Annotated in this window: 39 protein-coding genes and 1 riboswitch (2 of these 40 running past the window's edge); of the genes, 27 read left to right on the forward strand and 12 right to left on the reverse strand. The window is 54.5% G+C overall.

Annotated features, from left to right (window positions below; all coding sequences use genetic code 11):
* The 6 genes from phnK to phnP all read left to right on the forward strand — a co-directional run.
* Window positions 1–485, forward strand: partial view of a phosphonate C-P lyase system protein PhnK gene (gene phnK / locus DY231_RS21540; RefSeq protein ID WP_115631471.1) — the 3' portion only. The gene continues 274 nt to the left of window position 1, outside the view; only the last 485 of its 759 coding nucleotides appear in the window; the start codon falls outside the window, past its left edge; the stop codon is at window positions 483–485.
* 115 nt (window positions 486–600) lie between these two features.
* Entirely contained in the window at window positions 601–1302 is a 702-nt protein-coding gene (phnL, locus tag DY231_RS21545) for a phosphonate C-P lyase system protein PhnL (protein ID WP_034492559.1), read from the forward strand.
* Window positions 1292–2428, forward strand: a complete 1137-nt coding sequence (phnM, locus tag DY231_RS21550; protein ID WP_115631472.1) for an alpha-D-ribose 1-methylphosphonate 5-triphosphate diphosphatase — start codon at window positions 1292–1294, stop codon at window positions 2426–2428. The genes phnL and phnM overlap by 11 nt, the downstream gene beginning before the upstream one ends.
* On the forward strand, window positions 2428–2961 hold the full coding sequence (phnN, locus tag DY231_RS21555; RefSeq protein WP_115631473.1) for a ribose 1,5-bisphosphokinase: 534 nt from the start codon (window positions 2428–2430) through the stop codon (window positions 2959–2961). Before phnM ends, phnN begins: the two co-directional genes overlap by 1 nt.
* A 106-nt stretch (window positions 2962–3067) precedes the next feature.
* On the forward strand, window positions 3068–3526 hold the full coding sequence (phnO, locus tag DY231_RS21560; RefSeq protein WP_115631474.1) for an aminoalkylphosphonate N-acetyltransferase: 459 nt from the start codon (window positions 3068–3070) through the stop codon (window positions 3524–3526).
* The gene (phnP, locus tag DY231_RS21565; RefSeq protein WP_115631475.1) at window positions 3504–4262 is read left to right on the forward strand and encodes a phosphonate metabolism protein PhnP; all 759 of its coding nucleotides are present in this window, start codon (window positions 3504–3506) and stop codon (window positions 4260–4262) included. The genes phnO and phnP overlap by 23 nt, the downstream gene beginning before the upstream one ends.
* Window positions 4263–4330: 68 nt before the next feature.
* On the opposite strand, the gene DY231_RS21570 is transcribed toward phnP, so the two are convergent.
* From DY231_RS21570 to pgi, 6 genes are all read right to left on the reverse strand, one after another.
* Window positions 4331–4834 carry an REP-associated tyrosine transposase gene (locus tag DY231_RS21570; RefSeq protein WP_115631476.1) on the reverse strand — a complete coding sequence of 168 codons (504 nt, stop codon included), beginning with the start codon at window positions 4832–4834 and terminating at the stop codon, window positions 4331–4333.
* Between the two features lie 134 nt (window positions 4835–4968).
* Entirely contained in the window at window positions 4969–7065 is a 2097-nt protein-coding gene (locus DY231_RS21575; RefSeq protein WP_115631477.1) for a YjbH domain-containing protein, read from the reverse strand.
* Complete coding sequence (locus tag DY231_RS21580) at window positions 7065–7835, reverse strand: capsule biosynthesis GfcC family protein (protein ID WP_256682690.1); 771 nt, start codon at window positions 7833–7835, stop codon at window positions 7065–7067. Before DY231_RS21580 ends, DY231_RS21575 begins: the two co-directional genes overlap by 1 nt.
* Window positions 7832–8470, reverse strand: coding sequence for a YjbF family lipoprotein (locus tag DY231_RS21585; protein WP_115631478.1), 639 nt, complete (start codon window positions 8468–8470; stop codon window positions 7832–7834). Before DY231_RS21585 ends, DY231_RS21580 begins: the two co-directional genes overlap by 4 nt.
* A 63-nt stretch (window positions 8471–8533) precedes the next feature.
* Window positions 8534–8779: an exopolysaccharide production protein YjbE gene (yjbE, locus tag DY231_RS21590; protein ID WP_115631479.1), complete on the reverse strand. Its 246-nt coding sequence runs from the start codon at window positions 8777–8779 to the stop codon at window positions 8534–8536.
* Between the two features lie 495 nt (window positions 8780–9274).
* Window positions 9275–10924, reverse strand: coding sequence for a glucose-6-phosphate isomerase (gene pgi / locus DY231_RS21595; RefSeq protein ID WP_115631480.1), 1650 nt, complete (start codon window positions 10922–10924; stop codon window positions 9275–9277).
* A 211-nt stretch (window positions 10925–11135) separates the two neighbouring features.
* Here pgi and DY231_RS21600 point away from each other — a divergent pair, with 211 nt between their 5' ends.
* Window positions 11136–12941 (forward strand): cation:proton antiporter, encoded by a 1806-nt coding sequence (locus DY231_RS21600; RefSeq protein ID WP_115631481.1) that lies wholly within the window; start codon window positions 11136–11138, stop codon window positions 12939–12941.
* A 51-nt stretch (window positions 12942–12992) separates the two neighbouring features.
* Window positions 12993–13220: riboswitch (Lysine riboswitch) on the forward strand.
* A 115-nt stretch (window positions 13221–13335) separates the two neighbouring features.
* Window positions 13336–14691, forward strand: coding sequence for a lysine-sensitive aspartokinase 3 (gene lysC, locus DY231_RS21605; RefSeq protein ID WP_115631482.1), 1356 nt, complete (start codon window positions 13336–13338; stop codon window positions 14689–14691).
* Here lysC and yjdP read toward each other — a convergent pair whose 3' ends face one another.
* On the reverse strand, window positions 14692–15036 hold the full coding sequence (gene yjdP, locus DY231_RS21610; protein WP_115631483.1) for a DDRRRQL repeat protein YjdP: 345 nt from the start codon (window positions 15034–15036) through the stop codon (window positions 14692–14694). It lies immediately after the preceding gene.
* 189 nt (window positions 15037–15225) lie between these two features.
* Between yjdP and DY231_RS21615 the strand changes: the two genes are divergently transcribed.
* From DY231_RS21615 to DY231_RS21640, 6 genes are all read left to right on the forward strand, one after another.
* Window positions 15226–17004 carry a sodium:solute symporter family protein gene (locus DY231_RS21615; RefSeq protein ID WP_115631484.1) on the forward strand — a complete coding sequence of 593 codons (1779 nt, stop codon included), beginning with the start codon at window positions 15226–15228 and terminating at the stop codon, window positions 17002–17004.
* A gap of 483 nt (window positions 17005–17487) precedes the next feature.
* The gene (locus DY231_RS21620) at window positions 17488–30192 is read left to right on the forward strand and encodes a cadherin-like domain-containing protein (protein WP_115631485.1); all 12705 of its coding nucleotides are present in this window, start codon (window positions 17488–17490) and stop codon (window positions 30190–30192) included.
* Window positions 30193–30202: 10 nt separating this feature from the next.
* Complete coding sequence (locus DY231_RS21625) at window positions 30203–32125, forward strand: TolC family protein (RefSeq protein WP_256682691.1); 1923 nt, start codon at window positions 30203–30205, stop codon at window positions 32123–32125.
* A gap of 7 nt (window positions 32126–32132) precedes the next feature.
* Window positions 32133–33029 (forward strand): efflux RND transporter periplasmic adaptor subunit, encoded by an 897-nt coding sequence (locus DY231_RS21630; RefSeq protein ID WP_256682692.1) that lies wholly within the window; start codon window positions 32133–32135, stop codon window positions 33027–33029.
* Window positions 33026–34378 (forward strand): efflux RND transporter periplasmic adaptor subunit, encoded by a 1353-nt coding sequence (locus DY231_RS21635; protein ID WP_115631487.1) that lies wholly within the window; start codon window positions 33026–33028, stop codon window positions 34376–34378. Before DY231_RS21630 ends, DY231_RS21635 begins: the two co-directional genes overlap by 4 nt.
* Window positions 34375–36480, forward strand: coding sequence for a site-2 protease family protein (locus DY231_RS21640; protein WP_256682693.1), 2106 nt, complete (start codon window positions 34375–34377; stop codon window positions 36478–36480). Before DY231_RS21635 ends, DY231_RS21640 begins: the two co-directional genes overlap by 4 nt.
* 212 nt (window positions 36481–36692) lie before the next feature.
* On the opposite strand, the gene DY231_RS21645 is transcribed toward DY231_RS21640, so the two are convergent.
* Window positions 36693–39257 (reverse strand): ATP-binding protein, encoded by a 2565-nt coding sequence (locus DY231_RS21645; protein WP_115631489.1) that lies wholly within the window; start codon window positions 39255–39257, stop codon window positions 36693–36695.
* 217 nt (window positions 39258–39474) lie between these two features.
* Between DY231_RS21645 and DY231_RS21650 the strand changes: the two genes are divergently transcribed.
* From DY231_RS21650 to DY231_RS21695, 8 genes are all read left to right on the forward strand, one after another.
* On the forward strand, window positions 39475–39954 hold the full coding sequence (locus DY231_RS21650) for an Hcp family type VI secretion system effector (RefSeq protein WP_115631490.1): 480 nt from the start codon (window positions 39475–39477) through the stop codon (window positions 39952–39954).
* Between the two features lie 38 nt (window positions 39955–39992).
* Window positions 39993–40685, forward strand: coding sequence for a hypothetical protein (locus tag DY231_RS21655; protein ID WP_115631491.1), 693 nt, complete (start codon window positions 39993–39995; stop codon window positions 40683–40685).
* Between the two features lie 372 nt (window positions 40686–41057).
* On the forward strand, window positions 41058–42581 hold the full coding sequence (locus DY231_RS21665) for a sugar ABC transporter ATP-binding protein (protein ID WP_115631493.1): 1524 nt from the start codon (window positions 41058–41060) through the stop codon (window positions 42579–42581).
* The gene (locus tag DY231_RS21670; protein WP_115631494.1) at window positions 42574–43569 is read left to right on the forward strand and encodes an ABC transporter permease subunit; all 996 of its coding nucleotides are present in this window, start codon (window positions 42574–42576) and stop codon (window positions 43567–43569) included. The genes DY231_RS21665 and DY231_RS21670 overlap by 8 nt, the downstream gene beginning before the upstream one ends.
* Before the next feature lie 72 nt (window positions 43570–43641).
* On the forward strand, window positions 43642–44574 hold the full coding sequence (locus tag DY231_RS21675; protein WP_115631495.1) for an ABC transporter substrate-binding protein: 933 nt from the start codon (window positions 43642–43644) through the stop codon (window positions 44572–44574).
* Window positions 44575–44678: 104 nt separating this feature from the next.
* On the forward strand, window positions 44679–45362 hold the full coding sequence (locus DY231_RS21685) for a D-lyxose/D-mannose isomerase (RefSeq protein WP_115631497.1): 684 nt from the start codon (window positions 44679–44681) through the stop codon (window positions 45360–45362).
* 36 nt (window positions 45363–45398) lie between these two features.
* Window positions 45399–46259, forward strand: coding sequence for a ketose 1,6-bisphosphate aldolase (locus tag DY231_RS21690; protein WP_115631498.1), 861 nt, complete (start codon window positions 45399–45401; stop codon window positions 46257–46259).
* Between the two features lie 9 nt (window positions 46260–46268).
* Window positions 46269–47276 (forward strand): carbohydrate kinase family protein, encoded by a 1008-nt coding sequence (locus DY231_RS21695; RefSeq protein WP_115631499.1) that lies wholly within the window; start codon window positions 46269–46271, stop codon window positions 47274–47276.
* A 6-nt stretch (window positions 47277–47282) separates the two neighbouring features.
* On the opposite strand, the gene DY231_RS21700 is transcribed toward DY231_RS21695, so the two are convergent.
* Window positions 47283–48017 carry a response regulator gene (locus DY231_RS21700; protein WP_115631500.1) on the reverse strand — a complete coding sequence of 245 codons (735 nt, stop codon included), beginning with the start codon at window positions 48015–48017 and terminating at the stop codon, window positions 47283–47285.
* A gap of 271 nt (window positions 48018–48288) precedes the next feature.
* Here DY231_RS21700 and fdhF point away from each other — a divergent pair, with 271 nt between their 5' ends.
* The 5 genes from fdhF to DY231_RS21725 all read left to right on the forward strand — a co-directional run bounded on the left by fdhF (window position 48289) and on the right by DY231_RS21725 (window position 56167).
* Window positions 48289–50436: a formate dehydrogenase subunit alpha gene (fdhF, locus tag DY231_RS21705; RefSeq protein WP_115631501.1), complete on the forward strand. Its 2148-nt coding sequence runs from the start codon at window positions 48289–48291 to the stop codon at window positions 50434–50436.
* A gap of 208 nt (window positions 50437–50644) precedes the next feature.
* Window positions 50645–52603: an acetate--CoA ligase gene (gene acs, locus DY231_RS21710; RefSeq protein WP_115631502.1), complete on the forward strand. Its 1959-nt coding sequence runs from the start codon at window positions 50645–50647 to the stop codon at window positions 52601–52603.
* 167 nt (window positions 52604–52770) lie between these two features.
* Window positions 52771–53085, forward strand: coding sequence for a DUF485 domain-containing protein (locus tag DY231_RS21715; RefSeq protein WP_115631503.1), 315 nt, complete (start codon window positions 52771–52773; stop codon window positions 53083–53085).
* Complete coding sequence (gene actP / locus DY231_RS21720) at window positions 53082–54740, forward strand: cation/acetate symporter ActP (protein ID WP_115631504.1); 1659 nt, start codon at window positions 53082–53084, stop codon at window positions 54738–54740. The genes DY231_RS21715 and actP overlap by 4 nt, the downstream gene beginning before the upstream one ends.
* A 134-nt stretch (window positions 54741–54874) precedes the next feature.
* Window positions 54875–56167, forward strand: a complete 1293-nt coding sequence (locus DY231_RS21725; RefSeq protein ID WP_115631505.1) for a Gfo/Idh/MocA family protein — start codon at window positions 54875–54877, stop codon at window positions 56165–56167.
* Here DY231_RS21725 and DY231_RS21730 read toward each other — a convergent pair whose 3' ends face one another.
* The 3 genes from DY231_RS21730 to DY231_RS21740 all read right to left on the reverse strand — a co-directional run.
* Complete coding sequence (locus DY231_RS21730) at window positions 56168–56857, reverse strand: LrgB family protein (RefSeq protein ID WP_115631924.1); 690 nt, start codon at window positions 56855–56857, stop codon at window positions 56168–56170. It abuts the gene before it with no gap.
* Window positions 56850–57275 carry a CidA/LrgA family protein gene (locus DY231_RS21735; protein WP_115631506.1) on the reverse strand — a complete coding sequence of 142 codons (426 nt, stop codon included), beginning with the start codon at window positions 57273–57275 and terminating at the stop codon, window positions 56850–56852. Before DY231_RS21735 ends, DY231_RS21730 begins: the two co-directional genes overlap by 8 nt.
* An 80-nt stretch (window positions 57276–57355) precedes the next feature.
* Window positions 57356–57671, reverse strand: partial view of a polysaccharide biosynthesis tyrosine autokinase gene (locus DY231_RS21740; protein WP_172588721.1) — the 3' portion only. It continues 1823 nt past the right edge of the window; only the last 316 of its 2139 coding nucleotides appear in the window; the start codon falls outside the window, past its right edge; its stop codon occupies window positions 57356–57358.

The raw sequence follows: 57671 nt of genomic DNA on the forward strand, positions 1-57671 counted from the left end.
CGATGGACGGCCTGCGCCGCCATGTTTCCGCGGGCGGCAACATCGGCGAGCGTTTAATGGCAACCGGCGCACGCCATTACGGTGACATTCGTGCCACCGCCGAGCGCTGGTTAGAAGAGGTGGAAATCCCGGCTTCGCGCATCGACGACCTGCCGACCACCTTCTCCGGCGGGATGCAGCAGCGTTTGCAAATCGCCCGCAACCTGGTGACGCACCCGAAACTGGTGTTTATGGACGAGCCAACCGGCGGGCTGGATGTTTCGGTGCAGGCGCGTTTGCTCGACCTGCTGCGCGGCCTGGTGCGTGAGCTCAACCTGGCGGTGGTGATTGTCACCCACGATTTGGGCGTGGCGCGTTTGCTGGCCGACCGCCTGCTGGTGATGAAACAGGGAAAAGTGGTGGAAAGCGGCCTGACCGACCGTGTGCTGGACGATCCGCACCACCCGTATACCCAGTTGTTGGTGTCATCGGTGTTGCAGAACTGACATTTGTCGGATGACGACGCTAACGCGTCTTATCCGACCTACGAACGACGAACCTGTAGGTCGGATAAGGCGAAGCCGTCATCCGACGTCATGGCATACGTTTTAAGGAACCAATATGTACAGATTACGGGTTGAAAACCTCAGCAAAACCTTTGTGTTACACCATCAACACGGCATCCGTTTGCCGGTGCTGGCGAATGCCTCGCTGGAAGTGGAATCCGGCGAATGCGTGGTGCTGCACGGCCATTCCGGCAGTGGGAAATCCACTTTGCTGCGCTCGCTGTACGCCAACTATTTGCCTGACCAGGGCCATATCTGGGTCAAACATAACGACGAATGGCTCGACATTGTGCAGGCTCCGGCGCGTGACGTGTTGGCAGTGCGCCGCCAGACCATCGGCTGGGTGAGCCAGTTTTTGCGCGTCATCCCGCGTATTTCTGCGTTAGAGGTGGTGATGCAGCCGCTGCTGGATTTGGGCGTATCGCGTGACGTCTGTGAAGACAAAGCATCCATGCTGCTGACCCGTCTGAATGTGCCGGAGCGCCTGTGGAACCTGGCTCCATCAACGTTTTCCGGCGGTGAACAGCAGCGCGTAAACATCGCCCGTGGCTTTATCGTCGACTACCCGATTTTGCTGCTTGATGAACCGACGGCCTCGCTGGATGCGAAAAACAGCGCCGCTGTGGTGGATTTGATTCTGGAAGCCAAAGCGCGCGGCGCGGCAGTGGTCGGGATTTTCCACGACGAAAGCGTGCGCAACCAGGTCGCAGATCGTTTACACAATATGGCAACCGTTGAGGCCAAAAATGATCATTAATAACGTCAAGCTGGTGCTGGAAAATGAAGTGGTTAACGGTTCGCTGGAAGTGGCTGACGGTGTGATCCGTAATTTTGCCGACAGCCCAAGCCAGTTGCCGCAGGCGCAAGATGGCGAAGGCGGCTGGCTGCTGCCAGGGCTTATCGAGTTGCATACCGACAACCTCGACAAATTCTTCACCCCGCGGCCAAAAGTCGACTGGCCCGCGCATTCGGCGATGAGCAGCCACGATGCCTTAATGGTGGCGAGCGGCATCACGACCGTGCTGGACGCGGTGGCCCTTGGCGATGTGCGCGACGGCGGCGACCGTCTGGAAAACTTAGAGAAAATGATTAACGCGGTGATGGACAGCCAGGCGCGTGGTGTAAACCGCGCCGAGCACCGCCTGCATCTGCGCTGCGAACTACCGCACCACACCACGCTGCCGCTGTTCCAGCAGTTGATCGACCGTGGCGGCGTGTCGCTGGTGTCGTTGATGGACCATTCGCCAGGCCAGCGTCAGTTCTCCAATCTGGTGAAGTATCGCGAATATTATCAGGGAAAATATCAGCTTAACGACGCCGACATGGACCGCTATGAAGCGGAACAGCTGGCGCTGGCTGAACGCTGGTCGCAACCCAACCGCCTGGCGATTGCAGCCGTTTGCCGCGCACGCAATATTTCGCTCGCCAGTCACGACGACGCCACCCGTGCGCACGTCGCAGAATCTCATGAACTGGGCAGCGTCATCGCCGAATTCCCGACCACGCTGGAAGCCGCACAGGCGTCGCGCCAGCATGGTTTGAGCGTATTAATGGGCGCACCGAATATCGTGCGAGGCGGGTCGCATTCCGGCAACGTGGCGGCACATGAACTCGCACAAGTTGGCCTGCTGGATATTCTCTCCTCCGACTATTACCCGGCGAGTTTGATGGATGCCGCGTTCCGGGTGGCTTTTGAAGAAACCAACCCTTTCACCCTGCCGCAGGCCGTGGCGCTGGTGACGCACAACCCGGCCAAAGCGCTGAATCTTGACGACCGTGGCCAGCTTGCGGAAGGCAAACGTGCCGATATGGTACTGGCGCATCAACATGGCGATCACATTCACATCGGCCGCGTCTGGCGTCAGGGAATACGGGTGTTCTGATGAACAAAATAGTCTGGTTGATGGGGCCGTCAGGCTCCGGGAAAGACAGCCTGCTCGGCGCGCTGCGCCAGCAGGAGAATAATCAACTGCTGGTGGCGCACCGATATATCACCCGCGCCGCCGACGCTGGCTGTGAAAATCATATCGCCTTGAGTGAAAAGGAGTTTACTCAGCGCCAGCGCCAGGGCTTGTTTGCCCTGTGCTGGCAGGCGCATCACCAACGTTACGGCGTGGGCATTGAACTGGATATCTGGCTCGATTCCGGGTTCGACGTGGTGGTGAACGGTTCGCGCCAGCATCTGGCCCAGGCGCGGGCGCGTTATGGCAAAGCGTTAGTGCCCATTTGCCTGCATGTTTCGACGGACGTGTTGCGCCAGCGCCTTGAAGCTCGCGGGCGCGAAACCGCGCTGCAAATCGAGCAGCGCCTGCAACGTGCGGCGCTTTACGCCCCGAATTTGGACGAGTGCTTGATACTGAATAACGACGATAGTCTTGATGAATCTGTCTCGTCGTTTATACATTTGATCTATTGAGCTGCTTTAATGTCGGATGACGCTACGCTTATCCGACCTACAAGTGCATGATTTTGTAGGGTGGATAAGCGTAGCGTCATCCACCAAATTCACAAGGAAACGCGCCATGCTTGAATTACGCCGCGCCGCACTCGCCGATAGCGATGCCGTTTACGCTTTGATTTGTGAGCTAAAACAGGCGGAATTTAACCGCCAGGCATTTAATGTGGGTTTTGCCGCTAATCTCGACGATCACAACTTATGCTACCAACTTGCGCTACTGAACGGCGCTGTTGTCGGCATGATCAGTTTGCATATGCAATTTCACCTGCACCATGTGAACTGGGTCGGTGAAATCCAGGAGCTGGTGGTGATGCCCGCCGCACGCGGCCACGGCGTGGGCAGCAAACTATTAGCCTGGGCAGAAGAACAGGCGCGGATTGCAGGCGCGGAACTCACCGAGCTTTCCACCAGCGCCAAACGCCTCGACGCGCACCGTTTCTACCAGCGCGAAGGCTATCAAAATACCCATTTCCGCTTTACTAAACTGGTGGAGAATTTGAGTGAGCCTGACGTTAACCCTTAGCGGAACCGGCGGTGCGCAACTGGTGCCCGCCTTCGGCTGCTCTTGCGCGGCCTGCGAGCGTGCGCGCAATCATCCACACTATCGTCGCAAGCCTTGTAGCGCAGTCGTGAAGTTTAACGACGCGGTCACGCTGCTGGATGCGGGCATTCCCGATTTAATGGACCACTGGCAGCCTGGGGAATTTCAGCAGTTTTTACTGACTCATTACCATATGGACCACGTTCAAGGCTTGTTCCCGCTACGTTGGGGCGTGGGCGATAAAATCCCGGTTTACGGCCCACCGGATGAGCAAGGCTGCGACGATCTGTTTAAACACCCTGGAATTCTCGATTTCAGCCACACGCTGGAACCGTTCGTCGGGTTTACGCTGCAGGCGCTGCGCATCACCCCCTTGCCGCTCAACCATTCAAAACTCACTTTTGGTTATCTGTTTGAAACTCCGCACAGCCGTGTGGCGTGGCTATGCGACACCGCTGGCCTGCCGGAAAAAACGCTGAAGTTTCTGGCGAACAACAAGCCGCAGGTGATAGTGATTGATTGCAGCCATGAACCGCGTACCGAAACACCGAAAAACCATTGCGATCTCAATACGGTTATCGAGTTGAATAAACATATGGGCTGCCCGCGCGTGATCCTCACCCACATCAGCCATCAATTTGATTGCTGGCTGATGGAGAATGCGTTGCCGCAAGGGTTTGAAGCCGGGTTTGACGGGATGGAGATTTGCGTTGATTAATGTCGGATGACGCTGCTGTACGACCTACGATTTGTATGCGGTTTTGTAGGGGGGATAAGCCGCAGGCGTCATCCACCGGCTTTTCGTTCTCCGGCTTGAAAAGCTTCGACTTTCCCCGCCCAATCTGCCGGATAAAGCCCATTTCTGACATCCCGATGAAATGACGAATACGGCCATTCACCCACGATCTTCACTAATCCATGTTTAACCGGATTGATATAAACGTAATCGACATGAGCCTGGTAATCGCGTTCATCCCTGATGCAGTGTTCCCAAAAACGTTTTTGCCAGACGGTGGTGTTTCCAGAAAGAGATTTTGTGAAGGTCTTTTTGATTGCTCGCCAACGCTGAGAGTAGTTGCTGTCATTTGCAGGTAGCGTCCAGACGCAATGCATATGGTCCGGCAAGATAATCCAGGCGTTTATCTCGAAAGGGTGGCGTTGTTTTACCTTTCGAATGGATTGCCTTAACTCAACGATGTTTCTGGTGAGCAAATCGGATTGACGATCATGCAGGTTTACAGTGAAGAACCATGTGCCACCCGCAACACGCATACGGCAGTAATTCGACATTGAAGCATCCTTGTTTGTTGTCGGATGACGCTTCGCTTATCCGACCTACGAAGCTACCAGAAGAACATATCACGCGGGTATCCGGTTCTTTTTTCCGTTACCAAAAACCGGATACCCGCTCGCAAAGTTTTGCTCTAGCGGAAATTAATATCTCTGTCGCTCGTCATGCCATACAGCTCAAACTTGCGTCCCAGCATCTGCCCACCGTCGCGCGTTAAAGGCGTCCAGCTGACCTGCGCGCGGCTGCGGGTTGGCGATGAAGAGAAGATATCCAGCGGCACATTGACGTAGAAACCTTTGGTGAAATCCCCTTCCCCGTACTCTTCTTTCGAGACGTTGGTGATCGTAGCGTAGGTGCCGACCACCACGCCGCTGTCGAAGCGTTTCGAGATTTCCAGCGTGCCGCCTTTATCTTTCGCCAGATACTGGCCGATGCTCAGTTTAACCAGCACATCGTCAGCAAACGGTGGCGTCCAGTAACCGGTGATATGGCCGGTTGGTGCGCTGTAATCGGTGAACTTCATCATGTCCAGCGAGCTGGTCCAGTCACGCTGTTTGACGTAGTTGGCATTGGCACCAATCGCCCAGTTGCTATCGACCGGGCGGTACAACACTTCCGCGCCCACGCCGCCGTACATGGTTTCGAGATAGCCGCCGTAAACCTGCCCGTACCAACTGTTGCCCAGGTACTGGAAGTAGTTGGCTTGCAGGTTATTGACGTAAACATCATTTTCAACGTAGTCGCGAACGTGGGTACGCACTCGCGGCAGTGTCGAGTCGTTCGGCGGATTGGTGTAGTTAAATTTGTCGTAGTTATTGGCGATGTTGGCAAACAGGCTGCCGGTGGTGAGCAAGTGGTCCGTGACCCACCAGTCGGCGGTTCCCATCACGCCAACCTGATACATATAGAAACTTTCCGGCCCGCCAACCGACTGGTTGAGCACCGGGTTTATCGCGAAATTCACCTTTGATTTGTCGATGAAATACCCTTGCTCGGTTTTCGCTGGCACCACCGGTTCTTCGCGTTTTTGCACCAGTTGTGTTTCATGCCCCAGCGGCTCGCCTTGCAGATGGTTTTGCAGGCTGGCGACATCCGTTTCCGTCGTCACCTGCGGCATATTCAGGCGCGTTTCGGTGATGCGGATGGTGCGAATATTTTCCGGCAGGTCATTCATGATAATGCGGTTGGCGCGTTCAATGCCTTCGCGGGAATCACGGTATTTCACCTGCTCGCCCGTCACATACAGCGTATCGCCTTTGACCTGGATATTCGGGTTGGCCAGGCCCGCGTTGTATTTAAGCAGCGTGAGCTGATTGGCGACCACCGTCGGCTGGAGAATTTCATCTTGCGGTTGCGGCTGGTATTGCGGGCGACGATTGTCGTTATAGCCCGGTCGCAAATCGTTGAAGTTGGTCCGCAACGTCACGCCAAACATGAAGGTATTCCCGCGTTCGTAGCTGACGTTAACGTCGGCCCAATCGGCGACACGGTAGATAGCGCCGACGTTAACGTTGCTACGCTGCTCGAGTTTCCCGGCAAAATCCTGGGTGTAATTATTGCCTTCATATTCCACTTTCAGGCGCAGCGGCTGCCATGGAGTCTGGTATTCAATGCCGCCAAACAGTGATGCCGGGCCGTGGAACATGCCGCTAAAGTTGAACGAACCCGCCTGGTTGTAGCTGTTATCGCGATAGCAATAACCGTCGCTGACTTCGCAGAATGGGTTTTTCACGTTACCGCTGGTGCCCATGTAGCCCCAGCCCATTCCGAGGGTAAAGTCGAACGGCCCCCAGGCTTTGCTCGCCACAATATATTCACTGTCGAACAGCCCGGTGCCGCCTAAATCGCGCACGCCGACCGCCACTTGCGGCAGGTAATATCCCTCTTCCCAGAGGCGCACTTTCATGTCGAATGCTTTGTCTTTGTAGGTTTGATTACCCGAGAAAGCCTCGACGCTGCTGTATTGTTTGGTGCGCACATCGGTGTAGCGCAGCGTGGTTTCAAGCCACGGGAAAAGCTGCACCGAAGCCGAGTAAAAGCGGTACTGGTCATTATCGCGGTAGTTCAGGCTGAATTCGCCCTCACGCGCCATGCGCGCCGTCGGGGTTTGGAGCAAACCGACGCCGCCAAAATCCGATTGTGACGGGCCAACAGGTGCCGGAAAAGTTTCGGCATGGCAGGCCGCGGAGACCGCCAGCGCCAGCAAGCTGTAGAGCGTTTTATTCTTCATCAATCCGGTCTCCGATGGGTCAGAGAGTTGAGGATTTGCTGATTCAGGCTGTTGAAATCAGAGTTAAAAAGTCGGTCGCTGAAACCGACAAACAGGATGCTGCCCGGCGTGAGTTCCACATGGCGTTTATTCCAGTACGCGACCGGCGCTTTTTGCGTTTTGCCGTCCGGGTAAATCACCCACGCATAGCTGCGGTCAGCCCCGCTGAGTTTGTCGATGCCATCCAGATATTCATCGGCACTGCGCCCGGCCACAAACGGCTTCTCGCCCGGCGAGCTGACTAATCCCATCAGCGTGATGGTGGTCGGCTGTGCGCCGGTCCACAGGCTGTATTCGCCCTGAAGCGGAACGTTGGCACGCGGACGAACGCGCACCCAGTCCGGATCGAGGTCAACAAACTGCCGTCCGGTGACGTGTATGGCCTGCATCTGCTGGCGCATGCCGTTGATAGCTGCGGCGTCGTCGCCATCTTCCTGCGCGGCAAATTCGCTTAACTGAGCCAGTAATTTCTGGTGCTGTTGTTCTGCCGCAGCAGATGCCTGGCGTTCGCTGATGACGGCACCCGGCCACCAGGCGTTTGCCAGCACAGGCTGTGTGACTAAATCAGCCAGTCTTTCAACGTTTTTAATGGTTTGATTTTGTGGGTAAATCGTCACGTTTCCGGCAGCGTAAGCATTGAATACCAGGGTGGATAAGGTGAGCGCCGCAAAAACGTGTCGGATGACGCTGCGCTTATCCGACCTACACATCATCGAGGCTTTAATTTTCATTCTTTTGCCGCCTTCAATAAAATGGTGTTAACCGGCCAATAATCGGGGCCAAGATATTGTTTTGACTGGCGGATATGACCTTCGCTGTCTATCCAGAAGCGGTTATGCCAGGTTTTGCCGTCGGCGGTAATTTCTTCGTCGAGCACGCGAACCGGCGTGGTGCTCATCGCTATGTCCAGCGTGTCGGTACCATCCCAGGTGAAGGTGGAACGCGCCGTCGCCATGCGCACCTGTTGGTGTTCAGTCCAGGCCATTTGCCGCGTCCAGCTTGCGCCATCAATAATTTGATTCGGGTTGGTTAGCGGGTCGTTTGCCAGGTTAGTGACCTGCTGGAGGTTGTCGCCAAGCCCGGTGGTTTTCACGATGCGGCCATGTTCGGTGACGATCATCGCCCGGTCTTGCGTCACCCATTTTTGTTGGCCGTTTTCGTCAAAGGCCAGCACCACAAAAATTTGCGGGCCGTTATTGATGCGCATGTACTGGCTGGCGTAGCGCATATTTTGAATTTCATCATGAGTTAGCTGTATGCCGTCATCCCCCACCATGCTGTGCCAGAGCGAGGAGCCAAGGCCTTTGGTGGTGTCGGAACATGCCTGAAGTAACAGGCAAGAAAGAAGAATTACGAGTCGCTGCACGAGGTTTCCCCGGAGTCGAAATAACCACACCGAAGTGTGGTTAGAGTTAAATCACCCGCGAAATTAACGGGTGCTGGTCGTCGTGGTGGTGGTGGTCCCGGTATTGGAACCATCACCGCCACCGGTTGCAGCAAGTGCTACACCCACTGCCGACCCGACAGTGCTGGCGCTGGTCGCAGTAGAACTCCCTGCGGACACATTCGTTGCTTGTGCGCCAGCTGCTTCACCCGTTGATACCGGGTCAGCATTTGCCGCGCCAGCCGCTGCCAGCGTGAATATGGCGAAAGCGCCATAAAGAACTTTCTTCATAACAATTTCCCTTCATTGAATGAATGGAGATTTGCCCAAAAGGAATTTCAGGCGTTTCGAGTATACACAACAAGTAATAGCGACAGACCGCGACGGGGAATAAGGAGAGAGCTTTAAGATAAATGGAAATATAACAATATTGGCAATATTGACATTTCATTTAGATGATGAAAAACAGACAGTTAAAATATAATCAAGAGGAAATACAATCTAATTAATCCGAAAATAAACCCGTAGAATTATCAGGTTATAGGTGTTTTTAGGATTAACCTCACGCTGGGGAATTAAGCTATTTACGGGGCAAGGGGAATTATCTTATTTAAATAAATAAGCCGACCATAAGATCGGCTTATATTTAATGTCTATTACTCTTACCCTAAATAATTCGAGTTGTGGGTAGGCGGCAAACTTACGAATCCCCAGGAGCTTACAAAAGTAAGTGACTGGGGTGAGTAAGTGCAGCCAACACCGCCGCAACTCGAAGTATGACGGGTATTATGCGCGCCAGGATTTATAACGGTTGATTAAACCATTCGTTGAAGAATCGTGAGTGCTGATTTCTGCATTGTCGCCCAGCTCCGGCAGAATACGGTTAGCCAGTTGCTTACCTAATTCCACGCCCCACTGATCGAAGGTGAAGATGTTCAGGATGGCACCCTGAGTGAAGATCTTGTGCTCATACAGCGCAATCAGAGCGCCGAGGCTGAACGGAGTGATTTCACGCAGCAGGATGGAGTTAGTTGGGCGGTTGCCTTCAAACACTTTGAACGGCACAACGTGTTCCAGAGTTTTTGGATCTTTACCCTGGTCAGCATATTCCTGCTCAACCACATCGCGTGCTTTACCAAATGCCAGCGCTTCTGTCTGAGCGAAGAAGTTAGACAGCAGTTTTGGATGGTGATCAGAAAGCGGGTTGTGGCTGCTCGCAGGCGCGATGAAGTCACAAGGAACCATTTTGGTACCCTGGTGAATCAGCTGGTAGAACGCGTGCTGGCCGTTAGTGCCAGGCTCGCCCCAGATGATTGGGCCAGTCTGGTAATCAACCGCGTTGCCGTTACGGTCAACGTATTTGCCGTTGGATTCCATGTTGCCCTGCTGGAAGTAAGCAGCAAAACGGTGCATGTACTGGTCGTATGGCAGAATTGCTTCGGTTTCTGCGCCGAAGAAATTGTTGTACCAGATACCAATCAGCGCCAGCAGCACAGGCAGGTTTTCCTCTGCCGGCGTGTTCGCGAAGTGTTTGTCCATGGCGTGTGCACCGGACAGCAATTCAACAAAGTTTTCGTAGCCGACTGACAGGATGATAGACAGGCCAATCGCGGACCACAGGGAGTAACGGCCACCGACCCAATCCCAGAATTCAAACATGTTGGCCGTGTCGATACCGAACTCGCCAACCGCTTTTGCGTTGGTAGACAGCGCCGCGAAGTGTTTCGCCACGTGTTTGTTATCGCCAGCGGTTGCCAGGAACCAGTCGCGCGCGCTGTGGGCGTTGGTCATGGTTTCTTGCGTGGTGAAGGTTTTAGAGGCAACCAGGAACAGCGTGGTTTCCGGGTCAACATTCTTCAGCACTTCGGCAATGTGAGTCCCGTCAACGTTAGACACGAAGTGCATGTTGAGGTGGTTTTTGTATGGACGCAGCGCTTCGGTCACCATGAATGGGCCGAGGTCTGAACCGCCGATACCGATGTTCACTACGTCAGTAATCGCTTTGCCGGTGTAGCCTTTCCAGTTGCCGCTGATAATGCTTTCAGAGAAGGTTTTCATCTTCTCAAGCACCGCGTTCACTTCTGGCATCACATCTTTGCCATCAACGATGATTGGCGTGTTGCTGCGGTTACGCAGTGCAACGTGCAGCACAGCGCGGTCTTCAGTGCGGTTAATTTTCTCGCCAGAGAACATGGACTTGATTGCGCCCTGCAAATCCGTCTCTTTTGCCAGCGCTTGTAGCCTGGTCAGGGTTTCTTCAGTGATGCGGTTTTTGGAGTAATCCACCAGCATTAAGTCGTCGAAAGTCGCGGAGAACTTGCCAAAACGATCAGCATCCTGCGCGAACAGCTCAGCGATTGTGACGTCTTTCATTTCGTCAAAATGCGCCTGCAAGGCCTGCCATGCAGCGGTCTGCGTTGGGTTGATATTTTTCATAGCGTTACCCTTTTGATTTGAGAACTGTGACTGCGGTCAATTGTATATCCACAAAACGGGATTTGTGATGATTTTTCTGCCTTTGCACAGGGAATACCGTTTCAGGTTATGTGCCAGCGAAAAAGTTATCGAAGCGGACTCAGCCCATCTGGACCCCGTCTACACTGAGAAAAACAGTATGGCGCTGTAAACCAGGTAAGGTAAAAATTTTATGGAACTGTCCGTACCTCTTTTATTGGTGATTATCACCATTAGCTCGCTGGCGGCGCAGTGGCTGGCGTGGGCGATTAAGCTTCCAGCCATCCTCCCTTTACTGTTATTCGGGCTGATTCTCGGCCCGTTTACGCATGTGCTTAACCCCGATCAGCTTTTTGGCGAACTGCTGTTTCCCGTGGTTTCCCTCGCCGTGGCCATTATTTTGTTCGAAGGTGCGCTCACGCTGCGTTTTGATGAGATTCGCGGTTTAGGCGGCGTGGTGCGCAACCTGGTCAGCGTTGGGATGCTGGCGACTTTTGCCGTGATTAGCCTCGCCTGTTGGTGGCTGTTAGGGTTAGAACCGGCGCTGGCAGCGCTGGTGGGTGCCGTGACGGTTGTGACCGGCCCGACGGTTATCGCTCCGCTGATGCGCGTGGTGCGCCCGAACGCCGCGATTAACCGGGTGCTGCGCTGGGAAGGGATTGTTATCGACCCTGTGGGGGCGATTTTCACGCTGCTGGTGTTTGAGTTCATCACGCTGCGCCAGGAAGCAGGTTCCAATCTGCATTTGCTGATTATCTTCGCGCAGACGGTGGTGGTGGGTTTAGCCTGCGGCGCGCTGTTTGGCTGGTTGCTGGGCACCGCGTTAAAACGCGTGTGGTTTCCGGCTTATCTGCAAAATTTTGCCGTACTCGCAGTGGTGTTGCTGACGTTCGGCCTTTCAAACTCGCTGGCCGATGAGTCAGGATTATTGGCGGTGACGGTGCTGGGCATCTGGCTGGCGAACATGCGCGATGTGGATGTCAGCGATATCGTCGCGTTCAAAGAAGAGTTGTCGGCCATTCTGATCTCGGCGTTGTTTATTATTCTTGCCGCCCGCCTCGATATTCATGGCGTGTTGGCGATGGGCTGGCCACTGGTCGCTTTGCTGCTGGTGATTCAGTTTGTCGCCCGCCCGTTATGTATTGCGATTTCTACCCTCGGTTCGTCGTTAACCCTGCGCGAAAAGCTGTTGTTAAGCTGGATTTCTCCGCGCGGTATTGTCGCGGCGGCGGTGAGTTCGTTATTCGCCCTGACGCTGCAAAAAAGCGGTTACGAAGGCGCGGATAAACTGGTCAGCGTGGTGTTCGCCATTATTATTGGCACCGTGGTGCTGCAAAGCCTGACCAGTGGCCCGCTGGCAAGGTGGCTCGGCGTGCAACAACGCAAGCCAAAAGGGGTGCTGATTATTGGCGCAAATACGGTGGCGCGAACGCTGGCTCACGCGCTGGTGAAACAAAACATTCCGGTGATCCTCACCGATAATAGTTGGGAATATTACCGCCTGGCGCGCATGGAAGGATTGCCCGCTTATTACGGAAATGCCTGGTCGGAGCATGCGGAAAACGTGCTCGATTTAAGCAATACCGCGCAGGTGCTCGCACTTTCGCCAAACCGCCACCAAAACGCGCTGGCGGTGTATCACTTCAGTCATATTTTCGGCAACGATAAGGTTTTTGCTATCCGTTCCGGTTCCGCGTTGAAAGGGCGAGGCAGTAACGAAAGCGCGCGTTTTCGTCGTCATGAGAAACTTTTTCCTGAAGATGTCACCTGGAGCAATTTAAGCAGCCAGCTTGCCAAAGGAGCGACCATTAAAGCGACGCGTCTGAATGAAAATTTTGGCTGGCTGGAATATCTGGAGAAAAATCGCGGAGTCTTGCCACTTTTTGCCCGTCTGGAAGAAGGAAAAACTATCGCGATAAACGGGAAAACCATCCCAACGCTGCCCTGTACTTTGATTGCATTGGTGCAGACCGATAAATCCCCGGCTTCCAGACGTTGACATCTGGCGCGTAACATTTTATTTGTATACGGCTACTTGCTCACTTGTGAGTAAGCCAGAAGAGGCGCGTCGCCCAGGTATCGTGTTTGAGGAGCCAATCCGCAGACGACACAGGAGGGGGAGCGACGCCGAGGTAGTGCATGTATGGCAGCATGTATTATCGGCCACGGGGGCTGAATCCCTTGGGCTGTCACCAGGAGCATTTCATAATCGAATGCTCCAAATTATTCCCGAATTCGTAAAGAGATTGGGGAGACAAGGTGGGGCGCTTCTGGGTGTATCGTAGTTCAAGTTTACTTTTCTACGTCTGCCCCGTATCCCGCTCTTCCCTTGTGCCAAGGTTGATTGACTTTTTTGCCATAGCGATGGCTCCCTGACACGAGGCTGTACCGTAATGTCCTACCCACAAACCGTTATTGCCAAATTTGGCGGCACAAGCGTTGCAGATTACGACGCGATGAACCGCAGCGCCGATGTGGTGCTGGCTGATGAAAACGTTCGCGTTGTCGTCCTTTCCGCATCGGCGGGTATCACCAATTTGCTGGTGGCGCTGGCAGGCGGACTGGAAGCTACAGAGCGTTTTGTTAAGCTCGATGCGATTCGCAAAATTCAATATGACATTGTCGAACGTTTGGCTAACCCGCAAATCATCCGCGAAGAAGTCGAGCGTCTGCTCGAGAACATCACCACTCTGGCTGAAGCGGCATCGCTTGCGACCTCAACCGCATTGACAGATGAACTGGTTAGCCACGGCGAGCTGATGTCTACGCTGCTGTTTGTCGAGATCCTGCGCGAACGCAAAGTTGACGCGCAATGGTTTGATATCCGTAAAATCATGCGTACTAACGACCGTTTTGGCCGCGCCGAGCCGGATGTCACCACCTTAGCGGACCTGGCGAGCCAACAGCTCCTGCCACGTCTGGCGCAATCTCTGGTCATTACTCAAGGCTTTATCGGTAGCGAAGCGAAAGGCCGCACCACCACGCTTGGCCGTGGCGGCAGCGACTATACCGCGGCATTGTTGGGCGAGGCGTTACATGCCAGCCGTGTCGATATCTGGACTGACGTGCCGGGCATTTACACCACCGATCCGCGCATGGTGCCCGCGGCAAAACGCATCGACAAAATTGCGTTTGAAGAAGCAGCTGAAATGGCGACATTCGGTGCAAAAGTGCTGCACCCGGCTACGTTATTGCCTGCGGTTCGTTGCGGTATTCCGGTGTTTGTGGGGTCCAGTAAAGATCCAAAAGCCGGTGGCACACTGGTGTGTAATCAAACTGAAAACCCGCCGCTGTTCCGCGCGCTGGCTGTTCGCCGCAAGCAAACGCTGGTGACGCTGCACAGCATGAGCATGCTCCACTCCCACGGTTTCCTTGCGGAAGTGTTCAACATTCTGGCGCACCACAATGTCTCTGTCGATTTGGTGACGACATCTGAAGTCAGCGTCGCGTTGACGCTGGACACCACCGGTTCCACATCCACCTCAGACAGCCTCCTGACGACGTCTTTGCTGACCGAGCTTTCTTCATTGTGCCGCGTTGAAGTGGAAGAAAACCTCGCGCTGGTTGCTATCATCGGCAACCAACTGTCGAAAGCCTGCGGCGTGGGCAAAGAGGTGTTTGGCGTGCTTGAACCGTTCAATATCCGCATGATTTGCTACGGCGCATCCAGCTATAACCTGTGCTTCCTGGTGCCGGGCGATGACGCAGAAAAAGTGGTGCAGAAGTTGCACCACAATTTGTTCGAGTAATTAACGATAGTTATCGTCTAAGCGCCGCTCATCTTCCTCAAGCTGGCGGCGCTGTTCGTCTAACTGACGCTGCTGGTCATCGAGCTGGCGGCGTCGGTCTTCAAGCTGACGGCGGCGATCCTCATACTGCCGACGCCCATCTTCGCTACGCTGCCTGTCCTGCTCTTCCCAACGGTTATCATCACCGTCATCTTCACGGCTGTCGTTTGGCTTATAGGCGTCGTTTATCGCCTGCGAAATAGAACCGACAATCGAGTTGTCAAACAGGCCATCCAGCGCATCGGCGTGGGCAATTGAGGTCATGGTCAGGGTGCCGAGCAGCAGCGCAGTGGAGTAGCGATTCATAAGCCTGTCTCATGAAATTGGTTCGCTAAACGATAAGAAAAAGGCCTGAGCGCCAGTAGCGGAGAAATCCTAAAACATGATCCTCGTCCGCTATTTCAAATAAACATTGAAACGCTATTTCAAGTTATATGAGTGCGGTGTTTTAATGTTTCCAGTTGAAACTTACTCATACGGACATGGGGTACTAAAATGTCTTACGACTATATTGTAATAGCGGGTTATTTTTTATTAATGGTGGCGATTAGCCTGCTATTTAAAAAAATGGCGAATAATAGCACCAGCGACTATTTCCGCGGTGGCGGCAAGATGCTGTGGTGGATGGTTGGGGCAACGGCATTTATGACGCAGTTCTCCGCCTGGACCTTCACGGGTGCCGCTGGTAAAGCCTTTACCGATGGCTTCGCCGTGCTGGCGGTGTTTATCGGCAACATGTTTGCTTATCTTCTGGCGTGGGCATACTTCGCTCGCCGCTTCCGCCAAATGCGCGTGGATACCCCAACTGAAGCGGTTCGCCGCCGTTTTGGCCCGGTCAACGAGCAGTTCTTTACCTGGGTGATTATCCCGCTGAGCGTGATTAACGCTGGCGTGTGGTTAAACGGCCTTGGGGTATTTGCCTCCGCCGTATTTAACGCCGATATCATCACGACTATCTGGATTACCGGCCTCGCGGTGCTGGCGATTTCCATGCTGAGTGGCGCATGGGGCGTCGTGGCATCTGACTTTATTCAAACATTGGTTATTGCCGTTATTTCCGTAGCTTGCGCAGTGGTTGCCCTGTGGGCAGTGGGCGGCCCTGCAAACATCGTGACTGAATTCCCATCCGGCTTCTTTACTGGCCCGGATATGAATTACCCATTACTGATGGTTGGCACTTTCCTGTTCTTCGTGGTGAAACAGCTGCAAAGTATCAACAACATGCAGGAATCCTATCGCTTCCTGAATGCTAAAGACTCCAAAAACGCCAGCAAGGCCGCTTTAATGGCGCTGCTAATGATGCTGGTTGGGGCGGTGATTTGGTTCATTCCACCGTGGGCGACGGCGATTCTTTACCCGAATGCAGGCGCACAGTATCCAGAACTTGGCGCGAAAGCACGTGATGCGGTTTACCTGGTGTTTGCCCGCGAAGCGATGCCGCTTGGGACCGTTGGGCTGTTGATGGCTGGCCTGTTCGCCGCAACCATGTCCTCTATGGACTCAGCACTTAACCGTAACTCCGGTATCTTCGTACGTAGCTTCTACGCAACGATTGTGCGCAAAGGCAAAGCGACCGACAAAGAGCAACTGCGTGCGGGCCAAATTGCCTGCCTGGTGAACGGCCTGCTGGTTATCTTCATGGCGCAGTTCTTCAACTCGCTCAAGCACCTGAGCCTTTTTGACCTGATGATGCAAGTCGCGACCCTGCTGCAATCGCCGATTCTGGTGCCATTATTCTTCGGTATGCTGATTCGCAGAACGCCTTCCTGGGCGCCGTGGGCAACGGTTATCTTCGGTCTGGGCGTCTCCTGGATGGTGGTTGATGTGTTCACGCCGCAGTACGTCATGTCCTGGTTCGGTGTTGAAACACTGACTGGCCGTGAAGTGAGCGAGCTGAAAACCATCATTCCTATCGTTGCACACCTGGTGCTGACCGGCGGCTTCTTCTGCCTGAGCGCTCTGTTCTACAAACCGCAGGCCGACAGCAATGTTGCCGCTACAGATGCATTCTTTAAAGATGTCGAAACGGAGTGTGTTGAAGACGACGCACAAGACATCGTTGACCGTATGCAACGTAACAAGCTGGGCGACCTGACTATCTACATGGCTGCGGGCTTGTCTGCGATGATGCTGATTCCAAACCCAATGTGGGGCCGTCTGCTGTTCCTGGGCTGTGCTGCGGTGGTGTTTGCTGTCGGATATGCGCTAAAACGCAGTGCGCGAATGGATGATGCTACCGTCATTCTCAAGCCCTCGACGCAAACGCAACGGTAAACTCAACGTAAACAGACAACACACTTAATCCCCCAAAGCCACCGAACCCGGTGGCTTTTTATTTATTTTCACATCCTGCTAACATTATTTAGTAACTCATTATTTCTCAGATAATAGCTATTATTAGAAATATAAAAGTATTGCTTACTATTTAATCTAATCTGGCTCTGGTCGTTCTTGCCAATACACGTTTAATAATGCATTGAACTCTTAGATAGTCACTATTCCATGACGAAAAAATTAAAATACCACCCAATCTGTACGTCGCTTTATTATTAGCCCAGGCAACAATTTAGTTCTTTTATTCCGCCATCCTCCCTCCTGCCTAAAACCCTATAAAAAGCATGTGAATATTTCAGAAAATTCACCCCCAATACATTCGTAAATATTATGTAATAAGCCCGCCTAATACATTCATATTATGTAAACACGTTGTATCATTATCTTAATGCTACCGACGCGCTAACAGAGTGATGCACCGCTATGTCGACACAAAGAAGAGACAACCCCACCCGCCCTCGCCATCACCGTTTCGCTCTGGAGCCACGACAATTGTTCGATGGCGCAGCCGTCGCTGAGGCCGCAAGCCATGCGGATAACTCGCCAGACGCGCAGCATCACAATAATGCGCCGGACGCCTCGAAAGCGGTGATTGTGCCGCAATCAACCGCCCCTGCTCCGGCGTCTATTACCGCGCCCGCGCCTGCACCTGCTGACGCCCCTGCTCCGCACGAGGTTTATGTTGTCGACAGCCACGTGCAGAACTGGCAGTCGCTGGTCAGCCAGTTGCCAGAGGGCAGTCGCGTGCTGGTGCTGGACTCAAAGCAGTCCGGGCTTGAGCAGATTAATGACGCCCTAAAAAACGATAAAAATATCAGCGCGATTCATATCATCAGCCACGGCGCGAGCGATGAAATCACTCTCGGTAGCGACAAACTTAACGATAAAACGATTGCGCAGTATCAGCAGCAGCTAGAAAAACTGGGCGAAAAGCTCACGAGTGATGGCGATATTTTGCTGTATGGCTGCAATGTCACCGCGCAAGATACCGTGCTCATTACGCGCATGGCGGATTACACCCATGCGGATGTGGCGGCGTCGAATGACGAAACCGGCAGCGCGGCAAAAGCCGCAGACTGGACGCTTGAGTCCAGCACTGGCGTCATTGAAACGCGCTCGTTATCCCTGGCTTATGACGGGGTTTTACAAGCGCCGGAAATCACCACTCGCGTGCCGGATATGGTGGTTTCGGAGCCAAGCACACTGCGTCCGGGCGCTGAAACCGGGAGTTTCAGTGGTTTAACGCTTAACGTCAGCGATGAAAACGTCGCGATTAGCGTGAGCTTAACGAATGCTGCCGCCGGGGATTTGGTTAACGGTGCAACGTCCGGGAAAACCCTGGAATTCGTCGGGAGCGTGGCGGATGCCCAGGCCTGGCTTAACTCGCTGAAATTCACCGCCAGTGATACCGAACTGGGGCATCAGTCGGCCTCAACCGATGTGCAGTTTTTTGTCCTCACTCTTTCCGGTAACGACAGCCTGGTCACGCACATTTCGATTACGCCAGCCAACGACCCGGTCACGGTCGCCGACAGCACGCTCATCGTGCCGGAAAGAAACGGTTCGGGCACCGTGATTACTGAAGCTACGCTCGCCGCACTCGATCCTGAATTACAGATTGGCGCGCAAAGCGCATCGCAAATTGTCTACAGCCTGACGGCAATGCCACAATACGGTTATCTGACGCTCAACGGCACGCGCCTGGGCGTGGGGTCGGTGTTTACTCAGCAAAACGTGCGCGACGGTGCGCTGAAATATGTTCACACCGCGACGGGTGACACGCAAAACACCGCCGACGGGTTTTCCGCCAAAGTGAACGACGGTGCAACGCCCATCGGCCAATCCGACACCGTAAGCGTCACGCTTGAGATTGCCCCAGAAAACCAGCCGCCCACCATTAGCGGCGGGGGCATTGTGTATGAAGGCCAGCCGCAAAACGCAGCCAACACGGGGAATGTCGGGCAGTACATCGTGGCCGAAAGTGGTGGCGATACGCAGGACATCACTCTCACGCTAACCATTACTGCACTGCCCGCTCACGGCACACTTTATTTTAAGGGCGTACCGGTCACACAAGGCCAGCAGTTCAGCTATGCCGAACGCAATTTTTTGACCTATGAAAATGACGGCCAGGATAACGTAGGTACGGATTCATTCGGCGTGACCGTGACTGACGAGGGCGGTGGTACGGCTACGTCTGCCAGCAGCGATGCCATCATCAAGCTGGATATTCAACAGGTGGATGACGACCCGTTCCTTGATACCGACTCCAGCCTGCATGCCGATGTGGTGCCAGGCCCGGCTGACGTGGTGCTTACGCCCGAAATGCTCACCAGCCTGGATACCGACTCCTCGGCCGATCGTGTCAGTTTTATTGTGGATACCGCCGGGCTGACGCACGGTTATTTGACGCTCAACGGCTTGCTGTTAAAGACCGGCGACACCTTCACCATGGAAGACGTGATTGGCGGGAAAGTCGCGTATACGCAGTATCTGAATGCGCAACCGGGCGGCATCGACGTGTTTAACTTCCGCGTGATTGACCACTCCACCGCGCTGCGCTGGAACCCGGACGGCACCACATTTACCCGCCAGGGCGGGATTTGGGACGGCGAGGCGGCAAGCAGCCAATTAACCCATTTCCAGTTCACAATTGGCCTGGTGCGCCTGGCAAACAACCCGACGCCGGATAACGTCCCGCCGTGGAGTATTCCCGACAGCACCAACAGTTCAGGGTACATCGGTACGGATGTCACCAATCCCACGCTGCCGCCGCATGGTTCGATTAACGAAGGCGGCTCGCTGGTGCTGTCTGGCACCGGAAACATCTCCGACGCCACGCCGGGCATGAGTTATGTGGTGCAAGGGATTAGCCCGGATCAAATTGTGTACACCTATCTCGGGACCGATGCGGGCCAAAGCGGCCTCACCATCATGAAAAGTGATGGCAACGGCGGCATGGTCGCGGTTAACGCGTTTGGTTCTTTCACCCAGGCCGAACTGGATGCAGGCCTGGTGCGCATCGTTCATGACGGTGGCGAAAACTTCGAGTTTAATGCGCGTTTCTCCGTTTCCGCAGGGCAAGTCACGCTCGACGCCAATGGCAACCCGGTGGCAGTGACCTGGAATCCAGAGCTTAAAATTTTCGTCACTCCGGTTAACGATGCGCCCGTGATTACAGGCTCATCCAACACGGTTCTGGCAGAAGGCGAAACGGTGTATATCACCACCTCGCAGCTGAATTTAAACGACCCGGATGACGCCAATAGCGGCTCGCCGTGGGAAAACATCGCCAATATTAATGGCAGTAATAACTACGCACTCAATAACGAAGTTGTCGGAGCTAACGCCCTAAAAATTGTCTTCCAGTCGCTGCCAACCGGTGGCGTGTTGCAGTATTTCAATGGCACCAGTTGGGTCACGATCACCAGCGCCGATATCGGTACGCTAAAACTCGATGCCAGCCTGCTGAAAAACGATAACAGCAGCGGGCTGCGATTTGTCAGTAACGGATCTGAAGTCCGCAGCACCAGCTTTATTGTCTCGGCGGTGGATCGCTGGGGTACTGCGTCTGCGGCCAACGCGACGGTGGGGATTATCATCACCAACGTTAACGATGGCCCGATGATCCCGGCAACGCCTGACAGCCCGGATATCACCGTGCCGCCGGACTCGCCCAATAACATCGGCGGTCAGCCCGCCAACAACCCGGCTACGGTGGTGGAAGGCGGTTACGTCCAGCTCGACAGCTCCCAGCTTCAGGCCTACGACCCGGACAGCTCGCCCGAGCAGGTGCAATATACGGTTTCCACCGTCCCGGCTCACGGACGCCTGGCGTACTCCACCGACGGCGTGAATTTTAGCTTCCTCGGCAACGGCTCCACCTTTACCCAGGCGGACATCAACAATGGCCGTATTTACTACCTGAACAACGGCGATGAGGCAGCAGGCAGCGGTCTGAATGCCGATGGTTTTAACTTCACGCTTTCGGATGGCGACAAAGAGCAATCGGGGAATCACTTCGCGATTAATGTCACGCCGACCAACGATAAACCCACCGTCACCGCGCCTTCTGGCCCGATTGATATCGGCGGCAGCTCACACGCCGTCAACGGTTTTACCGTGGCCGACCCGGATATCGCAAGCGGTTCAAGCGCCACCAATATCCTCGAAACCACCGTGCGCTTACTGCACAGCAATGGCAGCGCCTTTAGCCAGGCCGAATACAACAACATCGTGCTGACGGCGGCGGTAAACACCGGAGCGACCGTCACAGGCGGTATCAATGGCTATCTGGTGATCACCGGAACCGTCGCCCAGATTAACGCGGCGCTGGCGGGATTGACCGTCACCTTCCCTGATGATCGCAACGCGCAATACCAGGTGCAAGTCATCACCGATGACCGCCTGCGTGATACCAACGGTAATTTAGACGGGGCGGCTAACGGCGGCCCGGTAAACCAGCCTGCGACTCCGGCATTCGGCACCCCGCCCGGCGCGGTTGATGGCACCACTTACAACTGGTATCTGGCTGGCGTTCCCGCCAGTAACGGCAACATCTCCGCTAATCAGGTGGTGATTAACGCCTCCGAAACCAATGACCCTGGCACCCTGGTGGTCGGTAACACCGACAAAACCACCTTTGAAGATCAGCCGACGATTATCGGGGGTGATATCACCATCGCGGATGACGAGTCAGCGGCTTTCGGCAAAAACGTGACCGTGACGTTGACCGTCGCCCAGGGCCAGCTGGGGATTGCAGGCGCAGATGACAACAGCGGTTTTATTATCGATGGCGTCACGATTACGGGCGATAACAGCGGGCAACTCGTGCTAACCGGCACCGCCAGCGCCATTCAGGCGTTGCTCAATGACCCGACCCGTGGCCTGACTTACCTCAGCGATAAAGATGCCAACCACGATCAAAACGCGGCGGCGGCAGGCGATGTGACGCTCAATATTCATCTGGATACCTCGGCGTCTAGCGTCGGGAACACTATCAGCGCAGTACCAGCAGATGTGCAAATCGCCATTACCATTACGCCGGTGAACGATGCGCCAACCGTGACCGCGCCAACAGACACGATTCTGCTTGATAACAACGCGCCCGGTGGCAACAGCGTCGGCGGTTTTGTGATAAGCGACCCGGATGTTTCGGATGCGGGCGGCATTGCGACAGGCGAACAAAATATCGTGCAGGTGACCGTTCGCATCACCGATCAAAACGGCAACCCATTCCTGGTTGGGCAGTATCGCGACCAGCAAAACTCAGCGGTGAATATCTCCTCGCTGAACACCACCTCGGGTGTGACGGTGCAATCCACCAGCCCGGATGGCATCAACCCGCCGGCAAATGGCGTGAATGCGCCGCTGGTGATCACCGGTACCATCGACCAAATCAATGCTTATCTCGCGCAATTGCAGGTGAGAATGAGCGGCATCGAGGTGGATGATGCTGACCAGTATTTCCGCGTCGAAGTGATTGTTGATGACCGCATGCGCGATGCAAACGGCAGACTGACGACCGGTGCCAACGGTGGGGATAATGCCAATCCTACAGGCGATGGGACTTCACCCGTTCCGACTACTGATACCAGCCCTTACGCTAAAGTCCCAACCGGGCTTGAGCTAAACGTTGCCACCACGTATCGCACCGTTTTCCAAAGCAGTATCAACGACCCGGCGCATATCGATCTGGGCGGCAGCCCGGTGCTTAACACCGATGAAAACAACGCCACGGTCACGCTGCCACCGATCACCCTCAGCGATGTGGATGCGGGCAGCCAGACCATGACGGTGACGGTTAAGCTGCCGAACGGATTTACCTTTGTCGCGCCAACCGGCAGCGGCGGCACCGTCACCGGAGCAGGCACCGACACGCTGACGTTTACCGGCTCATATGCGCAAATTAATACTTACCTCGCGGGGCTAAAAGTCTCGCTGCCTGACGTACCTGGCAGTGCCGCGGCGTCGGACTGGAACGGCAATTTTGGCGTGACGGTGGCGGTCAACGATGGCGGTAACTCCGGTTCGCGCCCGGGGACATTACCCAATATGACCGATCCTAATTCCGACCCAGGCCAGGTCGAATACGAAGATGGCCCTGGCGGCACCTCGTCGGCACTGATCACAACGCGCACCTTTACCTTCACGGTCAATCCGGTGAATGACGCGCCCGTGGTCGTCGGCACGCCGACGGTGACAATCCCGACGCTCGAAGAGGACACGCTCGGGAGTTCAGTTAGCGGTCAAAGCGTTAACAGCCTGTTTAGCGGATTCTTCAACGACCAGCACGACACCGTGGATAACAGCACCAATGGCGGCGCGGGCGGCTCCCTGGCGGATAACTTCTACGGCGTGGCTATCACGCAATTAACCACCAACGCCGCTCAGGGCGAATGGCAGTATTCGCTCGATGGCGTGAACTGGCTTGCCGTGGGCAACCGCAGCGACAGTAACGCGTTAATCCTGACGGCCAGTTCGTCACTACGCTTTGTGCCTGCGCCAAACTATTTTGGCAACCCGGCAACGCTGGGTGTCCGGCTGGTAGAAACCAACGCCAACGGCGATATATCTTCCACGCCGACGGTTCTTCCCAACGGCAGCGTCACCGATATCAACACCACGGGCGGGCATGGCGGCACCTCAATCTACAGTGAAACCGTCATCACCCTCAGCACCGTCGTCACCAACATTAACGACCGCCCAACGCTGGGTGATAAAACGCTGACTATCGCCGAAGACACCAACGGCACGCAGACGGTCGGGCAACTTTTCCAGTCGGTTTATGGTGATGCCACCGATAACCAGACCGCGATTGCAGGCGGCGGAAACGCCAGCGGCGCCCTGAGTTACATCGCGATTTACGCCAATGACACCGATGCCAGCAAAGGCCAATGGCAATATTTTGATGGCACCACCTGGCAGGCGATCCCGTCCGATCTGGGTGAGAACCGCGCCTTTGTGCTCGCCAGCACCACGCAGATGCGCTTTGTGCCGACCGCCGATTACAACGGTTCAGTCAGCGGCGGCCTGCATTTGCGCGCCTCCGACACCACCGACACCACCGCCAACGGGATCTTTAGCGGTCGGGTGAATTTCTTCGATTTTGCTCGCGATAACGACCCGACTTCGCACTGGTCAAATACCGCGACGCTGGGTGTGAACATTACGGCAGTGGCTGACGCGAACAACGACAGCTTCACCACTCACGCCAATGTGCCGCTGATTAAAAATGCCAGCGACCTGCTGGCTAACGACTCGTTTACCAACGCGGATAAAACCGTTACCACGGTGACGCAACCGACAAACGGCACGCTGACTTACGTCGGCGGCGTGCTGACGTATACGCCAAACCAGGGCTTTGTCGGCACCGATTCTTACACCTACACCGTCACCAGCGGCGGCGTAACGGAACAGGCAACGGTGACAATTAATGTCACCAACCAGGCGCCGATTGTTGCCAACGAAAACCAGACGCTTAACGAAGATACGTCGGCCTCGGGCAACGTATTAACCAATGACCGCGACCCGGATGGCGCCGTCGATACCCTCACGGTGAAAACCTTCACCGTTGAGGGGCAAACCTACACCGCGGGCACCACCGTGACGCTGGCAGACAGCCACGGAACCCTGACCGTTAATGCTAATGGGACGTACAACTACACCCCAGGCGGCGACTGGCACGGCGATATTCTGGTGAGCTATGTCGTGACCGACGGCAACATGAACGGTGACAAAACCGCGACGTTAGGGCTGCACATTGCCGCCGTAGACGATGCGATCGATAACATCGAAAAAGAGCATACCGGCACCGTCATTACGACCGATGTGCTGGCAAACGATAGCTTTATAAACTCGGATCGGGCCGTCACCGATTTCAGCCAGGGTACGCACGGCACCGTGACTCGCGGCCCCGGTAACTCGCTGATTTACACCCCGACGCCGGGCTATGTCGGCCAGGACAAATATACCTATACCGTCACCAGCGGCGGCGTTACCGAAACCGCCACGGTGTTTATTCTGCTGACCAACACACCGCCCACGCCGACCAAACAGTTAGCGTCAACGCCGGAAGATACGGCGCTCAATGGCGACGTGCTGCATACCATTGTTGACCCCGATAACGACCCGTTGCACGTGACCGATTTCCAGATTGCGGGAATCACAGGAACATTCCAGGCGGGCGATAGCGTCGTTATTGCCGATAAAGGCACCTTTATCCTGCGCGCCAATGGCACTTACACCTTCGTGCCGATTGCCGACTGGAACGGCAAAGTGCCGATTATCACGTTTAGCGTGTCGGATAATACCTTCGACCCGCCGACCCAAAGCACCCTGGAAATCACCGTCACGCAGGTTCAAGACGCCGTGAATGACTCGGTATCCACGCATGCCGGGACACCTGTCACCATTAACGCGCTAAACAACGACCGTTTCAGTAATGCCGACGCCACCATCACCGGCACCGGTGTGCCTGCGCATGGTTCGGTGAGTATTGTGAATAACCAACTGGTTTATACGCCGGATGCGGGTTATGTCGGCGAAGATTCCTTCACCTACACCGTCACCAGCGGCGGCGTCACTGAAATCGCGACGGTCACGGTCACGATGACCAACGCCGCGCCGACGGTGCCGAATGTGTATATCACCACCACGGAAGACCGCCCGATCCTCGACACCCTGCTTGGCGGTGCGACGGATGGCGACAACGATAATCTGAGCATTGTTAAATTCACGATTAACGGCACCGATTACGCGGCGGGATTGACCCCGGTTGATATCCCCGGCATGGGCCGAATCACCATCACCCAGGAAGGGCTGTATTTATTTACCCCGCTCGCTGACTGGAATGGCATCGTGCCGCCAATAAACTACACCGTGAGTGACGGCAACCAGGGCGGCGAAGTCAGCAGCACGCTGGTGATTACCGTGACGCCCGTGGTGGATATTCAGGCAGACCAGGCCAGCACGCACTCTGATGACGCCGTCATTATTAACGTATTAGCCAATGACACCTTCACCAACGCCGACCGCCAGGTCTCGGTTTCCGGGATCAGTGCGCAAGGCGGCAGGCTGGAAGTGCTGTCGGATAACACGGTGCGTTACTCGCCACCTGCGGGCTACTCGGGGCGCGATAGCTTCACCTATACCGTCACCAGCGGCGGCATAACTGAAACCACAATTGTCTCGATTCTGGTCACGAACACGTCACCACTGAGCGGCAATATGCAGCTCGTCATGAACGAAGACGGCGCACCGCTTACCGGCCTTTTGAATGTGACCGATCCGGATAACGACGTATTGCGAGTGACGTCATTCCAGATTGACGGCATAACCACGCCATTCACGGTGCCGGATAACGGTGTTCCCGTCAGCGCTGACATTGCAGGTGTCGGGGTCTTCACCCTGACGTCTGACCTGAAATATACCTTCAAGCCGGTCGCCGACTGGAATGGCATCGTGCCGCAAATTAGCTACACCGTGACGGATGACAACGGCGGCGCGATCGTGGTCGGTAAAATCGACATCGCGGTAAACCCGGTGAAGGATATCGCCGATGACTACGTGACGATGCACGCCGGAACCAGCGCGACGACGGACGTGTTTGCCAACGACACGTTCGTCAACCCGGACAAGGAAATCAGCGACTTAGGCACCGCCAAATTTGGCACCGTTAAATTAAGCCCTGACGGCAAAAGTATTGTCTACACGCCAGCGCCTGCATTTGTCGGCAACGACAGTTACACCTACACCGTCACCAGCGGTGGCATTACCGAAACTGCCACGGTGTACATCACCGTCACCAACGCCCCTCCGGTGGCGCAGCCTGATGTCAATGCAGGTGACGAAGACACGACCCTCGCCGGGAACGTCTTAACCAACGATACCGACGCCGATAACCTCCCCGCCGTTCAGGACACGCTGACCGTCACAGGCTTCACCCTGGCTGGCGATTCGCTTTCTCGCGTGGTCGGCAGCCCGGTATTTATCTCCGGGCAAGGGCAATTTACCCTCAACGCGGATGGCACCTACACGTTTGTTCCGGTCAAAGACTGGAATGGCACGCTGCCGGTGATTACCTACCAGATTAGCGACGGGCGAAACGGCGGCACCAGCAGCAGCACTCTGACGCTGACCGTCACGCCAGTGCAGGACATCGCCCGCGACAGCGCCACCACACACGCCGGAACGCCCGTCGTCATTGACGTTCTGGCCAACGACACCTTTGAAAATAGCGACCATCAGATAACCGCCACCACCAACGGCCTGCACGGCACCACAACGATTGTGAACGGGAAAGTGGTTTACACCCCGGTCGCGGGTTTTGTGGGAACCGATATCTTTGGCTACACCGTGACCAGCGGCGGCGTGCGTGAAACCACCTTTGTCACCGTCAACATTACCAACACCGCGTCACAGGCGGCTGACGACAGCAACGCCACGCCAGAAGATGGCATGGCGAGCGGCAATGTGCTGACCAACGATAGCGATGCTGATAACGACAAACTGACCCTCACCGGCTTTACCGTGGATGGCACGACGATTTACTCGGCGGGCGGCGCGCTCAACATCCCCAATATGGGCGTGTTGGTCATGCAGGCGGACGGCAACTGGACGTTCACCCCGGTCGCCGACTGGAATGGCACTTTGCCGGAAGTGACGTATTTCGTCAGCGATGGCAATAATGGCGGCGAATCCGAAGCCAAACTACGGGTCATCATCACGTCGGTAAAAGATGCCTTTGACGATAACGTCACGGTACACGGCAACACTTCCGTGACCACCGATGTCTTCGCCAACGACACTTTCGCCAACGGCGATAAAATTATTCAGAGCGTGACCCAGGGTAGCCACGGCACGGTGAGCATCGTCAACGGCAAAATCACCTACACGCCGAACGTGGGGTATGTCGGTGCCGACACTTATACCTACACCGTACTGAGCGGCGGAATTATCGAAAGGGCGACGGTTAACGTCACGGTGGAAAACACCCTGCCCGTGACGCGCCCGGATCTCAACATTACGCCGGAAGATAATGTCGTCAGCGGCAACGTGCTGAATAACGACACCGATCCCGACGGCGACCCGCTCACCGTCACGCAATTTAGCGTCGGCGGGCAAACTGCGCCTGCGGGATATCCGGTGATTATCGCGGGCGTGGGGGAATTTACCTTACGCAGCGACGGCAGTTACACGCTAACCCCTATTGCCGACTGGAACGGCGTGGTGCCCACCGTCACTTACACCGTTAACGATGCGCTGATTGGCGGCACCTCGACCGGCACGCTGAATATCATTATTTCGCCAGTGGCCGATATTAATGCCGACGACTCCACCGTCCACGCCGGAAACGCGGTGACGACGGATGTCCTCGCCAACGATAACTTCGAGAACCCGAACGCCATCATCACCGCCGTGACCAACGGTGAAAACGGCAGCGCCGTATTACAACCAGACGGGCAGATAACCTATACGCCGCGCGCGGGTTTTGTCGGCACCGATACCTACACCTACACCGTGACCAGCGGCGGCGTCACTGAAACCACCACCGTCACCGTTCATGTCATTAACAGCGCGCCCGTCGTCAGCCCGGAAGGGGTCATTACTCCGCAAGGGGACGCGGTTTCCGGCAACGTGTTAACCAACGATTCGGACCCGGACGGCGACCCGATTCATCTGTCCAGCTTCCAGTTTGGCGGCCAACGTTACGCCGCGGGCGAAACCGCTGTGCTGGCGGGCGTTGGTAGCCTGACGGTACTGCGCGACGGCAGTTACACCTTTACGCCAGTGAGCAGCAAATTCGGCTTCGTTCCGCCCGTTTCCTACACCGTGAGCGATGGCAATGAAGGGGGCGAAACCAACGGCACATTGCGCATTCTGGTTGCGCCGTCGGTGGAAATTCAGGTCAGAGAGTCTGGCCTGACGCCGCTTGACCCAGGCGCTCAGGAAGTCAGCGGCACGCTGGATGTGCTGTCGCTGGATAAACTGCGCACCCTCACCTTCCAGGGGCGGGTGATCACCGCCGAGCAGCTTTTGCAGCTCAATCCGCTGTCGCCAATCACTATCGAAACCGTGACCGGCACCATCACGCTGCTGGCGTATTACAGCCCGGCCGACGGCGAAGGCCGCATTGATTACCGCTTCACCCTGCGCGGAGCGGTGTCGCAGCCTGGGTTTGTCAGCACGCACAACGATTACGCCGTGCAGGTCAACGGAGCCACCATCGGCCAGTTGCGCATCACGGTGTTTAACGATTCGCCAACCGCCACCGATGACAACGCCGAAATCTTGCAGGACCAGGGCCAGGAATCGGCCAGCGGCAACCTGTTTAACGATGACCGTATCGGGGCGGATGGGGCGGCAAGCAATGGGCCAGTCACCGGCGTCAGCTCTGAAAACACCGGTAGCACGGGCATCATTGGCGGCAATACCTCCGGGCAATACGGCACGCTGACGCTCGACAACCAGGGCAACTGGCGTTACCAGGTGAACAGCAGCGACCCGCGTGTGGCAGCCCTTGAAGCCAATGCGTCGTTGAGCGAAGTGTTCGTTTACACCATCACCGACAGCGACGGGAACACAAGCGAAGCGCGTCTGACCATTTTGATTCATGGCATCACCGCCATGCCAAACACCGACAACCGGGACGGCGACCAGATTTTCGGTCGCGAAGAAGAGGAATTGCTGCCGCCTTATAGCCAAAGCTACGAGCCGGGCTTGTTTATTCTGCCGTTGGTCTATGATTTACAAAGCGATTCAGTGGGTCTGCAAACTCGCCTTAACAGCCGGTTTGCCGCCTACGGTTATGGCATCGAACATGCCAATGCGCCGGTCATGCAACAGGCGGTGCTGTTCTCGCGTTGGTACAACGACACGCGTGAACAACGCACGCTGCCAGGCCTTGAAAGCAACGGTCTGGGGCAAAACTCGCTGGGGAACTCATTTGGCCCATTCGCCGTAGGGCAGCCTGAAAAAGCCGTTGAACCACCCGTTGAACAAACCATTGAACAACCTCCGGTTATCGCACTGGGGGCACAACCGCTCACGGCGCAGCTCGCGGCTTTAGAGAAACACACTTTGGCATCTGGAAAACACATTGCGGTCCCGACAATGACTCGCCGGTAAAGGCTTTAAGATGGAAATAACAACGATGAACGCATACGTGATAACTGAACAAAAAAAACGTGGCGTGCCGTTAGTCAAACCTGTTGCCGGGTTGATTGCGGTGCTGATTTTGGCAGGCTGTGGCACCATTAAACCGGAACCGCTCTCTCAGGATGAAATAACCGCGCGAGTGAATCGTGACCGGGCAGAAATGTACCGTGGGCAGGAAGCACTCAGCGGCCCCATGACGTTGTCCGACGCCATGGCGCGCGCGTTGAAATACAACCTCGACTACCGTCTGAAAATGATGGAAACCGCGCTGTCGCGCAGTTTGCTGGATGTTTCGCAACAAGACATGCTGCCCAAACTGATGGCAGATGCGGGCTATCGCTGGCGCAATAACGACTCCGGCGGCACCAGCGTCGGCATCGATGACGGGCTGGTCAGCTTGCGTCCGTCCACGTCCGAAGAGCGCGAACATTATCTTTCCAGCGCCACCTTCTCCTGGGATTTGCTCGATTTCGGGATGAGCTACTTCCGCGCCAAACAGCAGGCCGATGAAGTCAACATTGCCGAAGAACGCCGCCGTAAAGTGCTGCAAAACATCGTCCAGGAAGTGCGTGATGCCTACTGGCGTGCGCTGGGTGCGCAGCGTTTACTCGACGAAACTCAACCGCTGGCCGAGCAAATTGCCCAGGCGCTGGATAAAACGCGTGAGGCCGAACAGGCCGGGATCCTGCCGCCAATCGAAGGGCTGGAATATCAACGCGCCCTGCTGGATGCCATGACCTTGCTGAACCAGAAGCGCCAGCAAATGGAGCTGGCGAAAAGCGAGCTGACGGCGCTTATCAACTTGCCGCCAGGCACGCCGCTGGTGTTGCAGGACACGCCAACACCGCTGGCTCCGGCACCGACAAATATCGATAAACTTGAGCAAATGGCGCTCGAACGACGCCCTGAGCTGCGCGAAGAAGATTACAAAACGCGTATCGACAGTTACGAAACCAAGCGCCAGATCGCCTCATTGTTCCCGAGCCTGAACTTGTTCGCCGGGCTGAATTACGACTCTAACGATTATCTCTACAACAATGACTGGATTGAAGGCGGCGTGGGTGTCTCGATGAACCTGTTTAAACTGCTGAGTATTCCGGCCATCAGTAACGCCAGCGATGCCCGCGCTCAAACCGACGACGCTCGCCGTATGGCGCTGAGTATGGCGGTTCTGACCCAGGTGCGTGTAGCAACCGAGCGCTACAAACTCGCCTCGTATGACTTCCAGATTGCCGAGCAATCCGCGCAGGTGGACCAACGCCTGGCGAGTATTTCCCGCGCCGGATCTGACAACTCGCTGACCAGTGACCTCGAAACATTGCGTACTCAGGCGCGTTCGATTGTGTCGCGCTTCCAGGAAGCCTCATCGTATGCCGAAGCCCAGGCCGCTTACGGGCGCGTACTGAACTCCGTGGGGATTGACTTACTGCCGGATCAGGTCGCAAAAACCGACGTTGCCAGCTTATCGCGACAAATCGCCACCAGTTTGCGCCAGCAAGAGAGCAGCGTGTTTGCGCGTACCGCAGGCATCAGCGTGGAAAAACATCCGATTGCGATTCAGATTACGCGCGTGCCGTCCGGCGTGTCGCGTGGTGCTGTCGAACAGTCGGTTGGCCGTGTGATTGAAGCCAATCACCTGTCGCTGGAACCGTCGCCAAACAGCCTAAATCTGCAAATGAGCTTTAGCACCGGAGCCAGCAGCGGCACGCGCAAAGGCGTGTGGACGATGCGCGTGAAAGATGCGACCGGAGCCGAAGTGCTGACGCGCCAGTACACCAGTTATCTGCCAAACGAAACCAGCACACGTTCCATTACCGCCCTGGCAGAAGCCGCGACGTTATCCATTACCAGTGATTTGCAGAGGCTCGCAGGAGCACCCCCTGTTCTGACCGCGACGCCATGAGGCTTTTATGAATACAAAAACAATGGTGGATGACGCTACGCTTATCCACCCTACAAAACATGCGAATCATTTTCGTCCGGTGAATACATCCTTGAATGGTCTTCGTAGGTCGGATAAGCGCAGCGCCATCCGACAAAAATTTATCGCCGGGTTAATCTGCGCCCTTTCCTGCCTGGCTGTTCCTGCGTTTGCCCAGGACGGTAACACCCAGGTGCGCTTCCTGGTACTCGCCAACCGCGAAAGCCCACTTTCCAGCGTGGTTCCCGGACGCATGGCGAAAATCAACGTGCAGCTCGGCGATTCGGTCACGCAAAACAAAGTGCTGGCGACCATGGACTGTAGCGATTTGGTGGCGCGTAAAAATGCCGCCGAAGCGGAATATCACGCCGCGCAATTGCGTTACGAAGCCAAAGCAAAACTGCAAGGTTTGCAGTCTGCCGCCGCACTGGAAGTGGGTTTAGCCGCCTCCGAAGTGAACCGTACCAAAGGCCAGATGGGAATTTTTGACGCCCAACTGGCGCAGTGCAAATTCATCTCGCCGTTTAACGGACGGGTGGCGAAAATCTACGTCAAAGAAGGTCAGGGCATTGGGGCGGGAGCACCGGTGATTGATCTCGTCGGCAGCGGCACATTGCGCGCGCGTTTAAACGTGCCATCAAACTGGGTGGCGTGGCTGAAAATTGGCTCGCAGCTGAATGCCTCGGTCGGCGAAACGGGCAAACAATATCCGCTCACCGTGACCAACATCAGCGGCAAAGTGGACGCCGTCAGCCAGACCATCGAAATCGAAACCCGCTTCCCGGAAAAAACGGACGACGTGCTGCCAGGGATGAGCGGGCAAGCCGTGGCAATTTGCCCGCCGGATGAAAACCGTTGCCTGAAAAGCGGAGCTGCAAATTCGTGACTTCCCCAACAGCCTTCTACCAGCTTGCTGCAAGGGTAGAAGCGATAAGCCACTCCACAGAGTTAGGCTTCGCGATATGTAATGAAACACGCCAACTGGTGGAATATCGCCAGGCGGCGCTGCTGTCCCTCAGTGCAGCAAACCGCGCAAAACTGGTTGCCCATTCCGGGTTAAGCGATACCGATAACAACACGCCGTACGCCTTGTGGCTGGCGGATGTGGCCAAAGAAATCGCCCCCCATTGCCGGGCGCTGCCGCCCGAAGCCCGCGTGCTGGCACTGGCACCGGCACAACTCAGTGAACCCCTCGCCCACCAGTGGAGCGAATGGCTGCCGCCGCACGTTTGGGTGCTGCCGTTAACCGGTGCCGACGGCGAAATTCACGCGCTGTGGTTTTTAGGGCGCGATGAAGCCTGGCCGACCTCGCTTGCCCCGGATTCACCGGAATTTGCGCTACTGCAACTGAGCGGTTTATACGGATACGCCTGGTGGGCGTTGACCGCAAAACCCTCGCGCTTCCGACAATTCTGGCAGCGTAATACCGGGCGGCGTCTGGCTTATATCCTGCTGGCGATTGTGCTGGTGATGTGTATTCCAGTGCGGGAATACACGCTGGTTCCCGCTGAAATTATCTCGCTACAAAGTGAAGTGATTGCCGCCCCGGATTCCGGCGTGATTCAACGCATGGTGGTTTTGCCTAACAGCGATGTGAAGAAAGGCCAGGTGCTGGCGACGCTTGACGACACCACGCTGCACAACCGTCTTGCAGTGGCGCAGGCGGAACTGGAAACCGCGGAAACCACGCTGCATCAGGCTTCGCAACAAGCCATTGAAGATCAGCAGGCGAAATCAGAACTGGCGATGGCAGAAGGCAAATATCGCGAGAAAAAAGTCGAAGTCGAGTCGATAAAACGCGATCTGGCAAAACTGACGATTCGCGCCCCCGGCAACGGCGTGTTTGTCTATTCCGACCCGGATGACTGGGCTGGCCGCCCGGTACAGACCGGCGAGCGCATTGGTTTACTGGCCGATCCGAACAATTTAGGCGTTCGCGCCTGGGCGCCGGTGAGCGAGTCCACCAACCTTGATCACGGTGCGCCGATGAAAGTGTTTTTGAAAGTCGCGCCGCTGGACTCGTTTACCGCGAAACTGGATTACGCGGGCTATCAAACCGTCGAAGCGCCGAACGGCATCGCCAGTTATCTGCTGCGCGGCACGCTTGATGGCAAACCGGCTGTGGCGCGTATCGGCTTGCAGGGGACGGCTCGCGTGACGGGCGACTGGGCGCTGCTCGGTTACTTGCTGCTGCGCCGCCCCATCGCCACATTACGTGCCGGGAGCGGCTGGTGATCAACGCCGCTGCCACCGCTCCACCGTGGCCCGCGCTGCGCGATGAACTGCGCCTCAACAGCGCGGGCAGCAACCGCGACGGTTCCCCGGCGTGGCATTTATCAGACCCGGTGCGAAACCTGTTTTTCCGTCTCGGCTGGCTGGAAATTGAAATTCTTAAGCGCTGGCAATTAGCCGATGCAGGGAAGATCGCGCAGGCGATTAATCAGCAAACCACGCTGAATGTCGAAGAAGACGATATCAAAGCCTTTGTGCTGTTTTTGCAGCAACAGCAACTGCTGCGCACCGCCCGTTTTCGCCCGGCATCTTCGGCGTGGAAATGGCTGCTGCACAGCTATTTGTTTATCCGCATTCCGCTGGTTCACCCGGAAAAAGCCCTGCGCAAAGCGCTGCCGTGGGTGCAACCGCTGTTCAGCAAAACCTTTCTTTGGCTGACGCTGTTTGTGGCAATTACCGGTATTGTGCTGGCGGCTCGCCAATGGGATACCGTCGTCGCCACGCTGCATAATTCGGTGAACTGGCACGGTGCCGTAGCGTTTGCCATCGCGCTGGTATTTTCCAAATGCTGGCACGAAATGGGCCACGCGCTGACCGCCACAAAGCATGGCGTGCGGGTCGGGCATATGGGCGTCGCACTGTTGGTGATGTTGCCGATGGCCTACACCGACACCGGCGAAAGCTGGAAACTGATTCGTTCGCGCGACCGGCTAAAAATCGCCGCCGCCGGGATTGTTTCTGAGCTGGTGCTGGCGGCGTGGGCGACGTTGCTGTGGTCATTCGCCCCCGAAGGCAGCGTGAAAAACGCGCTGTTTTTCCTCGCCACCACCGCGTGGATTATGACGGTGGTGGTCAACGCCAGCCCGTTTATGCGCTTCGATGGCTACTACATTCTGAGCGATATTCTCGACTTTCCAGGCCTCCACGAGCGCGCCGGAAACTGGGCGAAACGGGCGATGCGCTGGCATTTGTTTGGCATCAACGACCCAAAGCCCGATAACGTCACTCCGGCCTTCGCCCGCTTTCTGACGGTATTTGCTTTCGCGACCTGGATTTACCGCCTGCTACTGTTTATCGGCATCGCGGTGTTGGTCTATCACGCCTTCTTTAAGGCGCTGGGCGTAGTGCTGTTTTTAATAGAGATTGTGACTTTTGTGGTGCAGCCGATGATCAGAGAAATCAAAACTATTTGGGCGCGTCGGCAGGAAAGCCAGCCGTTTTATCGCCGCAGATTACTGTTGATTACCGCCGTCGTGTTGCTGGCCATTTTTGTGCCGTGGTCGAATAAAGTGAGCCTGCCGGGCGTGATTGAAGCCGGTTTTGTGCAGCCGATTTATACGCCTTACAGCGCAAAACTTGAGAAGGTTTTTGTCACCGACGGGCAAGAAGTGAAAGCCGGGCAACCGCTGTTTGAGTTGATAGCCCCGCTGCCGGAAACGTCGCAGCGCAAGGCCGAAGAGATGCGCCGAGCCTGGGAATTCAGCGCGCGGGGTGCGTTGGGTCTGGATAAAGACGGCCCGGCAAAACAGGTGCTGGCAGACCAAATGGCACGCCAGTATTCGCTCCAGCAAAGTGCGGGCAACAGCGAATTGCTGCGTCTGCGGCTGGTGGCGGCGTCTGCGGGAAGGATTGAAGACCGTGATTTATCGTTGCAGCCTGGAAGCTGGGTTTCGCCAACGTCGCACATCGCGACCCTGGTGAATGCCGATCGTTGGCGAGTGAAAGCGCTGGTGGGCGAGGAAGATCTGGCGCGATTACGGGTGGGTTCACCCGCCAAAATTTATCAGAACGGTGAATGGCATCCGCTTATCGGGCGTGTGGTTTCTATCGATCATAACGTGGTGACGCGCCTGCCCTCGCTGCTGCTGGCTAAAGATCATGGCGGGCCGGTGCAGCTTAACCCGACGGCTCAGGCAAAAGATCTGCGTCCGCAAGGCGTGTGGTATCGCGTGTCGATTGAAGGTGACGGGAAAACGACGCAGCTAAATCGGGAGAATCTCGCCGAAATCTCAGTTGAGAGCCAACGCCAGAGTCTCGCGCATCGCTGGTTTAATAGCGTGTCATTGATGTTAATTCAGCAGACGGGAATGGGGAAAGACGGGTAAAGTCAGCCCCTCTTTGCAGAGGGGCTAAGTCCTTGCTACAGGATGATCAGTGAGGTGCATATCAATACATGTGGCGGCTAAGTTGTGTCCTGGACCCACCCACTTCCTCCTGGGATACTGGAAGGGGTCTTTCTATTAATGTCTGCTTCTGAGCCTTGAGTCAATTGTTTGACGATGACCTTTTCATTGATTTGCAAACCTGACACAAAATTTTATTGATTCCGAGCAAGGCGCAAAGCCTGCGCCAGTTTTTGCTGGTTGAAAGGCTTACGCAAAAGCTCGACCGGCGGCAGTTGCTGCCCGCTGCGGCGCAGATCCTGGCCACTGATTAACAAGCAGGTCAGATGCGGATAATGCTCGCAAGCGTGCAGGATTACCTCCGCCCCGCTCATCGGTCCAGGAAGCATTAAATCACTGATAACAACCTGAATATCCGGCACATCTTTCAGCAATTGAATGGCCTGCTGGCTGTCGCTGGTTTCCAGCGTCAGATAGCCAAGCTGATGCAATTGCTCGCAGAGCGTCTGGCGCACATCGTGTTCATCTTCCAGCACCAACACTAACGGGTTCTCTTCAGCATTAGCTCCGGCTGGTTCCGGTAATACTTCGCTGACCGCCTGCGCGGGCGCGCGTGGCAATTGTAAACGTACCAACGTTCCCTGCCCTGGTGCACTTTCAATTTCCACTCGTCCACCGGACTGGCGCACAAATCCATACACCATCGACAACCCCAAACCGCTGCCGCTCCCCGTCGGTTTGGTGGTGAAAAACGGCTCGAAGACCTGGGCTTTTATCTCCGCAGACATCCCCTGCCCGCTGTCTATCACTTCCAGCGCCACCATATCCTGCTTTCCACCGCCCGAACGCACCACGCGCTGGTTCCAGGTACGAATTTTTATGCTGCCGCTTTGCCCATCCATCGCGTCACGCGCATTCATCACCAGATTGATAATCGCATTCTCAAGCTGGTTAACGTCAATCCAGGCGGGCCACGCCGGGTGCTGGGCTTCAATTTCAAGCGTGAGAGTGGCAGGCAGCGAATGGCGGATCAGCGGGTCGAGGTTTTCCAGCAGATTTTTCATCGATATCGTATGCGGGTGCAGCGACTGTTTGCGGGAAAACGCCAGTAAGCGCTGGGTCAGCTGCGCGCCACGTTCGGCGGCTTTTAAGGCGCGTTGAATGCGTATGGCATCAGGCGAATCCACAGATGTCAGTTCCAGACTGCCGATAATCACTGCCAGCAAGTTGTTGAAATCATGCGCCAGGCCACCCGTTAATTGCCCCACCGCTTTCATCTTCTGGCTGTGAACCAGCGCCTCCTCCAGCGCTTTACGTTCGCTGCGCTCCAGCACCACGTTGACCATGCCGCGCCCCGGCACCGGGCTAAAACGCAGCTCGATAGTGCGATTGTCCGCAAGCCTTAGCTCCTGCGGTTTAGGAAGCGGGCGCGAAAGGTTCTCAACGATATGTTCCTGGAGCGGAGTCACCTGTTTTAGCAGGCTCATATAATGCTGCCCACGCTGGAGATGTTCCGGCGCAAGCCCCAGCAGCAGCGGATACTGCGGGTTCCACACCACCAGGATTCCATCGTTATCAAACAGCGCAAAACCGTCGCGCATGGCGTGGAAGGTGGTTTCCAGTTGCGTGCTTTTTTCTTTCAGCAGTTTCGAGGTGTGTTCCAGCGATGCGGTGTTTCTCGCAAAAACGTTAAATGCCCGCGCCAGTTCACCCAGTTCATCACGCCGCTGCAACGCAGGCACGCTAACATCACGCTCGCCCCGCGCCAGCCGCGTCATCGCATGGGAAATCGCCGTCAGGTTCGAGCCGAGGTTGCGGTAAATATACCACCCGGCAAACCCCGTAATCACCAGTGCCAGCAGGGCAAACAGGCCGATAAACGCAATCATCGATTGCAGCTCTTTGTGGCTCTGCTCGGTACGGTTGAGCGACTCCTGCGCCACCTTTTGCACGTACAGGTTGATGTCCTGATTCAAAAACGCGACCAGCGCTTTGATGTGGTACATATACCAGGAAATTCCGAGGTCGCTGTTTTCAAGCCGATCCGCAAGTGGCAGCAATTGCTGCAAATGAGCGGTGAACTCCTGCAATATCCCATCAACAAGCGGTGAAGCGGCGTGCTTTGGGAGTTGCTCCATCACGTCGGTAAGCTGCACCACGGTCGCTTTTGGCGATGGCGTTTGAATGGCAATCAGAATCAGGCGGTCCATTTCCGTTAACAGGCGCGCCTCCGGCAGCGCCAGCCCGTCACGGGCATTGATATCCTGAATATGATGCAAGTAACTTTGGTTTTGATACAGCGCACTGAGCAGCGCGTTGCGCTCCAGATGGCGGCGATGACCGAGTTCCAGCATCCGTGTGACACTGCTTTCCAGCTCGTTGCTGCGCTCCGTGATGCGTGTAACCAACTCCGGTTCGTGACTGGCCAGCGGGGCATTCGCCAGATGATTGAGCGAGTTCTGTAGCGCCTGCTGCGTTTGTTGCAAACGCTGCGCTTCACTTTGATATTCCAGCGCACCCACCACCTGCGTGAGACGCACCGCCGCCGTCGCCACATTGGCGGTATCCCGCGCCAACTCCATGCTGCCGGACATATCGCTCAGCGTTTGCCCCTGGACTTGCTCCTGCAAACGGCTGGCGTGATCAAAACCTAAAATCGCCACGCCGCACACCAGCAAAGTCACCGCCACTACCAGCAAATTAAAAGACAGCAAACGTCCACGGGCGCTGGTGAGAAAGGGTGTGCGGGGTGCAGGCATGTTGGCTCCGGACTGTAACCGAAAGTATGGAAACAGAATTGCCATATTCTCCAACCAGTGTCTAGTATTCCTCACTCAAAGTGGCGTAACAGCAATAAAGCATGGAAGCCTTAATAGTTCCTTCAATAAATCGGTAGAATTATTTATTCGAAATTCAATATCCAATAAATAAGCATCCATTAAATTACTAATTATTTACACTAAAGTAAGGTGCAATATGGCAAACTCAATTTATCTGACACTTAATGGAAAAAATCAGGGGTTAATATCTTCTGGTTGTATGTCGCTGGATTCAATCGGCAACAAGGCTCAGACCTCACATCTTGATCAAATTATGGTGTATGAGTTAAACCATCGTTTAACACGTATTGATAATGTGAATCACCAGTGTCTTACAATCAGAAAACCTATTGATAAATCATCCCCATTATTAAGCAAAGCCATTAATGATAATGAAATATTAAATTGTGAGTTTCCTCTTTATCGGACAAATCGTTTTGGGCTTAATGAGTTGTACTACATCATTAAGCTTACGGAGGCTCGTATTTGTGATTTACGACTTTCTGTGCCGCATGTTGTCGATGATAGTCAAGGTCTCGCAGAAGAGACCGTCTCATTTGTTTATGAAGCCATTAGCTGGGAGCATTGTTCTGCCGGGACAAGCTCTTATAGCTTGTGGATGGACCGTGTTTTTTAACGTATTCAAGATTATCACTCTATTAATGGACTATAGGTATGAATAATTCTAATTATTTAAAAATGAATATGGAGTCGGAAAGAAAAATAGCATTATCTCTAGAGGAAGGGTTAACATCGTTTCGGAAAAATGGGCATGAAGTGCTCAATAGCATCTATTCAGGTGCAGAGAGGGTGAGCTGGTACACATCCTGCTTTTTTGATAATTACCAGGATGTATGTCAGGAGTTAAAAGAAGAAGACAAAAGGATGATTGCCGCAATCAATGAAGTCTTCACAAGGAAAGATGTCATATTTGATATGATTGAGTTATATACTGGACATGTTTTAGATAACTTCAGTGATTCTGCCAGGGAAAGAATTGTCATTCAGGTAACAGGTTTTTTGGCAAAAAACAGAACTAAGTTTTCAACTAAATCAGCGCTATCATATTTAATAGCGAAATCTATTTCAGAGTCAATAAACTTCACCACTAAAATTCGAGTAGCGATTGGTAAAGTAAGCAATGTTATTCTTACGTTACTTGATTTCTATAGTAACATACAAAAAGCAGCTCTTTCAGCGAGACGATTGAAAACACTTAACCCAGTATTTTATCACATTCTCTACCGAAACAATCTGGAAATGCTGTACTTCATCCTTGAGCCTGCACTGCAAAGAAATATAGGAATTATCAATACCACCCTTAATGAAAGAGATGCTATCGCTATATTAAGAGATATTACAAAATGAAAAAATTCATGAAACAGTTCATTTTTGACTGGATAAAAACCGAAACATTGTATTCATATTTCCCGCTAGCCATCATTATTATTTTGTCCTGCGCTTTTTACAGATATTTTCCTGAGCATTGGGGGAAATTAACGTTTCTTTCAATTTTCATTGTCATCGTCGCGGTCTGGAAAATAGCGAAACGTATAGAAAAATAACCTCTATCACAAAATTCCTCACTCATATACCCGTCATTCTCCGAGTCGCAATCAATGTACCTGCAATTCACAGAATGATGGATATATGACAAATATGAACGACTTCTGACATTTTGCATTTACTTTGACGTGTTCAACTGGCAGCAATCGAACCTTCACCCGCAGGAGTCGCGCCATGAGTAGCGTTCCCATTCTGGAGATGCGCAACATTGCCAAATCATTTGGCAAGTTTTATGCGTTGAAAGGTGTCGACTTAACGGTGTTCCCCGGCGAAATTCACGCGCTAATGGGGGAAAACGGGGCCGGGAAAAGCACGCTGATGAAGATTCTCGCCGGGGCCTATACCGCCACCAGCGGCGAGATTTTAATTAACGGCCAGCCGTACAGTATTAAAGGGCCGAAGGATGCGCTCAACGCAGGCATCACTCTGATTTATCAGGAGATGCAGCTGGCACCGAATCTGACGGTGGCTGAGAATATTTTCCTCGGCAGCGAGCTTTCTCGCGGTGGTCTGGTCAAGCGCAAAGAGATGGTGATGCAGGCGCAAGCGGTCATCGACCGCCTCGGTGCGCAGTTTAAGGCCAGCGATTTGGTTTCGCGCCTGACGATAGCCGAACAGCAGCAGGTGGAGATCGCCCGTGCGCTGCACCGCAACAGCCGCATTTTAGTGATGGATGAGCCCACCGCCGCCCTTTCCTCGCGTGAAACTCATCGCCTGTTCGAGCTAATTATGCGGCTGCGCGACGAAGGCATGGCGATTATCTATATCAGCCATCGCATGGCGGAAGTGTACGAGCTTTCCGGCCGCGTGAGCGTGCTGCGCGACGGGCAATACGTCGGCAGTCTGACGCGTGAAAACCTCAATGCGAACGAACTGGTGCGCATGATGGTGGGCCGCCCGCTCAGTGACCTGTTTAATAAAGAGCGCGATATTCCGCTGGGCAGTGTGCGCCTGAACGTTCACCACCTGACGGACGGCGCAAAAGTGCAGCCGGTCAGCCTACAGGTCAAATCCGGCGAGATTGTCGGGCTGGCCGGATTAGTCGGAGCCGGGCGTTCTGAACTCGCACAGCTGATTTTTGGCGTGCGCAAATCGACGGGAGGGAGCATCGAAATCGACGGTAAGCCCGTCAAAATCCATTCACCACGTGAAGCGATTAGTCTCGGGATCGGTTTCCTGACCGAGAACCGCAAAGAGCAGGGTTTGTTCCTCGAACTCGCCGCGCAAGACAACATCACCATGGCGACCCTTGAGCGTGACGCCCATTACGGCTGGCTGGATCGCAAGAAAGCTCAGACCATTTCTGACGATGCCATCAGTTTGCTGAATATTCGCGTGCCACACGCGCAAGTGCGGGCTGGCGGGCTATCTGGCGGCAATCAGCAAAAACTTTTGATCTCGCGCTGGGTGGCGATCGGCCCACGCATATTGATCCTTGATGAGCCAACGCGCGGCGTGGATGTCGGCGCAAAAAGCGAGATCTACCGGATCATGAGTCAGATGGCAAAACAGGGCGTGGCGATCCTGATGATCTCAAGCGAATTGCCTGAGGTCGTCGGCATGAGCGACCGGGTTTACGTGATGCGAGAAGGCAGTATCGCCGGGGAGTTACATGCCGCGGATATTACGCAAGAGAACATTATGACGCTGGCAACGGGCGTTGAAGATGCCCATAAAAAGGGGGTTCACCATGGCTAGCCCAACCACGCCACAGCAAGTCGCTAAATCCGCCTCGCTGAAAAAAGCGCTGTTTGGCGATCTGATGCAAACCGTCGGCATTTTGCCGATTCTGATCCTGATCGTCGCCATTTTTGGCTTTATCACGCCAAACTTTTTTACCGAATCTAATCTGCTGAATATCGCCCGTCAGTCGTCGATCAATATCGTGCTCGCCGCGGGGATGACGTTCATTATTTTGACTGGCGGGATAGATCTTTCCGTCGGCTCCATTCTGGGAACCACGGCAGTGACCGCGATGGTGGTTTCACTGCTACCGGGCTGGGAATCGCTGTCGATCCCCGCCGCATTAATGATGGGCACCGGGCTGGGGCTGTTTAACGGCATGTTGGTCGCCTGGGCCGGATTACCGCCGTTTATTGTCACGCTCGGCACCTATACCGCCCTGCGCGGGGCGGCGTATTTGCTGGCCGACGGCACCACGGTGATTAATTCCAATATCAATTTTGAATGGATAGGTAACTCGTATCTCGGGCCGATTCCGTGGCTGGTCGTCATTGCACTGGCGGTGATTGTGGTCTGCTGGTTCATTCTGCGACGCACCACGCTCGGCGTTCATATTTATGCGGTTGGCGGCAATATGCAGGCCGCACGCCTGACCGGGATCAAAGTCTGGCTGGTGCTGCTGTTCGTGTATGGCATGAGCGGGCTGCTCTCGGGCCTCGGCGGCGTGATGAGCGCCTCGCGGCTGTACAGCGCCAACGGCAATCTCGGTACCGGTTATGAGCTGGATGCTATCGCTGCGGTCATTCTTGGCGGCACCAGTTTTGTCGGCGGTATCGGCACGATTACCGGCACGCTGGTCGGGGCGCTGATTATCGCCACGCTCAACAATGGCATGACGCTGATGGGCGTTTCGTATTTCTGGCAACTGGTGATCAAGGGTGCGGTGATCATCATTGCGGTGCTGATCGACAAATACCGTACCCGTCATCATCAAAGTGCATAACACAACACAACAATAGTCGTAGGTCGGATAAGCGTGAGCGTCATCCGACAAAACCAGACAGGAGATTTCACCATGCGTTTAAAGCTACTCGCTGCTGCACTCATGATTGCCGCTGTGCCTTTTGTTCAGGCAAAAGAACTGAAATCCATCGGGGTGACGGTGGGCGATCTCGCCAACCCGTTCTTCGTACAGATAACCAAAGGTGCGGAACTTGAAGCCCGAAAACTGGCGGGAGACAACGTGAAAGTGACGCTGGTTTCCAGCGGCTACGATCTCGGCCAGCAAGTTTCTCAAATTGATAATTTTATCGCTGCCAAAGTCGACATGATAATTCTGAACGCTGCGGACTCTAAAGGGATCGGTCCGGCGGTGAAACGAGCGAAAGATGCCGGGATCGTGGTGGTTGCGGTGGACGTGGCGGCGGAAGGTGCCGATGCAACGATCACCTCGAACAACACCCAGGCGGGCGAGATGGCCTGTAAATACATTGCGGATCGCCTGAAAGAAAAAGGCAACGTGGTGATCATCAACGGGCCGCCGGTTTCTGCGGTGCAAAACCGTGTTGAAGGTTGTGAAACCGAATTTAAAAAACACCCGGGCATTAAGATTCTTTCTTCTAACCAGAACGCCAAAGGCAGTCGTGAAGGAGGACTTGAAGTGATGACCTCTTTACTGGCGGCCAATCCGAAGATCGACGGCGTGTTTGCTATCAACGATCCGACCGCGATCGGTGCCGATCTGGCGGCGAAACAAGCCCAACGTAAAGAATTCTTTATCGTCGGCGTGGATGGAAGCCCGGATGCGGAAGAAGCGCTGAAACGCGGTGGAAATACGCTGTTTGTCGCAACGCCTGCGCAAGACCCGCAAGTGATGGCGGCGAAAGCGGTGGAGATTGGTTACGACATTCTGCAAGGCAAACCAGCGCCTAAAGAGCCGGTGCTGATCCCGGTGACGATGATCGATAAAAACAATATCGGCACGTATAAGGGCTGGACGGTGAAATAGTTTTCCCCTCACCCCAACCCTCTCCCAAAGGAGAGGGGGAAGACCGACCTGTTCCCTCTCCCTCAGGGAGAGGGCCAGGGTGAGGGTTGTTGAAAGGAGACAAAATGAAACGCTCCGAAGTTAATCAGATCCTCTCTCAAACGCGCCATTTCTTTATGCAGCACGATGTCCATTTGCCCCCTTTTGCGTCATTCGACCTGGCAAAATGGCAGCAGGTTGATAAGCAAATCTGGCAAGAAGTGTTTGATTTAAAACTCGGGTGGGATGTTACCGCATTCGGTGGCAATGATTTTTTCACTCAGGGCCTGACGCTTTTCACGCTGCGTAACGGTTCACCCGATGGCACACCGTATGCCAAATGTTATGCCGAAAAAATCATGCATGTTCGCGACGGGCAAATCACGCCGATGCATTTTCACTGGCGCAAACGCGAGGACATTATCAATCGCGGCGGCGGCAATTTGATTGTCGAATTGTGGAATGCCGATCAGTTCGAGCAGACCGAAGACAGCGACGTCACCGTGGTGATTGATGGTTGTCGCCAGACGCACGCGGCGGGCAGCCAGTTGCGCCTCTCACCAGGGGAAAGCATTTGCCTGGTGCCGGGTATTTACCACAGTTTCTGGGGCGAGTCGGGTTATGGCGATGTACTGGTTGGGGAAGTGTCGATGGTGAATGACGATGACCGTGACAACCGTTTCCTCAAGCCGCTTGAGCGCTTTAACGCCATTGTTGAAGACGAACCCGCGCGGCAATTGCTGTGCAACGAATATCGCCAGACCCTTTAATTTCCAACAATTTTTCCAACACCAGGGGAAACTATTATGGCTTTGATATCGCTCGCTGATGGGCTGAAACACGCGCGGGAAAATGGCTATGCGTTAGGGGCTTTTAACGTGCTCGACAGCCATTTTCTGCGCGCCCTTTTTGCTGCGGCAAAGCAGGAAAACTCGCCGTTTATCATCAATATCGCCGAAGTGCATTTTAAGTATGTCTCGCTAGATTCGCTGGTTGAAGCCGTCAAGTTCGAAGCGGTGCGCCACGATATTCCGGTGGTGCTCAATCTCGATCACGGCCTGCATTTTGAGGCGGTCGTTCGCGCTTTACGCCTCGGTTTTAGCTCAGTCATGTTCGATGGTTCTACACTTGAATATGAGGAGAATGTTCGCCAGACGCGTGAAGTGGTGAAAATGTGCCACGCGGTGGGTGTTTCGGTTGAAGCGGAGCTGGGTGCCGTCGGCGGTGACGAAGGCGGTGCGCTGTATGGCGAAGCCGACAGCAACAAGTTTACCGACCCCAAAATCGCGCGTGATTTTGTCGACAGAACCGGCATCGACACGCTGGCCGTCGCGATTGGCAATGCGCATGGCAAATACAAAGGCGAGCCGAAACTCGATTTCGACAGACTTGCCGCAATTGCCCAACAAACCGGCCTTCCGCTGGTGTTGCATGGTGGCTCCGGCATCAGTGATGAAGATTTCAGGAAGGCGATAACGCTCGGCATTCACAAGATTAATTTCTACACCGGGATGTCGCAGGCAGCACTCGGTGCCGTCGAGCAGCGAATGAATCAGCGTCACGCCATTTATGACGAATTCGCGGAGTTGCTGCTGGGTATAGAAGAGGCGATTACGGATGTCGTCGCACAACAGATGCAGATTTTTGGCAGTTCGGGTAAAGCGTAAGGAGAGGTTATGAATGAGCGCAGCGGGATTATTGCCGCCGGAAACATGTTAGTCGACCATGTGCATCAAATTGTGCAGTGGCCGCAGCGCGGTTGGCTCGCGGAAATTGTCCACAGCGAACGCTCCACCGGCGGCGCTCCGCTTAACGTTCTGCTGACGCTGGCAAAAATGCATGTCGGCCTGCCTCTCCAGGCCGTGGGTTTAGTCGGTGACGACCACGACGGCGATTACATTATGGCCATGCTCGATCAGTATCATGTGAATCGCCAGCATGTGCACCGCACCACCTTTGCGCCAACGTCGATGTCGCAAGTGATGACCGACCCTGACGGGCAGCGCACGTTTTTCCACTCGCCAGGTGCGAATCGCCTGCTTGATTTACCCGCTTTTGACCGTCTTGAATCGTCGTTCAAAATCTTCCATTTGGGTTATTTATTACTGCTCGATAGCCTCGATATGGAGGATGCGGAATACGGCACGCGCAGCGCCAGATTACTGGCGATGATGGCGCAGCAAGGCTATGAAACCTCGCTGGATTTAGTCTCGCGCCAGGGAGATCCGCGCTACCGCCCGATGGTGCTCCCAGCCCTGCGTTGGCTCGATTATCTGGTGATAAACGAGCTGGAAGCCGGTGAATTTAGCGGGCTGGAAATTCGTCACACCAACGGAGCGCCGCACATCGAAAATATTGCACAAGCAGCAACGTTGCTGCTGGAATCGGGTGTGAAGCAAAGAGTCGTGATTCATTGCCCGGAAGGGGCATGGGGCGTTGAACGTGGAAAAGAAGGCATGTGGGTGCCGTCGTTTATACTCGCCCGGAATGAAATTATCGGCAGCGTCGGCGCAGGTGACGCATTTTGTGCCGGAATATTATATGGCTGCCATGAAAAATGGTCGCTGGCTGACAGCCTGAAATTAGCCCACGCCTGCGCGCGATCCAATCTTTTATGTGCAAATGCGATAGATGGCGCAAAAACATTAACGGAATTACAGAGTTTTATTAGCGAGCAGAATTGATATTTATTACGCCGCATTATTTTCCGCCTGAATAACATCAGCCGAAAATACATATCCCACACCGCGTATGGTTCTTATTAATGCGGGCTGATGTGGGTTCGGTTCTATTTTTTTACGCAGGCGCATAATCAGCACATCTATCGTTCTGTCGAAGACTTCAAGGCTTTCGCTGTGGGTCAGTTCCAGTAATCTCTCACGCGATAACACTTTGCGGGCATTTTGCACCAGGGCCAGCAGCAGCCCGTATTCGCCCTGGGTGAGATCAACTTGTTCATGTGCACCATTGAATAGCTGGCAACGCCCGGTATCCAGCCGCCAGCCGTTGAAATGCACGCCGCTGGTTTTGGTTGTCGTCGTTTCTACCGCTAATGCGCCGGAACGCCGGAGCACCGCTTTAACTCTCGCCACCACCACACGCGGATTAAACGGTTTGCCGATGTAGTCATCAGCGCCCATTTCAAGGCCGACCACCACGTCAGATTCGCTACCTAATCCAGTGAGCATCACCACCGGCAAATCTGGCCGCTGGCGCTGAATCTGTTGCAGCACCAGCAGTCCATTAATATCCGGCAAAATCATGTCCAGCAGCACCAGCGCAATTTCTGGAAACTGCGCGATGGCTGTCAGCGCATCGTTTCCTGTATGGCAAACCCGCACCTCAAAAACGTGTTCGTTCAGCACGTCTCGCAGTACGTCACAGATTGCCAGATCGTCATCCACCAGCAAAATTGCAGGTTTCATGGTTGTACTCCGCGATGGATGCATTGAGAAATTATAAGTGTGAGTGATTGTTGATGGAGTACCGCATAAATCCCAACAGGCCGTGCCGAATTTTCAACCAGTGTCACAAACCGGGAGTGGGTCGACACGTCACTTTTGACGATGTCCTGTTTTTCGTCAGGGTTTTGCTGCTTTTATCACCGTAAGATGCCTGTAATTCCCACTCTTTCTATGTGGCATAGATAATGCATAGAAAGCGGCAAGGTAAGTAATATTGACTGGAGCAACACTGATGAAAAAAGTCGTCACGGTTTGCCCCTATTGTGCCTCGGGTTGCAAAATCAACCTCGTGGTCGATAACGGCAAAGTCGTCAAGGCGGAAGCGGCTCAGGGTAAAACTAACCAGGGCGATTTATGCCTGAAGGGTTACTACGGCTGGGATTTTATTAACGATACTAAAATCCTCACTCCACGCCTGAAATCTCCGATGATTCGTCGCCAGAAAGGCGGCAAACTCGAAAACGTTTCCTGGGATGAAGCGCTGAACTACGTCAGCACCCGTCTGAGTGAAATCAAAGCGAAACACGGCTCCGATGCCATCATGACCACCGGTTCTTCCCGTGGGACAGGCAACGAAACTAACTATGTAATGCAGAAATTTGCGCGCGCCGTTATTGGTACCAATAACGTCGATTGCTGCGCACGCGTCTGACACGGCCCATCGGTTGCAGGTCTGCACCAATCGGTCGGTAACGGCGCTATGAGCAACTCAATCGTCGAGATTGAGGATACCGATTTAGTGTTTGTGTTCGGGTATAACCCGGCAGATTCACACCCTATCGTTGCTAACCGCGTGATTCGCGCGAAGCAAAAAGGGGCGCAAATCATTGTTGTCGATCCGCGCAAAATTGAAACCGCGCGCATCGCTGATATGCATTTGCAGTTAAGAAATGGTTCTAACATCGCCCTGCTTAACGCAATTGGGCATGTGATTATCGAAGAAAACCTGTACGACCAGTCATTCGTGGCCGAACGTACCGAAGGTTTCGACGAGTATCGCAAAATTGTGTCGGGCTACACGCCTGAATCTGTTGAAGAAATTACCGGCGTGACGGCAGCGGAAATTCGCGGTGCAGCACGTATGTATGCGAAGGCGAAAACCGCCACGATTCTGTGGGGCATGGGCGTGACCCAGTTCTATCAGGGCGTGGAAACCGTTCGCTCGCTGACAAGTCTGGCGCTGATGACTGGCAACCTGGGTAAACCGAACGTCGGTGTTAACCCGGTTCGTGGTCAAAACAACGTTCAGGGTGCCTGCGATATGGGCGCGCTGCCGGATACCTATCCTGGCTATCAGTACGTTAAAGATGATTTCAGCCGCGAGAAGTTTGCGAAAGCGTGGGGCGTGCCATCGCTGCCTGCTCACACTGGCTACCGCATCAGCGAGCTGCCGCACCGTGTGGCGCATGGCGAAGTGTATGCGGCGTACATCATGGGCGAAGATCCCCTTCAAACGGATGCGGAGCTTTCAGCGGTTCGCAAAGCGTTTGAAGAGCTCGAGCTGGTGATTGTACAAGACATCTTCATGACCAAAACCGCGGCTGCCGCCGATGTGATTTTGCCGTCCACTTCGTGGGGCGAACATGAAGGCGTTTATACCGCCGCTGACCGTGGTTTCCAGCGCTTCTTTAAAGCGGTAGAACCGAAGTGGGACCTGAAAACGGACTGGCAGATTATCAGTGAAATCGCCACCCGTATGGGCTACCCGATGCACTACAACAACACCCAGGAAATTTGGGATGAGTTGCGTGGTCTGTGCCCTGACTTCTACGGTGCCACTTACGAGAAAATGGGCGAGCTGGGTTATATCCAGTGGCCTTGCCGCGATGTTGCTGAAAGCGACCAGGGTACGTCGTTCTTGTACGACGGTAAGTTCGACCGTGCAAACGGTCTGGGCGAGTTCTTTACCTGCGACTGGGCGCCGCCAATCGACAAAGTCACCGAAGAGTACCCGATGGTGCTTTCCACGGTGCGTGAAGTTGGCCACTACTCTTGCCGTTCGATGACCGGCAACTGTGCGGCACTGGCAGCTCTGGCGGATGAACCAGGCTATGCGCAAATCCACATCGACGATGCCGCACGTTTGGGTATCGAAGATGAAGCGCTGGTGTGGGTCAATTCACGCAAAGGCCGTGTTATCACGCGTGCGAATGTGAGCGAGCGTCCTAATAAGGGTGCCGTTTACATGACGTATCAGTGGTGGATTGGCGCGTGTAACGAGCTGGTGACTGAAAACCTCAGCCCGATTACCAAAACGCCGGAGTATAAATACTGCGCCGTGCGCGTCGAACCCATCGCCGATCAGAAAGCTGCCGAGCAGTATGTGATTGACGAATACAGCAAGTTAAAAGCCAGTTTGCGCGAAAGCGCGGCGGGTTAATAATCCCCAGGAAACACGCCCGAGAGCTGCCAATTGGCAGCTCTTTTTTTTGCCTTTTGCCCCTCGCCTCACAGGATGTATTGATTAAATTTTCAACCATTTAATTAATGCGTGATCTGTCGCCCAAATAATAAACAAAGCTTCCCAGGCACTCTGCGATTAACGTTTATGTGACATATTATTAACATCCTAAAAGGAGAAAAAAAGCATGAGCCAAATACATAAACACGCCATTCCCGCAAATATTGCGGACAACTGCCTGATAAACCCGGAGCAATACCAATCCATGTACCAACATTCGGTACATGATCCAGACGCATTTTGGGGCGAACAAGGGAAGATCCTCGATTGGATCAAGCCTTACCAGAAGGTGAAAAACACCTCTTTCGCCCCTGGAAACGTCTCTATCAAGTGGTATGAAGACGGCACGCTGAATCTCGCCGCCAACTGCCTGGACCGACACCTGAAAGAACGCGGCGATCAAACCGCCATCATCTGGGAAGGCGACGACGCCACTCAGAGCAAAACCATTACCTACCGTGAACTGCATCGTGAAGTGTGCCGTTTCGCCAATACTCTGGTGGAACTGGGCATCAAGAAAGGCGATGTGGTGGCGATTTATATGCCGATGGTGCCGGAAGCCGCCGTGGCGATGCTGGCCTGCGCACGCATTGGCGCGGTGCATTCTGTGATATTCGGTGGCTTCTCACCGGAAGCCGTTGCCGGGCGCATCATCGACTCCAGCTCTAAACTGGTGATTACCGCCGACGAAGGCATTCGTGCCGGGCGCTCCATTCCGCTGAAGAAAAACGTCGATGACGCGCTCAAAAACCCTGGCGTTAAAACTGTCGAACACGTTGTCGTGCTTAAACGTACCGGCGCTAATATCGAATGGCACGAAGGCCGTGACCTGTGGTGGAACGAACTGGTTGAGAAAGCCAGCGCTCATCACCAGCCCGTCGAAGTGAACGCCGAAGATCCACTGTTCATCCTTTACACCTCCGGTTCAACCGGCAAGCCAAAAGGCGTGCTGCACACCACCGGCGGGTATCTGGTTTATGCCGCAACCACCTTTAAATATGTCTTCGATTACCATCCGGGCGACGTGTACTGGTGCACCGCCGATGTGGGCTGGGTCACAGGACACAGCTACCTGCTCTACGGCCCGCTGGCGTGTGGCGCGATCACCCTGATGTTCGAGGGCGTGCCAAACTGGCCTGCACCAAACCGCATGGCGCAAGTTGTTGATAAGCATAAGGTGAATATTCTCTACACCGCGCCAACCGCGATTCGTGCGCTGATGGCCGAAGGTGATAAAGCCGTTGAAAACACCGACCGTTCGTCGCTGCGTATTCTGGGTTCGGTTGGCGAGCCTATCAACCCGGAAGCATGGGAATGGTACTGGAAGAAAATCGGTAACGAGAAATGCCCGGTGGTGGACACCTGGTGGCAGACCGAAACCGGTGGTTTCATGATCACCCCCATTCCAGGCGCGACCGAGCTGAAAGCCGGTTCCGCCACGCGTCCGTTCTTCGGCGTGCAGCCTGCACTGGTGGATAACGAAGGCAACCCGCAACAAGGGGCGACCGAAGGTAATCTGGTGATCACCGATTCATGGCCGGGCCAGGCGCGCACGCTGTTTGGCGACCACGAACGTTTCGAGCAGACCTATTTCTCGACCTTCAAAAATATGTATTTCAGCGGTGACGGCGCACGCCGTGACGAAGACGGTTACTACTGGATTACCGGGCGTGTGGATGACGTGCTGAACGTGTCCGGCCACCGTCTGGGTACCGCAGAAATCGAGTCGGCACTGGTGTCGCACCCGAAAGTCGCCGAGGCGGCTGTGGTCGGCATTCCGCATAACATTAAAGGCCAGGCGATTTACGCGTACGTGACGCTCAATCACGGCGAAGAGCCAACGCCTGAGCTGTATACCGAAGTGCGCAACTGGGTGCGTAAAGAGATTGGCCCGCTTGCCACGCCGGATATTTTGCACTGGACAGATTCACTACCAAAAACCCGCTCCGGCAAAATTATGCGTCGCATTTTGCGCAAAATTGCCGCCGGGGATACCAGTAACTTTGGTGATACTTCAACGCTTGCCGATCCGGGCGTTGTTGAGAAGTTACTGGAAGAAAAACAATCTATTACCATGCCTTCGTAATCATTCTTGATATGCTCTGCCCTCTCACTTTCTGTTGTAGGGCGGATAAGTGCAACGTCATCCGCCACCGTTTTTAAGGTGGATGATGCTTCGCTTATCCCCCCTACGCCGTTTCAGCCGGTATGAGGGAATTATAAAAAATCAACCATACCTGTGGAGACTGTGTGATGAATGAATCCATTTATCAACGGATAGAAGACAGTGCGCATTTCAGGGAGTTAGTCGCTAAACGGCAACGGTTTGCCACCATTTTGTCCATCATCATGCTGGTGATTTATGTCAGTTTTATCCTGCTGATTGCCTTTGCCCCCGGCTGGTTGGGTACACCTTTGCACGAAGGCACCACCGTCACACGCGGCATTCCGATTGGTGTCGGCGTGATTCTGATTTCATTCTTCCTGACGGCCGTCTACGTCTGGCGGGCGAACGGTGAATTTGACCGTCTGAATAATGCAGTGGTTCGCGAGGTGAAGGTATCATGAAACGTCTTCTCGGCCTTGCTGCCGCACCGCTGTTAAGCCTGCCAGCCTCTGCGTTTGCCGCGGATGCCATTACGGGGGCTGTGCAACGCCAGCCGACCAACTGGCAGGCGATTATCATGTTTATCGTGTTTGTCGCATTCACCCTGGGCATCACTTATTGGGCGTCGAAACGCACCCGTACCCGTAGCGATTATTACACTGCGGGCGGCAATATTACCGGCTTCCAGAATGGCCTGGCGATTGCGGGCGACTATATGTCTGCCGCATCGTTCCTCGGCATTTCAGCGCTGGTATTTACCTCCGGCTATGACGGCCTGATTTACTCCCTGGGCTTCCTGGTCGGCTGGCCAATTATCCTGTTCCTGATTGCCGAACGCTTACGAAACCTCGGCAAATACACCTTTGCCGACGTCGCCTCTTATCGCTTAAAACAGGGGCCAATCCGTATTCTTTCGGCCTGCGGTTCTCTGGTGGTTGTCGCCCTGTATCTGATTGCTCAGATGGTTGGCGCAGGCAAACTTATCGAGCTGCTGTTTGGCCTGAACTACCATGTCGCGGTAGTGCTGGTCGGCGTGTTGATGGTGATGTACGTCCTGTTCGGCGGCATGTTAGCCACCACCTGGGTGCAAATCATCAAAGCCGTATTGCTGCTGTTCGGCGCAAGTTTCATGGCCTTTATGGTGATGAAACACGTCGGTTTTAGCTTCAACAATTTGTTCGCCGAAGCGATTGCCGTGCATCCGAAAGGGGTGGCGATCATGAGCCCTGGCGGATTGGTAAAAGACCCGATATCCGCCCTGTCGTTGGGGTTAGGATTGATGTTTGGTACGGCGGGCTTGCCGCACATTCTAATGCGTTTCTTCACGGTCAGCGATGCTCGCGAAGCGCGTAAAAGCGTGCTCTACGCTACCGGTTTCATGGGTTATTTCTACATCCTGACCTTTATCATCGGCTTTGGTGCCATCATGTTGGTCGGTGCAAACCCAGCCTTTAAAGACGCCGCAGGGGCGTTGATTGGCGGCAACAACATGGCGGCGGTTCACCTCGCGGATGCGGTTGGCGGCAGCTTGTTCTTAGGCTTTATCTCGGCGGTTGCCTTCGCCACCATCCTTGCGGTGGTTGCCGGTTTAACGCTGGCGGGCGCGTCTGCGGTTTCGCACGACCTTTACGCCAACGTGTTCCGCAAAGGGGCTTCTGAACGTGACGAGCTGAGAGTGTCCAAAATCACCGTTCTGGTGCTGGGCGTGGTGGCTATCTTGCTGGGTATTTTGTTCGAGAAACAGAACATCGCCTTCATGGTCGGCCTGGCGTTCTCGATTGCGGCGAGCTGTAACTTCCCGATCATTCTGCTCTCCATGTACTGGTCGAAACTGACCACGCGTGGCGCGATGATCGGCGGCTGGCTGGGCCTGATTACGGCGGTGCTGCTGATGATCCTCGGCCCAACGGTTTGGGTGCAGGTGCTGGGCCACGCAACGGCAATCTTCCCGTACGAATACCCGGCGCTGTTCTCGATTCTGGTGGCGTTCGTCGGTATCTGGGTGTTCTCTGCGACGGATAACAGCCCGGAAGGCAATCTCGAACGTGAGAAATTCCGTGCTCAGTTCATCCGTTCCCAGACCGGGATCGGCATTGAACAAGGTCGTGCGCATTAATTAGCATTAACTCTCCCCGGTTCGTTCGAGCCGGGGATCACATTTTCGCCTTTCCAGCATTTCAATCCCGCTCCAGAGGGCTACAGTAGCTCATAAATGAAACAATGTTTTATTTAATAACTGGCGAGGAATGGATGAAAAAGTATGCCCTGGTAGGAACCGGCGGACGTGCCGGGTTATATATCGAAGCGATTAGCGGTCAATGGAAAGATAACGCCCAACTGGTCGCTTTTTGCGACACCAACCAGACGCGAATGAATTATGCCAATACGCTTTTGAGTCAGGCGGGTGCCGCTCCGGCATCAACCTGGAAAGCGGCAGATTTCGACACCATGATTCATGAAACGCGCCCGGATATTGTCATCGTCACCACCATGGACCGCACGCACGACGAGTACATTGTGCGGGCGCTGCATGCTGGTTGCGATGTGATTACCGAAAAACCGATGACCATTGATGAAAAGCGTGCGCTGCGCATTCTCGATGCCATCGAAGAAACGGGTCGTCAGGTGCGTGTCGCCTTTAATTATCGTTACGCGCCACATCACAGCAAAATCCGTGAATTGCTGATGAACGACACCATTGGCGAGGTGTTTTCAGTGCATTTCGAATGGTTGCTCAATACCGAGCACGGCGCGGATTATTTCCGTCGCTGGCACCGCGAGAAACGCAACAGCGGCGGCCTGCTGGTGCATAAATCCACCCACCATTTCGACCTGATGAACTTCTGGCTGGGCAGTTATCCGGAACGCGTGTATGCGGAAGGTGGGCTGCGTTTTTATGGCAAAGAGAATGCCGAAAAGCGAGGGGTCTCGCAGTTTTACCCACGCGCTCACGGTTATGCCGCCGCAAAAGACGACCCGTTCGCGCTGCATATGGAAGACAACGAGCAGCTCAAAGCGCTGTATCTGGATGCGGAACACGAAGATAACTATTACCGCGATCAGAGCGTTTTTAGCGACGGCATCACTATCGAAGATACGCTATCGGTGCTGGTGAAATACCAAAACCAGGTGCAGATGACTTACTCGCTGAATGCGTATTTGCCGTGGGAAGGGCTGAATGTGGTGTTCAATGGGAGCCGTGGGCGGCTTGAAATGAAACTGGTGGAAATGTCGTACGTGAATGCCGGTGGCGACCGCGAAAACGAAGGTAGCCTGGAAAGCTGCGATATCACCGTGTTCCCGATGTTTGCCGCACCATATAAAGCCGATTTCAATATGGGTGCAGGCGGCCATGGCGGAGGCGATAACGCAATGCTGGCTGATTTATTTGGCGAGCCGGGCAACGACCCGCTGAAGCGAGCCGCCGATCACCGCGCCGGAGCGATGTCGATTCTGACCGGAATCGCCGGGAATATTTCGATGCAGCAGCAACGCCCGGTGCAGTTTAAGGAGTTTGAACTGGTGTCGCGGTTAAAAAAGTAATCAAAACATGAGCCAACCCACCAATGGTGCAATCAACACCATGACTACGCCGGAAAACATCATCACCAGACTGGCGACCACACCTTCCTGCGGGCCAAGCTCGTAGGATCGTGCAGTGCCTGCACCGTGCGAAGCGGCACCAAAACCCGCGCCTTTCGCCATTCCTTCACGGATAGCGAGGCGCAAGAACAGCACATCGCCCACCGCCATGCCAAATACCCCTGTCACGACGACAAATAACGCCACCAGCTCAGGTTGCCCGCCGAGCGGTTTGGCCGCTGCGAGCGCAAATGGCGTGGTAATAGAACGCACCGCCAGGCTGCGCTGAATTTCATCGGACAAGGTAAACAAACGTGCTAACCAAACCGAGCTGGTGACTGCCACCACCGTCGCCGTCATAACCCCTGCGGAGAGTGACATCCAGTGGCGTTTAATCACATTCAGGTTGTCATACACCGGCACCGCAAAGGCGATGGTCGCTGGGCCAAGTAACCACAGCAGCCAGTGCGCTTCGCCCATATAATTTTGATAAGAGATATGGCCAAATATCAGTATCACCACCAGCAGAAGTGGCGTTAACACCAGCGGCATTAACGGTAATTTGCGAAAGCGGCGATAGAGTTTTTTATTGGCAAAATACAGGCCGAGCGTGACGACCAGACAGAGAATGCTTAACTGAAAATTACTCACCACTTGCCTGCCTGCGGGCAATACGCGCCAGTTCGTAACGGTAGACTTTTTCCACCACCAGGGCGGTGGTGCTCAGTACCAGCAAGGTACTAATGGCGATAACCAGGAAGATACGCCAGCCATCGACCATCAGTAATTCGGCGTAATTCACCACCGCAACCACGGCAGGCACGAAGAACAGCAGCATCTCTGCCAGTAACCAGCGGGAACCGGCTCGCACCCATTTTAGTGGCACCACGCGGCAAACAATCAGCGCCAGTAACAGCAGCATTCCGACCAGGTTTGCAGGCAGCGGCAAGTGCCACCAGTCAACCAGCTGCTGGGCGAAAATAAATAACCCTACATATAGCGCAACTTGTACCGGCACCTGAATGCGGCGAAAAAGAACAGGCGTAAAACTACGTAACGCCACAGCCATCAGTTTTTACTCCGTAACACGATAGAGGTGCATTATAGAGGCGCTGTTACGCCAAAAATAATGAATAAAAAGCATTGTTACTATAGTGATGTGGAATACCTGGAGTATTTATAAGCTGAAGACTCACCGTTTTGCACACCGTTGAATACTGCCCGGTCCAGCTCAATACCACACTTTTTGAAGCGGTGGATTACGTTGCTCAACTCTTTCACGCTATTCGTTTTATAGCGCAGCACAAGCAATACAAAACCAACGTGTTCAGCAACTATCGCAGCATCGGTTATTGCCAGAATCGGAGGGGTATCAACTATCACATAGTCATACTGGAGCTGCGCCCATTGCAGCAGTTGAGCAAAAAGGTCGCTCCCTAAAAGCTCGGAAGATTGACCAGACACG

The organism is Buttiauxella agrestis (assembly GCF_900446255.1).
In the GTDB taxonomy this organism is placed as follows: Bacteria; Pseudomonadota; Gammaproteobacteria; order Enterobacterales; family Enterobacteriaceae; genus Buttiauxella; species Buttiauxella agrestis.

What these genes read in the sequence shown, in the direction of transcription:
- phnL (WP_034492559.1), top strand. Translation starts at nt 601, where the DNA reads ATGTACAGATTACGGGTTGAAAACCTCAGCAAAACCTTTGTGTTACAC.
- phnM (WP_115631472.1), top strand. Translation starts at nt 1,292, where the DNA reads ATGATCATTAATAACGTCAAGCTGGTGCTGGAAAATGAAGTGGTTAAC.
- phnN (WP_115631473.1), top strand. Translation starts at nt 2,428, where the DNA reads ATGAACAAAATAGTCTGGTTGATGGGGCCGTCAGGCTCCGGGAAAGAC.
- phnO (WP_115631474.1), top strand. Translation starts at nt 3,068, where the DNA reads ATGCTTGAATTACGCCGCGCCGCACTCGCCGATAGCGATGCCGTTTAC.
- DY231_RS21570 (WP_115631476.1), bottom strand. Translation starts at nt 4,834, where the DNA reads ATGTCGAATTACTGCCGTATGCGTGTTGCGGGTGGCACATGGTTCTTC.
- DY231_RS21575 (WP_115631477.1), bottom strand. Translation starts at nt 7,065, where the DNA reads ATGAAGAATAAAACGCTCTACAGCTTGCTGGCGCTGGCGGTCTCCGCG.
- DY231_RS21580 (WP_256682690.1), bottom strand. Translation starts at nt 7,835, where the DNA reads ATGAAAATTAAAGCCTCGATGATGTGTAGGTCGGATAAGCGCAGCGTC.
- yjbE (WP_115631479.1), bottom strand. Translation starts at nt 8,779, where the DNA reads ATGAAGAAAGTTCTTTATGGCGCTTTCGCCATATTCACGCTGGCAGCG.
- pgi (WP_115631480.1), bottom strand. Translation starts at nt 10,924, where the DNA reads ATGAAAAATATCAACCCAACGCAGACCGCTGCATGGCAGGCCTTGCAG.
- DY231_RS21600 (WP_115631481.1), top strand. Translation starts at nt 11,136, where the DNA reads ATGGAACTGTCCGTACCTCTTTTATTGGTGATTATCACCATTAGCTCG.
- lysC (WP_115631482.1), top strand. Translation starts at nt 13,336, where the DNA reads ATGTCCTACCCACAAACCGTTATTGCCAAATTTGGCGGCACAAGCGTT.
- yjdP (WP_115631483.1), bottom strand. Translation starts at nt 15,036, where the DNA reads ATGAATCGCTACTCCACTGCGCTGCTGCTCGGCACCCTGACCATGACC.
- DY231_RS21615 (WP_115631484.1), top strand. Translation starts at nt 15,226, where the DNA reads ATGTCTTACGACTATATTGTAATAGCGGGTTATTTTTTATTAATGGTG.
- DY231_RS21620 (WP_115631485.1), top strand. Translation starts at nt 17,488, where the DNA reads ATGTCGACACAAAGAAGAGACAACCCCACCCGCCCTCGCCATCACCGT.
- DY231_RS21625 (WP_256682691.1), top strand. Translation starts at nt 30,203, where the DNA reads ATGGAAATAACAACGATGAACGCATACGTGATAACTGAACAAAAAAAA.
- DY231_RS21630 (WP_256682692.1), top strand. Translation starts at nt 32,133, where the DNA reads ATGAATACAAAAACAATGGTGGATGACGCTACGCTTATCCACCCTACA.
- DY231_RS21645 (WP_115631489.1), bottom strand. Translation starts at nt 39,257, where the DNA reads ATGCCTGCACCCCGCACACCCTTTCTCACCAGCGCCCGTGGACGTTTG.
- DY231_RS21650 (WP_115631490.1), top strand. Translation starts at nt 39,475, where the DNA reads ATGGCAAACTCAATTTATCTGACACTTAATGGAAAAAATCAGGGGTTA.
- DY231_RS21655 (WP_115631491.1), top strand. Translation starts at nt 39,993, where the DNA reads ATGAATAATTCTAATTATTTAAAAATGAATATGGAGTCGGAAAGAAAA.
- DY231_RS21665 (WP_115631493.1), top strand. Translation starts at nt 41,058, where the DNA reads ATGAGTAGCGTTCCCATTCTGGAGATGCGCAACATTGCCAAATCATTT.
- DY231_RS21670 (WP_115631494.1), top strand. Translation starts at nt 42,574, where the DNA reads ATGGCTAGCCCAACCACGCCACAGCAAGTCGCTAAATCCGCCTCGCTG.
- DY231_RS21675 (WP_115631495.1), top strand. Translation starts at nt 43,642, where the DNA reads ATGCGTTTAAAGCTACTCGCTGCTGCACTCATGATTGCCGCTGTGCCT.
- DY231_RS21685 (WP_115631497.1), top strand. Translation starts at nt 44,679, where the DNA reads ATGAAACGCTCCGAAGTTAATCAGATCCTCTCTCAAACGCGCCATTTC.
- DY231_RS21690 (WP_115631498.1), top strand. Translation starts at nt 45,399, where the DNA reads ATGGCTTTGATATCGCTCGCTGATGGGCTGAAACACGCGCGGGAAAAT.
- DY231_RS21695 (WP_115631499.1), top strand. Translation starts at nt 46,269, where the DNA reads ATGAATGAGCGCAGCGGGATTATTGCCGCCGGAAACATGTTAGTCGAC.
- DY231_RS21700 (WP_115631500.1), bottom strand. Translation starts at nt 48,017, where the DNA reads ATGAAACCTGCAATTTTGCTGGTGGATGACGATCTGGCAATCTGTGAC.
- acs (WP_115631502.1), top strand. Translation starts at nt 50,645, where the DNA reads ATGAGCCAAATACATAAACACGCCATTCCCGCAAATATTGCGGACAAC.
- DY231_RS21715 (WP_115631503.1), top strand. Translation starts at nt 52,771, where the DNA reads ATGAATGAATCCATTTATCAACGGATAGAAGACAGTGCGCATTTCAGG.
- actP (WP_115631504.1), top strand. Translation starts at nt 53,082, where the DNA reads ATGAAACGTCTTCTCGGCCTTGCTGCCGCACCGCTGTTAAGCCTGCCA.
- DY231_RS21725 (WP_115631505.1), top strand. Translation starts at nt 54,875, where the DNA reads ATGAAAAAGTATGCCCTGGTAGGAACCGGCGGACGTGCCGGGTTATAT.
- DY231_RS21735 (WP_115631506.1), bottom strand. Translation starts at nt 57,275, where the DNA reads ATGGCTGTGGCGTTACGTAGTTTTACGCCTGTTCTTTTTCGCCGCATT.